General features: G+C 67.7%; 52 protein-coding genes, 1 tRNA gene and 1 pseudogene (2 of these 54 only partly in view). 32 read left to right on the top strand and 22 right to left on the bottom strand.

The features are described 5' to 3' along the window. From MMF98_RS06340 to cysS, 7 genes are all read right to left on the bottom strand, one after another. Nucleotides 1–325, bottom strand: the beginning of a protein-coding gene (locus tag MMF98_RS06340; RefSeq protein ID WP_243305397.1) for an NADH:flavin oxidoreductase/NADH oxidase family protein. Its footprint begins 914 nt before the window's first position; 325 of the gene's 1,239 nt are visible here — the first part of the coding sequence; the start codon lies at nt 323–325; its stop codon lies beyond the left edge, outside the window. 293 nt (nt 326–618) lie between these two features. Then, nucleotides 619–711 (bottom strand) — tRNA-Ser (locus MMF98_RS06335). 33 nt (nt 712–744) lie between these two features. Beyond that, complete coding sequence (locus tag MMF98_RS06330; RefSeq protein ID WP_243305396.1) at nt 745–2,013, bottom strand: aspartate kinase; 1,269 nt, start codon at nt 2,011–2,013, stop codon at nt 745–747. Nucleotides 2,014–2,169: 156 nt separating this feature from the next. After that, on the bottom strand, nt 2,170–3,129 hold the full coding sequence (tilS, locus tag MMF98_RS06325) for a tRNA lysidine(34) synthetase TilS (protein ID WP_243305395.1): 960 nt from the start codon (nt 3,127–3,129) through the stop codon (nt 2,170–2,172). Nucleotides 3,130–3,176: 47 nt separating this feature from the next. After that, nucleotides 3,177–4,154 (bottom strand): acetyl-CoA carboxylase carboxyltransferase subunit alpha, encoded by a 978-nt coding sequence (locus MMF98_RS06320; protein WP_243305394.1) that lies wholly within the window; start codon nt 4,152–4,154, stop codon nt 3,177–3,179. A 78-nt stretch (nt 4,155–4,232) separates the two neighbouring features. Beyond that, nucleotides 4,233–4,883 carry a DNA-3-methyladenine glycosylase family protein gene (locus MMF98_RS06315; RefSeq protein ID WP_243305393.1) on the bottom strand — a complete coding sequence of 217 codons (651 nt, stop codon included), beginning with the start codon at nt 4,881–4,883 and terminating at the stop codon, nt 4,233–4,235. A gap of 45 nt (nt 4,884–4,928) precedes the next feature. After that, the gene (gene cysS, locus MMF98_RS06310) at nt 4,929–6,305 is read right to left on the bottom strand and encodes a cysteine--tRNA ligase (RefSeq protein WP_243305392.1); all 1,377 of its coding nucleotides are present in this window, start codon (nt 6,303–6,305) and stop codon (nt 4,929–4,931) included. 171 nt (nt 6,306–6,476) lie between these two features. On the opposite strand from cysS, the gene MMF98_RS06305 reads away from it, so the two are divergent. The 8 genes and pseudogenes from MMF98_RS06305 (at nt 6,477) to MMF98_RS06270 (ending at nt 13,000) form a co-directional block, all read left to right on the top strand. Continuing rightward, on the top strand, nt 6,477–7,520 hold the full coding sequence (locus MMF98_RS06305) for a YybH family protein (RefSeq protein ID WP_243305391.1): 1,044 nt from the start codon (nt 6,477–6,479) through the stop codon (nt 7,518–7,520). Nucleotides 7,521–7,586: 66 nt separating this feature from the next. Next, on the top strand, nt 7,587–8,837 hold the full coding sequence (locus MMF98_RS06300; protein ID WP_243305390.1) for a L,D-transpeptidase family protein: 1,251 nt from the start codon (nt 7,587–7,589) through the stop codon (nt 8,835–8,837). After that, nucleotides 8,834–9,502 carry a peptidylprolyl isomerase gene (locus MMF98_RS06295; RefSeq protein ID WP_279343542.1) on the top strand — a complete coding sequence of 223 codons (669 nt, stop codon included), beginning with the start codon at nt 8,834–8,836 and terminating at the stop codon, nt 9,500–9,502. Before MMF98_RS06300 ends, MMF98_RS06295 begins: the two co-directional genes overlap by 4 nt. Before the next feature lie 19 nt (nt 9,503–9,521). Beyond that, nucleotides 9,522–10,286: pseudogene (locus MMF98_RS06290) on the top strand (caspase family protein); the annotation flags it as partial. 78 nt (nt 10,287–10,364) lie between these two features. Further along, nucleotides 10,365–10,913, top strand: coding sequence for a peptidylprolyl isomerase (locus MMF98_RS06285; RefSeq protein ID WP_423837612.1), 549 nt, complete (start codon nt 10,365–10,367; stop codon nt 10,911–10,913). A 2-nt stretch (nt 10,914–10,915) separates the two neighbouring features. Then, nucleotides 10,916–11,422 carry a peptidylprolyl isomerase gene (locus MMF98_RS06280; RefSeq protein WP_243305389.1) on the top strand — a complete coding sequence of 169 codons (507 nt, stop codon included), beginning with the start codon at nt 10,916–10,918 and terminating at the stop codon, nt 11,420–11,422. Nucleotides 11,423–11,435: 13 nt separating this feature from the next. After that, nucleotides 11,436–12,206 carry a UDP-2,3-diacylglucosamine diphosphatase gene (locus tag MMF98_RS06275; RefSeq protein WP_243305388.1) on the top strand — a complete coding sequence of 257 codons (771 nt, stop codon included), beginning with the start codon at nt 11,436–11,438 and terminating at the stop codon, nt 12,204–12,206. Next, nucleotides 12,206–13,000 (top strand): M90 family metallopeptidase, encoded by a 795-nt coding sequence (locus MMF98_RS06270; RefSeq protein WP_243305387.1) that lies wholly within the window; start codon nt 12,206–12,208, stop codon nt 12,998–13,000. The genes MMF98_RS06275 and MMF98_RS06270 overlap by 1 nt, the downstream gene beginning before the upstream one ends. 52 nt (nt 13,001–13,052) lie before the next feature. Here MMF98_RS06270 and MMF98_RS06265 read toward each other — a convergent pair whose 3' ends face one another. From MMF98_RS06265 to MMF98_RS06255, 3 genes are all read right to left on the bottom strand, one after another. After that, complete coding sequence (locus MMF98_RS06265; protein ID WP_243305386.1) at nt 13,053–13,511, bottom strand: GNAT family acetyltransferase; 459 nt, start codon at nt 13,509–13,511, stop codon at nt 13,053–13,055. A gap of 15 nt (nt 13,512–13,526) precedes the next feature. Further along, nucleotides 13,527–16,340 carry a DUF349 domain-containing protein gene (locus MMF98_RS06260; RefSeq protein WP_243305385.1) on the bottom strand — a complete coding sequence of 938 codons (2,814 nt, stop codon included), beginning with the start codon at nt 16,338–16,340 and terminating at the stop codon, nt 13,527–13,529. A 94-nt stretch (nt 16,341–16,434) separates the two neighbouring features. Then, nucleotides 16,435–20,214 (bottom strand): DUF748 domain-containing protein, encoded by a 3,780-nt coding sequence (locus tag MMF98_RS06255; protein ID WP_243305384.1) that lies wholly within the window; start codon nt 20,212–20,214, stop codon nt 16,435–16,437. Nucleotides 20,215–21,130: 916 nt separating this feature from the next. On the opposite strand from MMF98_RS06255, the gene MMF98_RS06250 reads away from it, so the two are divergent. The 19 genes from MMF98_RS06250 to tolA all read left to right on the top strand — a co-directional run bounded on the left by MMF98_RS06250 (nt 21,131) and on the right by tolA (nt 40,192). Then, nucleotides 21,131–21,943: a lytic transglycosylase domain-containing protein gene (locus MMF98_RS06250; protein WP_243305383.1), complete on the top strand. Its 813-nt coding sequence runs from the start codon at nt 21,131–21,133 to the stop codon at nt 21,941–21,943. Between the two features lie 247 nt (nt 21,944–22,190). Further along, on the top strand, nt 22,191–23,435 hold the full coding sequence (gene glyA / locus MMF98_RS06245) for a serine hydroxymethyltransferase (RefSeq protein ID WP_243305382.1): 1,245 nt from the start codon (nt 22,191–22,193) through the stop codon (nt 23,433–23,435). 6 nt (nt 23,436–23,441) lie between these two features. Beyond that, the gene (nrdR, locus tag MMF98_RS06240) at nt 23,442–23,891 is read left to right on the top strand and encodes a transcriptional regulator NrdR (RefSeq protein ID WP_243305381.1); all 450 of its coding nucleotides are present in this window, start codon (nt 23,442–23,444) and stop codon (nt 23,889–23,891) included. 131 nt (nt 23,892–24,022) lie between these two features. Continuing rightward, nucleotides 24,023–24,631, top strand: a complete 609-nt coding sequence (gene pilV / locus MMF98_RS06235) for a type IV pilus modification protein PilV (RefSeq protein WP_243305380.1) — start codon at nt 24,023–24,025, stop codon at nt 24,629–24,631. Beyond that, nucleotides 24,628–25,608, top strand: coding sequence for a PilW family protein (locus MMF98_RS06230; RefSeq protein WP_243305379.1), 981 nt, complete (start codon nt 24,628–24,630; stop codon nt 25,606–25,608). Before pilV ends, MMF98_RS06230 begins: the two co-directional genes overlap by 4 nt. A 43-nt stretch (nt 25,609–25,651) precedes the next feature. Beyond that, on the top strand, nt 25,652–26,284 hold the full coding sequence (locus MMF98_RS06225) for a pilus assembly PilX family protein (RefSeq protein ID WP_243305377.1): 633 nt from the start codon (nt 25,652–25,654) through the stop codon (nt 26,282–26,284). A gap of 2 nt (nt 26,285–26,286) precedes the next feature. Beyond that, a complete protein-coding gene (locus MMF98_RS06220; protein ID WP_243305376.1) occupies nt 26,287–31,302 on the top strand; it encodes a PilC/PilY family type IV pilus protein in 5,016 nt (1,671 codons plus the stop codon). A gap of 12 nt (nt 31,303–31,314) precedes the next feature. After that, nucleotides 31,315–31,770: a type IV pilin protein gene (locus MMF98_RS06210; RefSeq protein WP_279343541.1), complete on the top strand. Its 456-nt coding sequence runs from the start codon at nt 31,315–31,317 to the stop codon at nt 31,768–31,770. After that, nucleotides 31,758–32,321 carry a GspH/FimT family pseudopilin gene (locus MMF98_RS06205; protein WP_243305375.1) on the top strand — a complete coding sequence of 188 codons (564 nt, stop codon included), beginning with the start codon at nt 31,758–31,760 and terminating at the stop codon, nt 32,319–32,321. The genes MMF98_RS06210 and MMF98_RS06205 overlap by 13 nt, the downstream gene beginning before the upstream one ends. A 224-nt stretch (nt 32,322–32,545) precedes the next feature. Then, complete coding sequence (ribD, locus tag MMF98_RS06200) at nt 32,546–33,637, top strand: bifunctional diaminohydroxyphosphoribosylaminopyrimidine deaminase/5-amino-6-(5-phosphoribosylamino)uracil reductase RibD (protein WP_243305372.1); 1,092 nt, start codon at nt 32,546–32,548, stop codon at nt 33,635–33,637. A gap of 98 nt (nt 33,638–33,735) precedes the next feature. Beyond that, complete coding sequence (locus MMF98_RS06195) at nt 33,736–34,410, top strand: riboflavin synthase (RefSeq protein WP_243305369.1); 675 nt, start codon at nt 33,736–33,738, stop codon at nt 34,408–34,410. Beyond that, the gene (ribBA, locus tag MMF98_RS06190; RefSeq protein ID WP_243305367.1) at nt 34,407–35,522 is read left to right on the top strand and encodes a bifunctional 3,4-dihydroxy-2-butanone-4-phosphate synthase/GTP cyclohydrolase II; all 1,116 of its coding nucleotides are present in this window, start codon (nt 34,407–34,409) and stop codon (nt 35,520–35,522) included. The genes MMF98_RS06195 and ribBA overlap by 4 nt, the downstream gene beginning before the upstream one ends. Nucleotides 35,523–35,546: 24 nt before the next feature. Beyond that, the gene (ribH, locus tag MMF98_RS06185) at nt 35,547–36,011 is read left to right on the top strand and encodes a 6,7-dimethyl-8-ribityllumazine synthase (protein WP_243305365.1); all 465 of its coding nucleotides are present in this window, start codon (nt 35,547–35,549) and stop codon (nt 36,009–36,011) included. After that, nucleotides 36,008–36,541: a transcription antitermination factor NusB gene (gene nusB / locus MMF98_RS06180; RefSeq protein WP_243305363.1), complete on the top strand. Its 534-nt coding sequence runs from the start codon at nt 36,008–36,010 to the stop codon at nt 36,539–36,541. Before ribH ends, nusB begins: the two co-directional genes overlap by 4 nt. After that, complete coding sequence (locus tag MMF98_RS06175; RefSeq protein ID WP_243305361.1) at nt 36,541–37,725, top strand: pyridoxal phosphate-dependent aminotransferase; 1,185 nt, start codon at nt 36,541–36,543, stop codon at nt 37,723–37,725. Before nusB ends, MMF98_RS06175 begins: the two co-directional genes overlap by 1 nt. Nucleotides 37,726–37,786: 61 nt before the next feature. Continuing rightward, on the top strand, nt 37,787–38,209 hold the full coding sequence (ybgC, locus tag MMF98_RS06170) for a tol-pal system-associated acyl-CoA thioesterase (protein WP_243305359.1): 423 nt from the start codon (nt 37,787–37,789) through the stop codon (nt 38,207–38,209). Continuing rightward, nucleotides 38,206–38,898, top strand: a complete 693-nt coding sequence (tolQ, locus tag MMF98_RS06165) for a protein TolQ (protein ID WP_243305357.1) — start codon at nt 38,206–38,208, stop codon at nt 38,896–38,898. Before ybgC ends, tolQ begins: the two co-directional genes overlap by 4 nt. 15 nt (nt 38,899–38,913) lie before the next feature. Next, nucleotides 38,914–39,354 (top strand): ExbD/TolR family protein, encoded by a 441-nt coding sequence (locus MMF98_RS06160; RefSeq protein WP_243305355.1) that lies wholly within the window; start codon nt 38,914–38,916, stop codon nt 39,352–39,354. Between the two features lie 16 nt (nt 39,355–39,370). Continuing rightward, complete coding sequence (gene tolA / locus MMF98_RS06155; RefSeq protein WP_243305353.1) at nt 39,371–40,192, top strand: cell envelope integrity protein TolA; 822 nt, start codon at nt 39,371–39,373, stop codon at nt 40,190–40,192. A gap of 79 nt (nt 40,193–40,271) precedes the next feature. Here the strand turns inward: tolA and dnaE are convergent, their stop codons facing one another. Together dnaE and MMF98_RS06145 are read right to left on the bottom strand one after the other, a co-directional pair. After that, a complete protein-coding gene (dnaE, locus tag MMF98_RS06150) occupies nt 40,272–43,772 on the bottom strand; it encodes a DNA polymerase III subunit alpha (protein ID WP_243305351.1) in 3,501 nt (1,166 codons plus the stop codon). Nucleotides 43,773–43,823: 51 nt separating this feature from the next. Then, nucleotides 43,824–45,527, bottom strand: a complete 1,704-nt coding sequence (locus MMF98_RS06145) for a diguanylate cyclase domain-containing protein (RefSeq protein WP_243305349.1) — start codon at nt 45,525–45,527, stop codon at nt 43,824–43,826. A gap of 119 nt (nt 45,528–45,646) precedes the next feature. Between MMF98_RS06145 and MMF98_RS06140 the strand changes: the two genes are divergently transcribed. The 4 genes from MMF98_RS06140 (at nt 45,647) to MMF98_RS06125 (ending at nt 48,687) form a co-directional block, all read left to right on the top strand. Continuing rightward, entirely contained in the window at nt 45,647–46,384 is a 738-nt protein-coding gene (locus MMF98_RS06140) for a sulfurtransferase (RefSeq protein ID WP_243305347.1), read from the top strand. Between the two features lie 110 nt (nt 46,385–46,494). Continuing rightward, nucleotides 46,495–47,193 (top strand): Crp/Fnr family transcriptional regulator, encoded by a 699-nt coding sequence (locus tag MMF98_RS06135; RefSeq protein WP_243305345.1) that lies wholly within the window; start codon nt 46,495–46,497, stop codon nt 47,191–47,193. Between the two features lie 83 nt (nt 47,194–47,276). Further along, nucleotides 47,277–48,236, top strand: coding sequence for a tripartite tricarboxylate transporter substrate binding protein (locus tag MMF98_RS06130; RefSeq protein WP_243305343.1), 960 nt, complete (start codon nt 47,277–47,279; stop codon nt 48,234–48,236). Between the two features lie 55 nt (nt 48,237–48,291). Further along, nucleotides 48,292–48,687: a RidA family protein gene (locus tag MMF98_RS06125; RefSeq protein ID WP_243305341.1), complete on the top strand. Its 396-nt coding sequence runs from the start codon at nt 48,292–48,294 to the stop codon at nt 48,685–48,687. Between the two features lie 19 nt (nt 48,688–48,706). Here the strand turns inward: MMF98_RS06125 and MMF98_RS06120 are convergent, their stop codons facing one another. From MMF98_RS06120 to MMF98_RS06095, 6 genes are all read right to left on the bottom strand, one after another. Then, nucleotides 48,707–49,591, bottom strand: coding sequence for a pirin family protein (locus MMF98_RS06120; protein WP_243305339.1), 885 nt, complete (start codon nt 49,589–49,591; stop codon nt 48,707–48,709). A gap of 37 nt (nt 49,592–49,628) precedes the next feature. Then, nucleotides 49,629–50,036, bottom strand: a complete 408-nt coding sequence (locus MMF98_RS06115; protein ID WP_243305337.1) for an OsmC family protein — start codon at nt 50,034–50,036, stop codon at nt 49,629–49,631. A 26-nt stretch (nt 50,037–50,062) separates the two neighbouring features. Beyond that, a complete protein-coding gene (locus MMF98_RS06110; protein ID WP_243305334.1) occupies nt 50,063–50,617 on the bottom strand; it encodes a flavodoxin family protein in 555 nt (184 codons plus the stop codon). A 68-nt stretch (nt 50,618–50,685) separates the two neighbouring features. Beyond that, nucleotides 50,686–51,096 (bottom strand): DoxX family protein, encoded by a 411-nt coding sequence (locus MMF98_RS06105; RefSeq protein WP_243305332.1) that lies wholly within the window; start codon nt 51,094–51,096, stop codon nt 50,686–50,688. Between the two features lie 44 nt (nt 51,097–51,140). After that, nucleotides 51,141–51,773: an NAD(P)-dependent oxidoreductase gene (locus tag MMF98_RS06100; protein ID WP_243305330.1), complete on the bottom strand. Its 633-nt coding sequence runs from the start codon at nt 51,771–51,773 to the stop codon at nt 51,141–51,143. An 84-nt stretch (nt 51,774–51,857) separates the two neighbouring features. Further along, a complete protein-coding gene (locus MMF98_RS06095) occupies nt 51,858–52,559 on the bottom strand; it encodes a pirin family protein (RefSeq protein WP_243305328.1) in 702 nt (233 codons plus the stop codon). A gap of 124 nt (nt 52,560–52,683) precedes the next feature. On the opposite strand from MMF98_RS06095, the gene MMF98_RS06090 reads away from it, so the two are divergent. Continuing rightward, on the top strand, nt 52,684–53,619 hold the full coding sequence (locus tag MMF98_RS06090; RefSeq protein ID WP_243305325.1) for a LysR family transcriptional regulator: 936 nt from the start codon (nt 52,684–52,686) through the stop codon (nt 53,617–53,619). A 134-nt stretch (nt 53,620–53,753) separates the two neighbouring features. Here the strand turns inward: MMF98_RS06090 and MMF98_RS06085 are convergent, their stop codons facing one another. The 4 genes from MMF98_RS06085 to MMF98_RS06070 form a co-directional block, all read right to left on the bottom strand. Then, nucleotides 53,754–54,659, bottom strand: a complete 906-nt coding sequence (locus MMF98_RS06085) for an NAD(P)-dependent oxidoreductase (RefSeq protein ID WP_243305323.1) — start codon at nt 54,657–54,659, stop codon at nt 53,754–53,756. Between the two features lie 55 nt (nt 54,660–54,714). Next, entirely contained in the window at nt 54,715–55,701 is a 987-nt protein-coding gene (locus tag MMF98_RS06080; RefSeq protein ID WP_423837573.1) for a Bug family tripartite tricarboxylate transporter substrate binding protein, read from the bottom strand. Between the two features lie 84 nt (nt 55,702–55,785). After that, nucleotides 55,786–56,517: an ABC transporter ATP-binding protein gene (locus MMF98_RS06075; RefSeq protein ID WP_243305321.1), complete on the bottom strand. Its 732-nt coding sequence runs from the start codon at nt 56,515–56,517 to the stop codon at nt 55,786–55,788. Next, a protein-coding gene (locus tag MMF98_RS06070; protein WP_243305318.1) for an ABC transporter ATP-binding protein crosses the window boundary here: on the bottom strand, nt 56,510–56,519 show its 3' end. The gene runs 758 nt beyond the window's last position; 10 of the gene's 768 nt are visible here — the last part of the coding sequence; its start codon lies off the right edge, out of view; the stop codon is at nt 56,510–56,512. The genes MMF98_RS06075 and MMF98_RS06070 overlap by 8 nt, the downstream gene beginning before the upstream one ends.

The raw sequence follows: 56,519 nt of genomic DNA, 5'->3' as shown, positions 1-56,519 counted from the left end.
GCATCTGGCGTCCGGGGTGGTTGATCTGCAACCAGAATTGCGCGCCTCTGGCGCGCCCCGCTTGAGCCCATCGGCGAAACCTGTCGAGCTGGCGCTCATCCTCCAGCACGACACCGCCCGGGCCGGTCATGGCCCGGCTGTCGATCATGACATTGCCGGTCAACAGCAAGCCCGCCTCGCCCTGGGCCCAGGCGGAATACAAGCGGATCAAGTCCTCGGAAGGGCCTTGCCCGGCATCCGCCATGTTTTCCTCCATGGCGGCTTTGGCAATGCGATTGGGTATGAGCGAGCCGTTGGGCAACGCGAGTGATGTGAACGGAAACATGGGGCGCACCTCGTTGATGACGCCCAGACGATAAGATTCAAGTTGACTTGAATGTCAAGCCCTCATGGCAGACATGCAAATCAGGACGGGAAGACCATGCCCTGCCCCATCCGGCTGATGGCGTATGGCACAAGCGAACTGGCCAGCAAGCGGCGTGGAACCAAAGGAAATGAACAAAAGGCCATCCCGAAAACACAAACGGCACAGCGTTTCAATTCGCTGTGCCGTTGTGAGTTGCCTGTGAATCGGGTGATGTCAGATCAAGATCTTCTAACCCGGCTTGCAGGCGGTATTGGCGGAAACGGAGGGATTCGAACCCTCGATGGGGCTCTACACCCCATACTCCCTTAGCAGGGGAGCACCTTCGGCCACTCGGTCACGTTTCCAATCCTCAAATTATCTCACGAGTTGCGCCCTTCTCACGCGATGGGCTGGTCCAGATCGAAAGCTTTGTGCAATGCGCGCACGGCCAGTTCCATGTATTTCTCGTCGATCACGACCGAGGTCTTGATCTCGCTGGTGGAAATCATCTGGATGTTGATGCCCTCTTCGCTCAGGGCGCGGAACATCTTGCTGGCGATGCCCACGTGGCTGCGCATGCCGATGCCCACGATGCTGACCTTGCAGATCTTGGTGTCGCCGGAGATCTCGCTGGCGCCCAGCGTGGGCAGCACCTTGGCCTTCAGCAGGTCCACCGCCTTGGCGTAATCGTTGCGGTGCACGGTGAAGCTGAAGTCGGTGCGGCCATCCTTGCTGATGTTCTGGATGATCACGTCGACTTCGATGTTGGCATCGGCGATGGCGCCGAGGATGTGGTACGCGATGCCCGGCTTGTCGGGCACGCCCAGCACGGAGATCTTGGCTTCGTCGCGGTTGAATGCGATGCCGGATACGACGGCTTGTTCCATTTGTTCGTCTTCCTCAAAGGTGATCAACGTGCCGGACTTGGCTTCCTCGTTGATGTCGATGTCCCACGGGGTGAAGCTGGAGAGCACGCGCAGCGGCACCTTGTACTTGCCGGCGAACTCCACCGATCGGATCTGCAGCACCTTGGAGCCGAGCGACGCCATTTCCAGCATCTCCTCAAAGCTCACGGTCTGCAGCCGGCGTGCCTCGGGCACCACGCGCGGGTCGGTGGTGTAGACCCCATCCACGTCGGTGTAGATCAGGCACTCGTCGGCCTTCATCGCGGCCGCCACGGCCACCGCGGAGGTATCGCTGCCACCGCGGCCCAGCGTGGTGATGTTGCCGTCGCCGTCAATGCCCTGGAAGCCGGTGATGATGACCACGCGGCCGGCATTCAGGTCGGCGCGCACGCGCTCGCCTTCGATCGACTCGATGCGGGCCTTGGTGTAGGCGCTGTTGGTCTTCACGGGCACCTGCCATCCCGCGTAGCTGACGGACGGCATGCCCTCGGCCTGCAGCGCAATCGCCAGCAGGGCCGACGAAGCCTGCTCGCCGGTGGCGGCCAGCATGTCGAGCTCGCGTCCGTAGGACTCGCCCGGCCGGGCGGGCGCGAGTTCCTTGGCCAGGCCGAGCAGGCGGTTGGTTTCGCCGCTCATGGCGCTGGGCACCACCACCATCTGGTGGCCGGCACGCGCCCACTTGGCCACGCGCTTGGCGACGTTGCGGATGCGCTCGGTCGAGCCCATCGACGTGCCGCCGTATTTGTGAACGATCAATGCCATCTGGAAAAATCGAAGAGAGTGAGTGCGGGCCACCGGCCCCGCGCCGCGGGAGCGCGCCGCACAAAGCCCATGATTATACCGGTGCCCGGGACCCCACTTGGGGAGAAGCTCCCGGGCGGCGGCGGGCCCTCGCCGCCGGTTTCTCCGCCCGGCCGGTCACGGCTCCCCGCTCGGGACAAAGTCCAGCACCTCGCCCCGGCGTTCGACGCGCCCCGTGCCCACCTTGATGCGCAGCCGGTGCCCGCGCGTGGTGCAGGCCGCCACCTGGTCAAGCAGTTCCTGCAACTGGGCCGCACTGGGCTGCTGGCCATGCGCCCTTCTCAGCCAGTGGCGCAGCAGATTGGCCTGGCGCGCGCGCGTGAAGCCCTGCACGCGCGCGATCGCGGGCGGCAGGCCGGCCTGCGCCAGGTCCTGCGCGGCCACTTCGTCCAGCAGTTCCTGCGCCTGCGCCGCATGCGCCGCGCTGCGCGCGAAGGTGCTCCGGAACTGCGGGAACGCCGCGTCCAGCGCCGGCAGCAGGCGCGCCCGGATGCGGTTGCGCGTGAACTGCTCGTCGGCATTCGTAGGGTCTTCCACCCAGGGCACGCCGCGCGCGGCCAGCCAGGCCCGCACTTCGGCGCCGGGCACACCCAGCAGCGGCCGGTGGTAGGTGACGTCGTCGCGCACCCAGCGCGCCGGCATCGCGGCCAGCCCCGGCAAGCCGGCGCCGCGCGACAGCGCCAGCAGCAGGGTCTCGGCCTGGTCGTCGGCATGCTGCGCAATGGCGATGTCGTGGACGGCATCGTGCGCCCAGTCCTGCTGGACGGCGGCGCGAAACGCCTCGTAGCGCGCCTGGCGGGCTGCTGCCTCGGGACTGTCGCCCGGCGCATGGCGCGCCTGGACGCGCCTCACGGCCAGCGGCACGTTCAACTGCGCGCACAGGCTCACGCATTGCCGCTCGAAATCGTCAGCCGCCGCCTGCAGGCCGTGGTGAACGTGGACCGCCCTCACCTGCTGCGGCCAGCGTTCTGCGCAGGCCACGAGCAAGGCGGTGGAATCGGCCCCGCCGCTGAAGGCCACGGCCAGCGGCAGCGAGGGCGCGAAGGCGCGCATCGCGTCGGAAAAGGCCGTGTTCATGGCGGGCTCCGGCTCAGCCGTGCGCGGCCGCAGCCGGCCGGCGGTGCCTACTTGCTGTCCGCCTTCGTGTCGGTGAAGCGCCCATAGCTTTGCAGCCGTTCGTAGCGGCGCTCCAGCAGCTCCTTGACCTTGAGGTCGCCGAGCTGGCGCCAGGCGTCGTTGAGCGCGCGCTTGAGGAAGGCGGCCATCTGCTTGTGGTCGCGGTGGGCGCCGCCGACCGGCTCGTTGACGATCTTGTCCACCAGGCCCAGCGCCTTGAGGCGGTGCGCCGTGATGCCCAGCGCGTCGGCGGCGTCTTCCGCGCGGCTGCTGGTTTTCCAGAGGATGGAGGCGCAGCCTTCGGGGCTGATCACCGAGTAGATGGAGTACTGCAGCATCAGCACCTGGTCGCCCACCGAGATCGCCAGCGCGCCGCCGGAGCCGCCTTCGCCGATGATGGTGGTGATGATGGGCACTTCGAGCTGGGCCATCTCGAAGATGTTGCGGCCGATGGCCTCCGATTGCCCGCGCTCCTCGGCGTCGATGCCGGGGTAGGCGCCCGGCGTGTCGACGAAGGTGAACACCGGCAGCTTGAACTTCTCGGCGGTCTTCATGAGGCGCAGCGCCTTGCGGTAGCCCTCGGGCTTGCTCATGCCGAAGTTGCGCAGGCCGCGCTCCTTGGTGTCGCGCCCCTTCTGGTGGCCGATCACCATGCAGGCCGTGCCGTTGAAGCGCGCCAGCCCGCCGACGATGCTGAGGTCGTCGGAAAAGTGGCGGTCGCCGTGCAGCTCCACGAAGTCGGTGAAGATTTCGTTCACGTAGTCCAGCGTGTAGGGCCGCTCGGCGTGGCGCGCGATCTTGGTGATCTGCCACGGCGTGAGGTCGCTGTAGATGTCCTTGGTGAGCTGCTGGCTCTTCTTGCTGAGCTGGTCGATTTCTTCCGAAATGTCGACCGCCGACTCGGTCTGCACGTAGCGCAGTTCTTCGATCTTGGTCTCGAGCTCCGCGATCGGCTGCTCGAAATCGAGGAAGGTTCGTTTCGCCAACGTCATTCTCCTGTTGTTACCGCTCGCACCAGGGCCGTGTGCCGCGCCGCCGGCGGCCGTGCCCGGCCGAGCGGCAGATTAATACGCGACCGGCAGTGGGTCAAGCGAACGCCAAATATACCAAGTCGCCACGCTGCAATACGGCGCCCAGGCGGCGGCCACCTCGCGCGCATCGCTGCGGCTGACCGGGTCGCCCGAAAAATAGTTCTTGCTGATGCCGCTGATCAGGCCCACGTCGTCCAGCGGCAGCACGTTCGGTCGCATCAGGTGGAAGATCAGGAACATCTCGGCCGTCCAGCGGCCGATGCCGCGGATGCCCACCAGCTCGGCGATGATGGCGTCGTCGTCCATCGACTGCCAGTTGCCGGCCGAGACGGCGCCGCTGTCGAAGTGCAGCGCCAGGTCCACCAGGTATTCGATCTTGCGCGCGGACAGGCCCGAGGCGCGCATGTCGTCCACCTTGAGCTTGAGCACGTTGGCGGGCGTCATGCGGCGCGGCAGCCCGGCGAAGCGGTCCCACACCGTCTGCGCGGCCTTCACCGAGATCTGCTGACCCACGATGCTGCGCGCCAGTGTGGTGAAGGCGTCGCCGCGCGACTCCAGGCAGGCGTCGCCGAACGCGGGAATCAGCCGCTTCATCACCCGGTCCTTCTTGGTCAGGTGCTTGCGGGCGTCTTCCCAGTAGTCGGGCGTGAAGACTTCGATTGCTATCTTTTTAGTAGCAGCCATCGACCACCCCTCCTGGACCCCGGGCCGAAAACGCTTCAAAAACCTTCACTGCGCCGCCTCCCAGGTGGTGCCCGTGGGCGAATCCTTGAGCACGATGCCCTGGGCCAGCAGTTCGTTGCGGATGCGGTCGGCCTCGATAAAGTCCTTCGCCTGCTTGGCGGCGGCGCGCGCCTGGATCAGCGCCAGGATGTCCGCCTCGCCGAGCGCGGCGCCGGCCTGCAAAAAGGCCTTCGGGTCGCCCTGCAGCAGGCCGAGGCAGCCGCCCAGGCCTTTCAGCAGCCCGGCCAGCGCGGCAGAGCGCGTCTTGTTGACCTCGGTGGCCAGCTCGAACAGCACGGCCACCGCCTCGGGCGTGCCGAAATCCTCGTCCATCGCGGCCTTGAAGCGCGCGGCGAACGGCTGGGCCCAGTCGATGGGCGCGGCGGCCGGGCTGACGAGATCGAGCGCGGTGTACAGCCGCTTGAGCGAGGCGCGCGCGTCGTCGAGGTGCAGGTCGCTGTAGTTGAGCGGGCTGCGGTAGTGCGTGCGAGCCACGAAGAAGCGCAGCGTCTCGCCGTCGTACTGCTTGAGCACCTCGCGGATGGTGAAGAAGTTGCCCAGGCTCTTGGACATCTTCTCGTTGTCGATGTTGATGAAGCCGTTGTGCATCCAGAAGCGCGCCAGCGGCTGGCCGTTGGCGCCCTCGCTCTGGGCGATCTCGTTCTCGTGGTGCGGAAACTGCAGGTCGGCGCCGCCGCCATGGATGTCGAAGGTCTCGCCCAGCAGCGCGCCGCACATGGCCGAGCACTCGATGTGCCAGCCCGGTCGGCCCCGGCCGTAGGCGCTGTCCCACTTGGCGTCCTCGGGCTCGCTCTCCTTGGCGGATTTCCAGAGCACGAAATCCAGCGGGTCTTCCTTGCCGTCGAGCACGGCCACGCGCTCGCCCGCATGCAGCTCGTCGAGCGACTTGCCGCTGAGCTTGCCGTAGCCGGGGAACTTGCGCACCGCGTAGTTCACGTCGCCCGATTCGGTGGCATAGGCCAGGCCCTTGTCCTGCAGCGTCTGCACCATGTCCAGCATCTGCGGCACGTAGTCGGTGGCGCGCGGGTCGTGCGTGGGGCGCTCCACGCCCAGGGCGTCGGCGTCGCGGTACATCTCGTCGATCATGCGGCCGGTCAGCGACTTGATGCTCTCGCCGTTCTCCACGGCGCGCCGGATGATCTTGTCCTCGATGTCGGTGATGTTGCGCACATAGGTCACGCGCAGGCCCGAGGCGCGCAGCCAGCGCTGCACCACGTCGAACGCCACCATCGAGCGCGCATGCCCCACGTGGCACAGGTCGTAGACGGTCATGCCGCACACATACATGCGCACATGGCCGGTTTCGAGCGGAGAAAACTCCTCCAATGCACGCGACAGCGTGTTGTAGATGCGCAAACTCATGAATATTTCGGACGCTGGCGCCGAAGGCAGACCGGCCAGGCGGCGGCTTCGGCGGATACGGTGTGGTTCAGGTAATTATCGAGGGGGATGAACTGCACCCCTCGGCTACAATCCAGCGCAGTATAAAGCCCCCCGTCCGGGCTTGTCATCGCGCAGTCCCAAGAGGCCTTCATGTCCAATGCCCGCCCCCTTTTCCCGAAAACCCTGCGTCTGCTGGCCCTGGCCGCCGCGCTGGCCGCCTCGGCCGCCGTGCAGGCTGACGACTACGGCGACGTGAACCAGCTGGTGCGCTCGGGCAAGCTGGCCGAGGCCATGACCAAGGCCGAGCAGTACCTCGCCGCCAAGCCGCGCGACCCGCAGATGCGCTTTCTCAAGGGCGTGATCCAGACCGAGTCCGGCAAGCCGGCCGATGCGATCGGCACCTTCACCAAGCTCACAGAAGACTACCCCGAGCTGCCCGAGCCCTACAACAACCTGGCCGTGCTGTACGCCAGCCAGAGCCAGTACGACAAGGCCCGCGCCGCGCTCGAGATGGCGATCCGCACCAACCCGAGCTATGCCACCGCGCACGAGAACCTGGGCGACGTCTACGCCAAGCTGGCCAGCCAGGCCTACAGCAAGGCGCTGCAGCTCGACAGCGGCAACACCGGCGTGCAGCCCAAGCTGGCGCTGATCCGCGACCTGTTCGCCCCGGCCGGCAAGGGCGCCAGCGCCAAGCCTGCCGCCGCCCCGGCCCCAACCCCTGCGCCCACCCCGGCACCGGCGGTAGCCACGCCGGCGCCCGCCAAGGCCCCGGCCGCGGCGCCTGCGGCCGCACCCGCCCCGGCGCCTGCCCCCGCACCGGCGGCCGCGCCGGCCGCAGCCCCCGCCAGCGGCGCCGAGAAGGATGTGGAAGCCGCCGTGCAGGCCTGGGCCACGGCCTGGTCGGCCAAGGACATGGCGGCCTACCTGGGCGCCTACGGCAAGGAATTCGATCCGCCCGGCAAGCAGACGCGCAAGGCCTGGGAAGACGAGCGCCGCGCGCGCATCGTGGGCAAGTCGCGCATCAGCGTGAAGCTCAACAACCTGTCGGTCGCGGTCAATGGCGGCAAGGCCACGGCCCGCTTCAAGCAGGACTACAACGCCGATGCGCTCTCGGTGTCCAGCCGCAAGACGCTGGACCTCGTGAAGGCCGGCGACCGCTGGGTCATCGTCAAGGAATCGACCGGCGGCTGATGCTCGCAACGGGCGGTCGCCCCGCGCGCCGCTCCTGTTTTTGAACATCATCGCCCCCAAGTCCGCATGAAACGGGCATCACCAGCTATATTTTTGATAGCGTTCTCGCTGCTGGCGGCCGTGCCGCCCGCGCAGGCCGCCAAGAAGCGCAAGCCGCCGTCCGCCGCGCAGGCCGCGCGCCCCGCACCGGCGAAGCGCGTGGCTCGCGACGGCGAGGCCGAGGCCCGCCTGATCGCGGTCTACAAGCTGGTCGGCCAGGCCCGCGGGCGCGAGGCGCTGGCCCAGGCCGAAAGCCTGGTGAAGGACCACCCGAACTTCCAGCTCGCGCAACTGGTCTACGGCGACCTGCTGGCCGCGCGGGCCCGCCCGGTGCGCATGCTGGGCGACGTGCCCGACACCACGGCACACGCCGCCGCGCCCCTGCTGGCCGAGCTGCGCGAGGAGTCGCAGCTGCGGCTCAAGGCGCTGCGCGAGCGGCCGCCCGCGGGCGCGATCCCCTCGCAGTTCCTGGCGCTGTCGCCGCGCAACAAGCATGCGATCGCGGTGGATGCCTCGCGCGCGCGGCTGTACCTGTTCGAGAACACCGACACCGGCCTCAAGCTGATCGCCGACTACTACGTTTCCGTCGGCAAGTCCGGCATCGAGAAGTCGGTCGAGGGCGACCTGCGCACGCCGCTGGGCGTGTACTTCGTGATGAGCAACCTCGACCCGAAATCGCTCAAGGATTTCTACGGCGCGGGTGCGCTGCCCATCAACTACCCCAACCCCTACGACATGAAGCGCGGCAAGACCGGCAGCGGCATCTGGCTGCATGGCACGCCTCCCAGCCAGTTCGCGCGCGCGCCCAAGGCCACCGACGGCTGCGTGGCGCTGACCAACCCGGACCTGCAGCGCATCATCGACACCGTGGAGGTGCGCACCACGCCGGTGATCATCGCCCCGCAGCTGCACTGGGTGCCGCCGCAGAGCACGCAGGCCGAAGGCAAGACCTTCGAGAACACGCTGCAGGCCTGGCGCACCACCAAGGCCAGCGGCGACATGTCGCGGCTGCTGAGCTTCTACACGCCCGACTTCAACAGCTACGGCAAGACGCTGGCCGAGTGGACGCCGGTGCTCAAGGGCGAGCTCGACCGCACGCGCGGGCGCGACATCGTGCTCAAGGACCTGTCCTACCTGCGCTGGACCGACAGCGCCGATACCATGGTGGTAACCTTCGGCGAGGTCGCCGAGGGCGCCAGATCGGGCCCCACCAAGCGCCAGTACTGGGTGCGCCAGGGCAGCCAGTGGAAGATATTCTTTGAAGGAGTGATTGGATGACAGGCATTGCACGCCGCGCCGTTCTGGCCGCCGCTTCGCTGGCGCTGTGCGCCACCGCCATCGCGGCGCCAGGCGCCCCGAAGGTGAAGTTCAGCACCTCGATGGGCGACTTCACGGTCGAGGTCTATCCCGACAAGGCCCCGAAGACGGTGGAGAACTTCCTGCAGTACGTGAAGGACAAGCACTACGACGGCACGGTGTTCCACCGCGTGATCGACGGCTTCATGGTGCAGGGCGGCGGCTTCGACGCCAAGATGGCCGAGAAGAAGACCCGCCCGCCCATCGCCCATGAGGGACGCGAGGCGCTGGCCAAGGGCCTGAAAAACCAGGTCGGCTACCTTGCCATGGCCCGCACCGGCGACCCGAACTCGGCCAGCGCGCAGTTCTTCATCAACGTCAAGGACAACGCCTTCCTCGACCCCACCCCGATCCCGCCCGGCGACCCGGTGCCCAAGTTCGAGTACGGCGGCCGCACCTACGAGAACGTGCCGCGCGCCAACCTCGTCAACGCGCCGCAGCTCTTCGGCTACACCGTGTTCGGCAAGGTGGTGAGCGGCATGGACGTGGTCAACAAGATCAAGGGCGTGCCCACCTCGACCCAGGGCCCGCACGAGAACGTGCCGGTCACGCCCGTCTTCATCAAGCAGGCGGTGCTCCTCAAGTAAGGCACCGGGCGCGACCATCATGCACACGGCCCTGCTGCGGCGCCTCACCTCGTTCGGCCTGCTGCTGGCGGCCCTGGCCGGCCTGCTGGCGCCCTGGGCGGCGCACGCCGGCCGGCTGGCGCTGGTGATCGGCAACGACCGCTACGCGCGGGTGCCCTCGCTGCAGAACGCCGCGGCCGACGCCGACCTGATGGCCGCTTCGCTGCGCAAGGCCGGCTACAGCGTGACGCTGCACAAGAACCTGGAGCTGCGCCAGTTCAAGGACCGCGTGCGCGACTTCCGCAGCCGCGTCGGCAGCGGCGACGAGGTGGTGTTCTATTTCGCGGGCCACGGCGTGCAGATCGGCCCCATGAACTACCTGCTGCCGGTGGACGTGCGCAGCGACAGCGAGAACCAGGTCAAGGACGACGCCCTGCCCCTGAGCCAGGTGATGGAAGACCTGCGCGAGCAGCGCCCGCGCTTCATGCTGGCCGTGATCGACGCCTGCCGCGACAACCCGTTCAAGGGCACGGGCCGCAGCATCGGCGGGCGCGGCCTGACCGGCGTCAGTGGCGCCGACGGCCAGATGGTGATCTACTCGGCTGGCGAAGGCCAGCAGGCGCTGGACCGGCTCGGCCCGAGCGACCCGGTGCGCAACGGCCTGTTCACCCGCGTCTTCGCCCGGCAGATGGAAACGCCCGGCCTGCCGGTGGACCGGGTGCTCAAGCAGGTGCGCGCCGAAGTCAACACCCTGGCCCGCTCGGTCGGCCACACCCAGGTGCCGGCCATCTACGACCAGGTGATCGGCGACTTCTATTTCTACCCGCCCGCCAGCGACAGCGCCGCGCGCCCGGCGCCGGCCACGCCGCCCCCCGCCCCGCCAGTGACCACGGCCGCGCTGACGCCCCCGCCCGCCGCCCTGCCGCCGGCCGTGAGCGGCGCGCCGCGCGTGCGCCTGGGCACCTCCATGGGCGACATCGTGTTCGAACTCTATCCCGACAAGGCGCCCCAGAGCGTGGAGAACTTCCTGCAGTACGTGCGCGAGCACCAGTACGAAGGCACGGTCTTCCACCGCGTGATCGACGGCTTCATGATCCAGGGCGGCGGTTTCACGGCCGACCTGCGGGAGAAGAGCACGCGTGCGCCCATCCCGCTGGAAGCCGCCAACGGCCTGCGCAACGAGCGCGGCACCCTGGCCATGGCACGCACCAGCAACCCCCATTCCGCCACGGCGCAGTTCTTCATCAATGTCAGGGACAATGAGGCCCTGAACGCCAAGGGCGCGGCGGACGGCTACGCGGTGTTCGGCCGCGTGATCGCGGGCATGGACGTGGTGGACAGCATCCGCACCGTCCCCACCGCCAGCCGCTCGCCCTACCACAACGTGCCGGTCACACCGGTCGTCATCAACACAGCCACTCTGGAGAAATGAACATGGCCAACCCCAAAGTAGAACTGCACATCGTCGACTTCGGCGTCATCACCCTCGAACTGGACCAGGACAAGGCGCCCAAGTCGGTCGCCAACTTCCTGAGCTACGTCAACAAGGGCCACTACGACAAGACCATCTTCCACCGCGTGATCCCGGGCTTCATGGTCCAGGGCGGCGGCTTCGAGCCCGGCATGACGCAAAAGCCCACCGACGCGCCGATCGACAACGAGGCCAACAACGGCCTGAAGAACGACAACTACACCGTGGCCATGGCGCGCACCAACGCGCCGCACTCGGCCACCGCGCAGTTCTTCATCAACGTGGCCGACAACGGCTTCCTCAACCACACCGCGCCCTCGGCGCAGGGCTGGGGCTACGCGGTGTTCGGCAAGGTGGTGGGCGGCGCCGACGTGGTCGACAAGATCAAGGCCGTCCAGACCGGCCGCAAGGGCTTCCACGACGACGTGCCGAAGGAAGACGTCGTCATCGACAAGGCCGTCGCGCTCTGACGGCCGGGCGTCCATGTCCCTGACCGTGCCGCCGATCGCGGAGCTGCAGGCGCCCGCGAGCTGGCGCACGGTCGACTTCATCTCGGACCTGCACCTGCAGCCGTCCGAGCCCGCCACCGTCGAGGCCTGGCAGCGCTACCTTGACACCACCCCGGCCGATGCCGTGTTCATGCTCGGCGACCTGTTCGAGGTCTGGGTCGGCGACGACGCCGCGCTGTCGCCGGGCTTCGAGACGGCATGCGCCGACGCGATGCGCCAGGCTGCACAGCGGCTCGAGCTGTTCTTCATGCACGGCAACCGCGACTTCCTGCTGGGCACTGATTTCCTCGCGCGCTGCGGCGCGCGCCTGCTCGCCGACCCCACCGCCCTCGCCTTCGCCGGCCAGCGCTGGCTGCTGTCGCATGGCGACGCGCTGTGCCTGGACGACACCGACTACATGGCCTTTCGCGCCCAGGTGCGCAGCCCCGCCTGGCAGCAGGCCTTCCTGGCCCGGCCGCTGGCCGAGCGCCAGGCCGTCGCGCGCTCGATCCGCGCGCAAAGCGAGGCCCGCAAGCGCTCGGGCGCGGTCTATGCCGACTTAGACGGCCCGGCCGCGCGCGCCTGGCTGCAGGCCGCCCAGGCCGCCACGCTGATCCACGGCCACACCCACCGGCCGGCCGACCACGACCTCGGCGCCGCGCTGCGGCGCGTGGTGCTGAGCGATTGGGACGCCGCCGCCGAGCCGCCGCGCGCGCAGGCGCTGCGCCTCACGGCCGCCGGGCTGCAGCGCCTCGAGGTGCGCTGATGTTCGGCTGGCTGCGCCGGCGCCGCCGGCAGCACGCGGCGCGCCCCCTGCCCGAGGCGCTGTGGCAGTCCACGCTGGCGCGCTACCCGTTCCTGGGCCGGCTCTCCACGCCCGAGCTGGCGCGCCTGCGCACGCTCGCCGGCGAATTCCTGGGCAGCAAGGAATTCCACGGCGCGCAGGGCTTCGCCATCACGGATGAAGTGGCCGCGGCCGTGGCCGTGCAGGCCTGCCTGCCGGTGCTCTACCTCGGGCTCGACTGGTACGACGATTTCGTCGGCATCGTGATCCAGCCGGGCGAGGTGGTGGCGCGCCGCACCGTGATGGATGAGCAAGGCGTGGTGCACCACTACGACGAGGTGCTCAGCGGCGAAGCGATGGACCGCGGCCCGGTGATGCTGAGCTGGCCCGACGTGGCCGACGCGGGCGCCTCGGCCGACGCGGGCTACAACGTGGTGATCCACGAGTTCGCCCACAAGATCGACATGCGCGACGGCCTGCCCGACGGCTGCCCGCCGCTGCCTGCCGGCTTTCTGGGCGCGCCCTCCGCGCGGGCGGCGCGCAGCGCGTGGCTGGCCGTGATGCAGCGCGAGTACGAGGCCTTCCGCGAAAAGACCATCATCGCCGAGCGCTTCGGCGGCGAGCCAACCTGGCTCGACCCCTACGGCGCGCAGTCGATCGACGAGTTCTTCGCCGTGGCCTGCGAGGCCTACTTCGTGAACCGCGAGCGCTTCGCCGGCGAGTTTGCGGCGCTGCTGCCGCTGCTGGACGGGTTTTTCAAGCCCAATCAGCCGTAGGTCCGCGTCCAGTGGTCATCGGCCGCTATCAAATCAGTAGCAACGCCAATATTCAGAGATCGGGGATCAGCCGCTTGCCCAGCGGCACCGCGTCATCGGCCGCGTAGCCGAGCTTGCGGTAGAACTCGATCACGCCGGAGTTGGTGCTGCGCACCATCAGGTTGATCTTGGGGCAGCCGCGCGCGGTCAGCAGCTGCTCGGCCTGCTGCATCAGGCGGCGGCCCAGGCTCAGCCGCTGGCGGCCCGGCGCCACCGCCAGGTAGTAGACCCAGCCGCGGTGGCCGTCGAAGCCGACCATGGCCGTGGCCGCCACCTCGCCCGCCAGCGTGCCGACCAGGAACAGCTCGGGCTGCTCGGTGAGCTTGCGCGCGATATCTTTATGCGGATCGTTCCAGGGCCGCACCAGCCCGCAGGCCTGCCACAGCGCCACCACCGCCGGCTCGTCCCCGGCCTCGAAGGGCCGGATGGCGAGCGCGGGGGATGGCGCAGATGAAGGCGCCGGGGCCGTCACGTCCCGCAACCGCCCTTACTTGCGCAGCAACGCCTTGAGCGCGTTCTGCAGGCGGCGCGCGGTGGCCGCGTCGTGGGCCGAGGCCAGCACGCGGCCGGCATCCTGGCCCCAGGTCTGCGCGGGCGACGGATCGTTACGCTTGGTCAGAAGCTGCAGCTGCAGCATGCGGCGGGCGTTCAGGTGCTCGGCCGGGGTCGGCACCTCGGCGGCGATCTCCAGGCGCAGCAGGCTGTCGCCGGCATCGCCCGCGGGGGCGGCACCCACGGCCTGGGCCCAGGCCGTGCGCACGGCCGGCGTGACGGCGCGGCCCAGCTCCTGCTGGCTCGGCAACTGGTCGGCCGCGCGCTGCTCCCAGGCGCCCAGCAACTGCGTGAGGGCTTCGCCATGGGCCTGCGCCGCGAGCTTCTTCAGGGCCAGCTGGGCATGTTCGAGCGCCTCGCGCTGGGCGCGGAACGCCGCATCGCCCAGGCGCGGGCCGCGGTCTTCATACGAGGGGCGGTCGCCGAAACGGCCCGCGCCACGCTCGTCGCGGCGCGGCTCGAAGCGGTTGTCGCCGGCGCCGCGCGGGCCGCCGCGGGCATCGCCCCGGCCACCCGGCGCGCCCTTGCGGTCGCCGAACTTGCCGCCGCGCCCGGCCTGCGCCGGCTCGGCTTTCTTCATGCCGGGGCGGTCGTCGCCGCGCATCGCGATCACGGGCTTGGGCGGCGCCTTGGCCGGCACGGCCGGTGCCGCGGGGGCAGCCTCGGCCGCCGGCTCGGTGCCCGGTTCGCCCTCGGCCGCGGTCTCGGGCGCAGCCTCGCTTGCTACGGTTTCAGTAGCATCCGATGACCGCTGCGCCTGGACTTCCGCCTGATTCGATTCATTTTTCGCGGCTTCGGCCGCCTGCGCGGTCACCACGGCCGCGGCCTGCGCCTGGCCGCGCAGCGCGGCTTCCAGCTCGTTCATGGCGGCCCGGATCTTCTGGGCATCGCCGCCGGCATTGGCGGCCTCGAGCGCCTTGGCGGCGTCGAGCACGGCGCGGTCGCGCTCGCTCAGCGCGCTGGCGGCCTTCTCGCGTTCGGCCGTCTTGCGGTTGAAGGCTTCGTCGATCGGCCGGCGGAAGGCGTCCCACAGCTTCTGCTCGTGCTTGCGCTCCAGCGGCACAGCCTGGGCCTCGGCCTGCCAGCGCTGCTGCAGCGCCTTGACAGCGTCGATGCGCAGCAGCGGCGCGGCGCCCAGCGCGCTGGCTTCGTCGATCATCGCGTGGCGGCGCTCCAGGCTCTGCTTCTGCATGGCCTCCAGCGGCGCATGGGCGGCATTGATGGCGGCCTTCCACTGCGGCTGCAGCTCGGCGAAGGCCTTCTCGCCCACGTGGCCGGCCTCGCGCCAGCGCTCGGCAAACTGGTGCAGGATGCGGGCAAAGCCCTTCCAGTCGTCGTCCAGCGCCGTGGCGTTGGCCGCGCTCCAGGCCTTGACTTCCTCGATCAGCGCCAGGCGCTGCACCTTGTGCTCGGCCGACTCGGACTTGACCTTCTCGAGCCAGGCCTCGACCACCTTGTAGGCCTCGTTGCAGGCGTCGTCGAAGCGCTTCCACAGCGCGTGGTTGGGCGCGCCGCCCTGGTCGGTCTGCTTCCACTGCTCGCGCAGGGTGCGCAGGGTTTCCTGCATCTTGCGCCCGCCCAGGCGCGGCTTGGGCGGCTGCGGCTCCTGGCCTTCGGCCGGCGCGGCGCGCTCGAACAGGCCCTCGGCCTTGGCCACCAGTTCCTCGCGCAACTGGTCGGCGCGCCAGCGCTGCCAGCCTTCGAGTTCGCCGGCGGCGGCCAGCGCGGCATGGGCCTGGTTCTCGAGCTTGTCGTCGATCAGCTTGCCGTGTTCCTTGAGCGCGTTGCGCAGCGCGGCGGCCGCGCCGGCGCTGGCCTTGCCGTGGCCCTGGCCGGTTTCCTGCTCGACCTTGGCGAGCGCGTCGCGCACGGCCTGGGTGGCGCGGGCGCGCAGCTCGGGATCGACCTTGGGCTTGGCCGGCTTCGGCGGCGCTTCCACCGGCACGCCGCGCGCCAGGCGCAGCTCGTCGGCCCACACCGGCACCGGCGGCAGCGGCGCGGCACCGTCTTCGGCAGCCGCGGCGGCCTGCGTCAGCGCGGCCTGGAAGGCCTCCCACACCACCAGCAGCTGGGCCTTGGAGGCCTCCAGCAACGGCGGGAAGCGGGCGTCCACGCTGGGCCAGCTCGCGTCCACCGCGATCGCGGCGGCTTGCTCCTGCCAGTGCGCCACGTCGGCGCGCAGCACCTCCCAGGCGGCCTGCGCGTCCTTCCAGCTCTTGGTGGACAGCACCTCGATGCGCTGGGCCAGCAGCACGGCGGCCTCGCGCTGCACCTGGGTGCGGTGCTGCAGGTCCTCGATCACCTTCACGCGGTCGGCCAGCTGGCCCTTGAGCGTGGCCAGCGGCTCCCTGGACAGCGGCGCGCCGGCCTTGGCGGCGTCGCGCTGCCAGGCCAGGGCGTCGGCGATGTTCAGGCGCGGCGCGCCCAGCAGGGCCTGCGCCTTGTCGGCCCATTCGATGGCCATGGCCTCCTGGCCCTTGGCGCGCTTGAGTTCGTCGAGCTTCTCGCGCAGCGGCCGGGCGGCGCCCTTGTCGCGCGCGCTCAGTTCCTTGAAGACCTCCTGCATCTGCTCGGGCGCCGGGTTGCCGGCCAGCCACTCGCGGATGCGCGCGGCGCGCTCGCCCGAGGTGGAGGCGGAGAAAGCGCCGCCGGTCAGGGCGTCGAGCGGATGGGTTTCTTGAGGTTTGGCGGGAGCGGGCGTCACTTCAGGAGCTTCGGGTGTTTTGTTGAAGGCAGGAAAACGGAGCATGGAACAGTTATTTTGGAAGAGGGCCGGGCCGCCGCGGCGGTCAAGCCGCTATTTTCGCCGCTATTTGGCGAATGCGGCGAGCGCCGGCCACGCATTACTGCGTGGCAAGGCTCAATTCGGCGCGCGGACTCCACTTGGCCTCGGGCGCCACCGCCTTGGCCGCGCCCAGGAACAGGCGCTCGGGCGGCAGGTTCTTCGTGGCCAGGTAGTCCTTGACGGCCACGCCGCGCTGCAGCGCGAGCTCGCGCATCACGTCGTCGCTGACCGGGATGTTGGCCAGCAGCAGCGCCTCCATCTCGGCCGGCGGCAGGTCCTTGGCCATGCCGATCAGGTTGCGCGGCTTGGGCATGTCGGCACGCTTGTAGACCTCCTTGAGCAGGGCCGGGTATTCGGCCTCGCTCACGGTGATGACGCCGGTGGCGGTCTGTCCGGCCAGCACGGCGGCGCGGCGCTTCTCGGCCTGCACCAGCGCCTTCAGGCGTTCGTGCTTGTAGCCGTCGCGCTCGGCCTGCAGGCTGGCGGTGCCGACCACGGTCATCTTGAGCGAAGGCCGGTCGGTCAGGGCATTGGCCACTTTGTCCAGCCCCTGCCGTGCGTCGGGCGAGAGCATGGCGCTGCCGGGCGCGAAGGCCACCATGCTGAGCTCGTCGCCGCCGCCGCCGAAGGCGCTGGCCAGCAGCGAGAACGGCGAGGTGATGGCCTTGACGATGAGGTTGACGATGACCTTGAAGATGATCGGCCCGAGGCTGAACTGCGGGTCGTTGAGCGAGCCGCTGATGGGCAGGTTGATGTCGATCACGCCGTTGCGGTCGGCCAGCAGCGCCACCGCCAGCTTGACCGGCAGGCTGGCGGGCGCGCCCTTGACCTCGTCGCCGAAGCTGAGCTGGTTGAGCACGAGGTTGTTGCTCGCGGTGAGCTGGCCGTCGGGCTTGACGAGGTAGGCCACGTCCACGCTGAGCTTGCCGCGCTCGATGCCGTGGCCCGCGTACTTGATGGAGTACGGCGACAGCGGCGGCAGTTCGAGGTCGCGCACCTTGCCCTTGATGTCCAGTGCCAGCGGCTTGGCCAATGGGTTGAGCTTGCCCAGGATCTCGAGCGAGGCCGTGCCTTCGGCGCGGCCGCGCAGCTCCAGGTCGGCCAGCTGCGGCGAGCCCTGGGGCGAGACCGAGGAGAACGCGCTGAGCTTGCCGGTGAGGTCGCTCAGGTCGGCCGAGTAGTTGGGCTTGACGAAGTGGTCGGTGAACAGCACCTTGCCGTTGATCAGGCTGACCGGGCCGACCCGGATCACCGGTGCGGGCGCCGCCGTGGCGGTGCCCGCGGCAACGCTGGCAGCCGCGGCACCGGCCGGCACCGGGGTTGAAGCGGATTTTTGGCCGGATGTCCGCGTCGCCGGGTCGTTGGTTGCTATCGAATTGGTAGCAACCGCGGCACCGGTCGTGGCCGCCGGCACGGTGGCCGTGCCGGTGGCGGCGCTCGATTTCACGAGGTCCTGCAGGTTGATGCGGCCGTTCTCGTTGATGATGACGCGGGCGAAGAAGTCGCTGAGCGTGGTTTCGCGCACATCCACCGTGGTGGCGGTGCCGGGGGTGAGCGAGACCTCCAGGCCGCGCAGGCTCAGCGCCTTCCAGCTCAGCAGCTCCTCGCTGATCGCCAGGCCGCCCTTGCCCGCGGCGGCCTCCTGCGGCGGCGCGTCCACCGGCACGCTGTTGGCGCGGAACTCCTCCAGCGCGGTGTCGCCGCTGAGCTTGAGCGCCGGGCCGGCCTTGCCGTCGGCATAGCGCACCTGGCCCTTGAAGCTGGCGTCGGCGCGCAGCAGCTCGATATTGAGGGCATCGGCAAAGTAAGGCGCGAAGGCGTGCAGCGGCAGGCGCTGGGCATCGACCCGGCCCTGCGCGGCCAGCGGCTTGAGCGCCAGCGTGCCGCGGTAGTCGAGCCGCCCGGGCTCGGTCCGGCCGGCGCCGAGGCGGGCCGACACCGTCAGCGGCGAGGGCTTGGCGCTGTCGGGCGCGACGTTCTTCATCTGCAGCTTCAGGCCGGTCAGCTCGAACGCCACGGGCCTGGCCGTCGCCTGGTCGAGGTAGGACAGGGCGCCGGCGTCGAGCGTCACCTCGCCCAGGGCCACGCCCCAGGGCTTGTCCGCCGCCCCGCCCGGCCGGTGCCCGGGCGCCGCCGCCGGCGCGGCGCTGCCGGCCTTGAGCCAGTGCTCGAACATCCAGCGCCGGTCCTCGCCGCGCCCGACCTTGGCCCGCGGCTGCGTCAGCGCGAGTTTCTCGACGCTGAGCGTCTGCTGCGCCAGATCCAGCTGCGCCTGCGCCAGCTCGATCTTCTTGACCGAGGCCAGCGGCGCCCGGCCCTGGGTCAGGGCCAGCTGGTTGAGCACCAGCTGCCGGGCCTGCACCTGCAGCCCCGGGGCCTGGCCGGGCCCGGCGGGCGCCTTCCATTGCAGGGCGAGATCGGCGTCCAGCGTGCCGCCCAGCGCGGGCGTGATGAAGGACGCCAGGTAAGGCGCCGCCGCGGCCAGCGGCACCCCGCCGACGGTGGCGGTCACGCTGGCGGCGATGTCGGTGGCCGTGCCGCTGAAGCTCAGGCTGGCCTGGCCGGGCTGGCTGTCGAGCACGGCCGCCCCGCTGAACTGCAGCGGCTGGGCCACCGGCACGGCGATGCCCGAGGCGTCCAGCGCCACGTTGCGCAAGGCCAGCCGGGCCTGCGGCGCGGTGCCGTCGTCGCTCCAGGCCACGGCGCCGCCGCGCACGGCCACCTTGGCCACATCGATCTTCCAGCCGCCGGCCGGGGAGACTTTGGCGGTGGGGGTCTTTGCGGCGGCGTCGCTGGCCGCTGTCTTTTGGGGCGCCTCCGGCGTGCCGGACAGATCAAGGTTGAGCCGCCCCGCCTTGTCGCGGCGCACGGCCAGGCTGGGGGAATCCAGTTCCACGGCGGCCAGCCGGGCCGTCTGCTCGAACGGCCGCACGTCGTCCAGCGTGAGCTTGAGCGTCTCGAAGCCCAGCAGCTCCTGCGCCCGGGCATCGGCCAGCTTCACGCGGCTGGCCTGCACGGTGCCGCTGAGCCGCACGGCGATGCGCGGCGTCTGCTCGAAGGCCACCCGGACATCGGCGTCCAGCGTGGCGGCCTGCAGCTTCACCGGCACGCTGGCCGGGATGTAGCCGAGGTAGGGCGTGAGGTCGAAGCCCGCGAGCTTGATGCTGGCGTCGGTCTTGCGGGCCTGGGTGAAGGGCGTGCCGACGGCCGAGGAGTCGAAGCTGCTGCCATTGAGCCGGAAGGCCAGCCGCGGCTCGACCTTGACCTCGCGCTGCGACGGCAGGTTGCTCAGGAACGGCACGCTGAGGTTGAGTTCGCGCAGTTCGTGCGTGCGGTGGACGGCCTGGTCGGTGAAGTCGACCGAGCCGCCCGTCAGCGCCAGGTTGTAGAGCGCGAACCTGGGCGGTTCGCCGGGCGGCTGGCCGGAGGGCTGGCTCAGGCGCGCCAGGATGTCGTCGATGTCATAGTGGCCGTCGCTCAGGTGCGTGAGCCGGAGCTGGGGCGCCTCGACCTCCACCGCGTCGACCACTGGCGCCAGCCGCAGCAGCGACTGCAGTTCGCCATCTATATAGATACGCTTGATCAGCAACTGGGGCGGCGCCCCGTTCGCGCCGGCGATGGCCAGGTCGTTCAGGGTGAGTTCGAGCGTCCAGGGCTTGAAGTCGACCGCGCCAAGGGTGACCTGGCGGCCCAGCTTCTCGGTGGCGATCTTCTCGGCCTGGCTCTTGACGAGGGGCGGCACGGCCAGCCAGCCGATCCCCCACAGCGCCAGCACCCCTCCCACGGCCCAGGCCACCCTTCTGAACCATTTGTTGTTTTTTACTGCATCGATGTCCATCCCCCGAGTTTTCAGCGCGGGCCTGAAAACGTCAATGCCTTGTTGCAGGCGGAAGGGACAAAAAGAAAGCCCGGACGGTAAGCCTGAAGCCTGGCCGCCGGGCTTGACGGCTGACGTAATGTCTTTGCCGTCTGGGTTCGCAACGGGGAGAGTCGAGTCCCACGTTGCGTCGGAAGCAAGAGATTGCTTCCATGAAGTGCCGGGGCTACCGCGCGAACGGCTCCTACCGGCGTTTGCCTGATGGCTCAGGCCCTGCCAACTTAGCAAAGCGCCAGAGGGAATTCAAATTGACTTTTCAATGATGGCTCCGGGCGCGATTGCCGATTTTGTCTTGACAAGGCCGCTTGAATCCTCATTCGCGGCCTGCGCAGGCTGGCCTGGGTCCGGAGCCCCTCGAACCGGGCCGTAGGGCGAACTCCCCAACACCTGTTACATCGGCAGCCCTTCCTGCCGGGCCCGGCCCGGCGCGGTGTGCGGGTGGCGGGAGGTGATGGGAGTGCTCGTTCCGCCCGAAAAACAACCAAAATCCCCCAATGTCCTTTCACAGTGGTCCTTTGTCGCTCTCATTTCGATAGCAAACACCAATCTTCAGGCTCCATGCGACGAGCCCGGGCCCCCTCTTTTTCGGCCTTCCAGGGGGCTCCAAAGTTCGATTTTTAATACCATTTTTGATATTAATGACTAATTTTTAATAATTGACTTGGTATTTTGAAGCACCCTAGAATCCGCCAGTCCCTCCAAAGACCGAGGGAGAACCCGAATCCGCTGCCGAACCCGGCTAAGTCGCATTGCTGCCATAAGTCTTGAAGACGGAGCAGGATGCTGATTGCGTACCAATCCAAACGAGGAGCCTGTTGCTGCGATGCTGCCCCCGAGCCGCATCGCGAAGCAGGCCCGCGCGTAGAAAGGAAGTGCTATGACAGCGTTAGGAAAAATCGCCCAGGGCCTGCGAACCTTCGCATCCGATGTCGCCCAGGGCTTTTTTGAGATCACGCACAACGGCTTCGCCCTCCTGGGGCTGGCGGTGGTGTTTTCCGTGATCACCCTGACTGCCCGCCCTGACCTGCGTCAGGCTGGCGAAACGAAACTCATCGGCTGGCTGCAGGCGCGCCAGGAAGCCACTCTGGGGCTGCCCGTGAACGCCGAAGCCATTGACCGCGCCACCGCGGCCAACCCCAAGGATCTGCCCAAACAGCAGGCCGCCGTGGCCTACTGGCTGAGCAAGAAGTACCGCGTCGCGCCCGAGCCGGTGAGCGCGCTGGTGGCCGAGGCCTACGACATCGGCGAGCGCACCAAGCTCGACCCGACGCTGATCCTGGCCGTGATGGCCATCGAATCGGGCTTCAACCCGTTCGCCCAGAGCCCGGTCGGCGCCCAGGGCCTGATGCAGGTGATGACCCGCGTGCACAGCGACAAGTACGAGAGCTTCGGCGGCAAGCTCGCCGCCTTCGACCCGGTGACCAACCTGCGCGTGGGCGTAAAAGTGCTGCAGGAATGCATCGCCCGCGCCGGTTCGCTGGAAGGCGGCCTGCGCTACTACGTGGGCGCCGCGAACATCGAGGACGACGGCGGCTATGCCGGCAAGGTGATGGCCGAGCACGTGCGCCTGCGCCAGGTCGCCACCGGCCGGGCCAGCCCGCTGCCGCCGCCGCAGAGCATTCCCGCGGTCGGCCCCCCGGCCAAGCCGGACAGCGGCGAAGACAAGGTCGCCCTGCTCTCCCAATCCTGAGCCGCCGACCGGCGGGCGCAGGTCAGTTACACTGGGCGGGTACGCGACTGGCGATAGGCGCGGCCGCCCGTTGGGCAAGCCGCCGCTGACGTGGAGTTCCGCGGGAACCATTCCCCGGACGGCTGCCGGATGAAGCCGGCAAAAACCACTGGGAAGCGTACCGCCCGAGTCCTTGGGACCGAGGCGTTCAGCCGTTCGCCTGGGCAGCCCTTGTTTTATGCAAGGCCCGTTGTCTTTAAGGACTGCCATGTACCAACGCCATATCCTCGTCGAGCAAACCGACCCCGAACTCTTTGCCGCCATCCAGGCCGAAAACGCGCGCCAGGAACACCACATCGAGCTGATCGCCAGCGAAAACTATGCCTCGCCGGCCGTCATGGCGGCCCAAGGCTCGCAGCTCACCAACAAATACGCCGAAGGCTACCCCGGCCGCCGCTACTATGGCGGCTGCGAGCATGTGGATGTGGCCGAACAGCTGGCCATCGACCGCGTCAAGCAGATCTTCGGCGCCGAAGCCGCCAACGTGCAGCCGCACTGCGGCGCCTCGGCCAATGAGGCGGTGTTTCTCGCCTTCCTGAAGCCCGGCGACACCATCATGGGCATGAGCCTGGCCGAAGGCGGCCACCTGACCCACGGCATGGCCCTCAACATGAGCGGCAAGTGGTTCAACGTGGTGAGCTACGGCCTGAACGACAAGGAAGAGATCGACTACGACGCCATGGAGCGCAAGGCCCACGAGACCCGCCCCAAGCTCATCATCGCGGGCGCCTCGGCCTATGCGCTGCGCATCGATTTCGAGCGCTTCGCCAAGGTGGCCCGGGACGTTGGCGCCATCTTCATGGTGGACATGGCCCATTACGCCGGCCTGATCGCCGCCGGCATCTACCCCAACCCGGTGCCGCATGCCGATGTGGTGACCTCCACCACCCACAAGAGCCTGCGCGGCCCGCGCGGCGGCATCATCCTGATGAAGGCGGCACACGAGAAAGCCATCAACAGCGCCATCTTCCCCGGACTGCAGGGCGGCCCGCTGATGCATGTGATCGCCGCCAAGGCCGTGGCCTTCAAGGAAGCGCTGGCGCCCGAATTCAAGGCCTACCAGCAGCAGGTTCTGAAGAACGCCCAGATCGTGGCCGAGACGCTCACGCAACGCGGCCTGCGCATCGTGAGCGGCCGCACCGAGAGCCACGTGATGCTGGTGGACCTGCGCGCCAAGGGCATCACCGGCAAGGAAGCCGAGGCCGTGCTGGGCGACGCCCACATGACCATCAACAAGAACGCCATCCCCAACGACCCGGAAAAGCCCATGGTCACCAGCGGCGTGCGCATCGGCACCCCCGCCATGACCACGCGCGGCTTCAAGGACGAGGAAGCGCGCCTGACCGCCAACCTGATCGCCGACGTGCTGGACAACCCGCGCGACGCAGCCAACATCGCGGCCGTGCGGGAAAAAGTCAACGCACTCACGAGCCGCTTCCCCGTCTACCGCTGATCTCCCATGAAATGCCCCTTCTGCGGCCACCCCGAGACGCAAGTCGTCGAGACGCGCGTGTCCGAGGAAGGGGATTTCATCCGCCGCCGCCGCCAGTGCGGCGCCTGCGAGAAGCGCTTCACGACCTATGAGCGGCCCGACGTCAACTTTCCCACGGTCGTCAAGAAGGACGGCCGGCGCATCGACTACGACCGCACCAAGCTGATTGCCTCCATGCACCTGGCGCTGCGCAAGCGGCCGGTCAGCACCGAGCAGACCGACGGCGCGATCGAGCGCATCGAGGAAAAACTGCTCAACCTCGGCGTGCGCGAGATCGCCTCCAACCGCATCGGCGAACTGGTCATGCGCGAACTCAAGAAGCTCGACAAGGTGGCCTATGTCCGGTTTGCGAGCGTCTACCGGAGCTTTGAGGACATTGACGAGTTCAAGACACTGGTGGATGAGGTGAGGCGGTAGGGGCGGCGCTGTTGACTTCGGACCACAGGCCAGAGCAAAAACTGCATTGATTCCTGACCGTTGACGCGCCTTTGGCTACCACCGGTCGGCTCCCCCTCCGCCGCCGTCGGGAGCCCTGTTAGATTGCCCGCATGAGAAAACGCTCAAGCTTTCGATACGGACAGTCAGGCTTCAGCATGATTGAGGCCCTCGTAGCCATCGTCGTGATGTCGCTCGGACTTTTGGCGGTCGTCGGGGTGCAGCTCGAAGCCCTGCGAGGCAATCTGGACGCATCGCAAAGCGCCGTGGCCTCCTCGCTGATTCGCGATTACCAGGAGGCCTTGACCGCCATACCCAGCCTGGCGGCCAGAACCACCACCGACAAAATCACCGCCATCGACAAAAGCAGCTACACCAGCTATGGCACCGCCATCGAGTGCAAGGGCGCCACGGCCAACTGCTCCAACGCCCAGTTTGCGGATTTCCAGACGCGCGAATGGATCGACAGAACGCGCAAAGCCCTGCCAGGGGGAAAAGTCACCGTTTGCTTTGACAACGCCTACCGGGAAACATCCGGTACCGCAGCAGGCCTTTTCAAATGGGACTGCAGCAATACGGGCGTTCTGGTGGTGAAGATCGGCTGGGACAGCAAGCCAGCGCGCGCCGGTGGCAACACGCTGGAAACCGGCATCACCGATGGCACCGACCGCCCTCGCCTGGTCGTTCCCGTCACCGGCAGCCCAGCGGGAGCCGCCCTGTGATTCGCCGCCTTGCAAGCGGCAGGGTGCGCCAAGCCCTGCAAACCGGCCTGACCCTGGTCGAACTGCTGGTGTCGCTGGTCATCATCAGCCTGATCACCATCGCGGCGCTGGCGCTCTACACCACATCTGCCGGCACCTACCGCACCACCGACGCCAACCAAGCCCTTCAGGACAATGCGCGCTTCATTTTTGAGTTGTTCAGCCAGGCAACCCGGCAAGCGGGCCTTCAGGACACCTACCAATACGCCCAGCTCCAAACCGGCCTCGCTCCCTCTTACAACTGGGACGTTGCCCGGTTCACCCCCGTGCCACCTTCTTTGCTAGGGCACCGCGCTCTCTTTGGCTACAACAATGCCAAGGCGGTCGCCTCGCCCAGTGCCGGCACTGACTACAGCGCCGATGACAACTCAGGCACAACCAACAACAACAGCGACGTCTTTGGCGTGCGTTACTTCGGATCTAGCCGGCAAACCGACATCACCACCGGCGACGGCTCCGTCATCAACTGCCAAGGCACGCCCGTCCCTTATCCCCTGACCGCCAGCGACATCGGCCTCAGCCTGTTCACGGTGGGCACGGGCTCCACAGGGGAGCCTGAATTGCAATGTATCGTCCAAGGGAACCCCCAAGTCCGGCCCCTCGTTGGAGGCGTTGAAACACTTCAAATCGTGTACGCCGTTGATACCGATACCGGCGCCACGGCCGACAACTCCCCCAACCGCTGGCTGAACGCGGCCCAGGTCAGCACCGCTGCCCTGTGGCCCAAGGTTCGAATGATCCGCGTGGGAATGGTGCTGCGCGGCGCGCCCGGCTCTGCCGAAACGCAGGCCACGGCCCTTTACCCATTGGGAGAGGAGTTTTCAAAGATATCCGGCAGCCCCTCCACCGAGACCGGGATGGTATTTACCCCACCGAACGATGGAAGACTTCGCCGGGCTTTCGCGTTCAACATCGCCGTTCGCAACAACCTTGAATGAGAGCTGCATGAATTCGAGGAACAGAAAACACAAACAAGGGGGGATGGCGCTCATTCTGGTGCTCGGCCTGATGAGCGTCGTCTTTGTCGTCGCGGCCACCTCCATCCGCCTGACCATGCTGGCCGAACGCTCGTCGCGCAACGACCGGGACAGGCAAATTGCCTTCCAGGGCGCCGAAGCGGCCTTGCGCGATGCAGAGCTGGACATCATGGGCCCCAACACGGCCACCAACTCCCGCTGCAGCATTCGGTCCAAGCAAACCGAAGGCCTGTTCGTCTCCGGTTGCGGCAACAACACCGCCAACAAGACTCGCGGGCTTTGCGAAATGAACCCAGGCACGGCGCTCCCGCTGTACACCAGCATCAATTTCGAGGAAAGCAACGACAACAACCGGCGCTATACCCTCTTTGGTGAATTCACGGGCCGCACAACCAGCCTGACCGCCCAAAGCGATGGCGGCATCAGCGCCCAGCCCCCTCGCTACATCATCGAACTGGTCAACTATGACACCGCACCAGTCACCTATTCCGGCACAGGCGTCACGGCCGGTACCATCAATGCCAGCCAGGGCGAAACCGCATTTTTGGTGACCGCCGTGGGCTACGGCGCCTCCGTCGAAACCAAGGTCATGCTTCAGGCCGTGATCTTCAAACCCCTTGCCACACCAGGGTGCTGACAATGAGAAAACTGATCCACAACCCTCGTGTCTGGATTTCCGGTGCGCTGGTCGGCCTGGGCATTCTGATCGGCTACCACGTCGTGGCCCAATCCACCGGCACGCCCACGATCGACTTCGACAATGGCCCGCTCGTATCGACCAAGCAGCCGGCCAACGTGGTGCTGGCGCTGTCCGTGGAATACCCGACGTCCGGAGGCGCCTACAAGGACGCCGCCTATGACAGCAGCAAGGAATACATCGGCTATTTCAATTCACAGCGCTGCTACGACTACCCCGGCTACGGCACCGTGCGTACCAGTGCCAACTTTAGTGCCGGCACCGATTTTTTCACACCGACCGGCGACGCCGATGGCAGCCACCGTTGCAATATGGGCAGCGCCGGTACCGGCTTCAGCGGCAACTATCTGAACTACGCCACCATGAGCGCGCCCGACATCCTGCGGCTCGCGCTGACGGGTGGTGACCGCGGCATCGACGAACAGACCCGTACCGTGCTCGACCGCGGAACCACTGCGGCGCCCTGGCGCCGAGCCTTGAACGCTGCAGACGTCGCCAGCGCCACGCCCTTTAGCAACAACGCCAGTGTCTACGCCTACAACTGCAACGATCAAGTGGTTTTCACCACCAACTCAGGCAAGGGCTGCGATGCACCCAGTCTGACGGATACCACCGATCTACGCCCCATCGTCGCCAGTTCCACCACGGCCTCCGGCACCACCACGGCCACTCCAACGTTCCCACCAATGCAATCGATCGGAACGACTTGGACAGACACCGGCGCCTACACCACCACGGTGCCCACAATGGGGCCATCCACTCTGGTCACGCTTTACACGCAGACGTTCTCTGCAGGAAAAGCTGTCTTGTCACTTACCATCCCTCCACTCGGACCACTGGAAAATGGCGGGACTACTGACCAAGGGGTGAAAAGCACGACCTATGTGCTCAATGGCACGGCAACCAGCGCCGCCCCCACTTCCTATGGCACGGACAAGGATCGAACCATCCAGGGCTACTACTGGACCGGGCAAACCACCACGACGACGCCCATTGCTGCCGCAGAGTCTCCGGCCGTCATCCGAGGTTATGTGCCCGACGGCACCACCTCCACCGTCGTACCGCCAGCCGCGGCTGAGTCCCCTGCCGTCATCCGCGGCTATGTCGTGACCGGTACGACGACCACGGCGCCCACAGCTGCCGAGATCGCCGCCAATGAACCCGGCGGTCCCATCATCCGGGGCTACCTCTGGACAGCGTCCGGCCTGTATTCCCGTGACTATCAGGGTAACGGCGCGCCCAACACAACAACGACCGCACCCTACGGTACGGGCACGGGCAACCGCTATGTGTGCACAGACACGGCCTCGCCCCGGATCATCCGATTCTCGTCGACCACAGGCTCAAACTCCACGACAAGCGCGGGATCATCCAGCAATATCACCACCAAGTTCTGTACCGATCAAGGGCTAAGCTGGGCCAACCTCAATTCGACGGCGCTGAAAACCGTCTACATCAACTACAGCCAGGGTGCCCCCTACTACAACGATTACACCCCGTTCTACAGAGACTACGTCCCCTACTACAGGACCTACGCCCCGTACTACAAGAACTACGACCAGCAGCTCTGGTACCTGACCTACTCGTCCTACCAGAAATACAAGATCTATATCGAGCAAGCCGTCTGGAATGTCTATACCCAGACGGGACGAGCTGTCGTCAAGCCTCGGGCCCTGGTATGTGACGACATCGAGGGGCCGAGCCGTTTGGTCACCTATGGCTCCGGCACGTCGGACTCCTACAACTACTGTACCAAGTACGTTTTCAATGGCACCGTGGGTTACAAACCCGAAGGACAGGTTCAACAGAAGTCGGAGTCGCTGCGCGTCTCGGTGTTCTCCTATCTGATGGATAACAGCGGGACACGCTACGGCGGCGTGCTGCGTGCGCCGATGAAGTATGTGGGCCCGAACCGCTACACCACCGCCGGCGTGCTGGAATCGAACCCCGAACGAGAATGGAACCCAGCAACCGGCGTGTTCATCACCAAGCCGATCAACGACTCGGTCTCCACCTCGTACACCTATACCGGTGTCATCAACTATCTGAACCGCTTCGGCAAGTCGGGCACCTACAAAACCATCGACCCCACGGGTGAGCTGTGGTACGAGTCCCTGCGCTACCTGCAAGGCCTCCCTCCCACTGTCAGTGCCACCGCATCGATCACGGAAGCCATGAAGGACGGTTATCCGGTCTACACCAGCTGGACGGACCCGCTGACCTCAGCCTGCCAGATCAACAACTACATCATGGGCATCGGGGACACCAACACCCACTACGCTCGCAGCATGCCGGGCGTCACGCGGGCAGAACAGACCACCATGTTCAACGAAGGAAGTACCCCTTTCGACTTTGCATACCCGACAGCCAACACCATCAATGGCTCGACCACGGGCGTCAATGCACACACTTGGACCCAGGTCATCGACTCCTTCGAGCGCAACAACGCCGGCAAGGTCTACACCGACCCGCGCGGCAACAGCCGCGCGGCCAATGGAAACCCGGCCCCCAACTCGGCGCTGGGCAACCTGGACACCACCGCCACGGGTTCGGGTAGCCATGACAGCTATCACTGGGCCGGCATGTCGTACTGGGCCAATACGCAGGTCATCCGGCAGGACGTGCTAGGCGGCATCACAACGGACAAGGTACGCGTCAAGACCTTCATGATCGACGTAGACGAAAACAACCGCGGCAGCATCGACAGCAACATCAAGGCCACCAGCTACTACCTGGCCGGCAAGTACGGTTATTTCACCGACAGTGAGCAGGACGGTAGCCCCTTCAGCGGCTCATCTGCTTCCAGCAAGTGGGCTGATTCCTCAGGCGCGCCCAAGGGCTACGTGCTGGCCAGCCAGCCTCAGCGGCTGGTGGCGGGCATCAAACAGTTTTTCGACGATTCATCCCGCACGGGTAGTTCCTTTGCCACGGTGGCCACCAGTAGCGATCAGTTGAAAGCGACCGACCCCCAAGGCAATCAATTTGCGCCCAGTTTTGTTCCTGGCGAATGGTCAGGCACCGTCAAGAAACTGGGGATCAGCCTCAACACCACGACCTTTGCAATCGCGGGCGATCCTACCGTGGTGTGGGACGCTGGCGCCATTCTGACGTCTGCCTCGCGCGACACTGGCGTGGTAGCAGCGCCCAAGGTCAAACCGGCGGACCGGAATATCATCGCCTACCTGCAAGGCACATCCGAAAGCTTGTCTAGTGCCGCCACCTTCACCTATGCGGGCATGGGCAACGGAGCGAGTCTTCCCGCCTCGTTCAATCAGGTACCTTACACAACACCCTCGGTCACCGACAGTCTTGGGCAGGTCCGCCTGGACTACCTCCGGGGCGACCGGACCAAGGAACTGGATGACACCTTCAGAAGCCGGGTCAGTGTCATGGGTGACATCATCAACTCGGGCCCGCAGTACAAGGCCGGCGCCAACCCGACCATTACCAGCGACGATTACACCGCCTATTTCAACGCCAAGAAGTCACGCACACCGGTTATCTATACAGGCGCCAACGATGGCATGCTGCATGCTTTCCGTGCCGACAACGGACAGGAGTTGTTTGCTTACATTCCCGGCCCCGTGCTACCACGCCTGCCCAGACTGACCAGCAAGGGCTACATCCACGAATTGTTCGTCGATGCGGTACCCGTTATTGATGAAGCCAAGACCAGTACCGGATGGAAAACCATTCTGGCCTCCGGTATGGGAGGCGGCGCACAGGGCGTCTTTGCACTGGATGTCAGTGATCCCCTGAACTTCACCAAAGAAAAGGTCTTGTTCGAGTTCACCGACAAGGATGACCCGGCCATGGGCAATGTCCTATCCTCTCCCAAGTTCGTCAAGATGAGGGTAGCCGGCTCTTCCCCCGCGAGCTACAAGTACTACCTGATGGTGAGCAGCGGCTACAACAACTACAAGAATGACGGGGCTGGCCGCTACACCACCTCTTCGGACCAGGCGGTTTTTTTCCTCGACCTCAACAAGGCACCCGGCGCGAACTGGTCGGAGAACAGCAACTACTTCAAAGTCGTCTTGCCCGCCGCCAGCAGCACCGTGGCCAATGGACTGGGAGGCGTCGGGGCCTACTATGGGTCCGCGCAGGAAGCCGTGGAGTTCTTCGTGGGAGACCTCCAGGGCAATGTCTGGAAAATTGCCTTCCCTGACGGCATCAGCTCGAGCAAGATCTCATCGGCCGTCTACACCAACAACGCCAGCGTCAAAAAGCCCTTGTTCACCGCCCGCGACGGCACCACGGGGACTGCCGCAGCGCAGCCCATCACGACGGCGCCGGTCGTTTCCGCCTACCCCGGTGGCGGGAAGATGGTGGTGTTCGGCACTGGCCGCCTCCTGGAAGCGCCCGACCGCTCCAGCACCAGCCAGCAAACCATCTATGGCGTATGGGACAGCGGCCTGACCACGGCGGCTGGCTACAACCTGACCCGGGCGGATCTGAGTGCCAATGCCTACATCACAGCCACCCAATCCGTCACGGTATCGACCCAGACCTATTCTGTCGCCACGGGAGCCAAGCGCGGCTGGTACATGGATTTGAAATATTCTTCGGAACGGATCGTCATCAGCCCCCCACTGAGTTCCGGCATTGCCTATTTCACATCCAGCATTCCTCCGGCATCTCAATGCACGGACAATGGCGTGTCTTACCATTACCCGCTAGCCACTTCCAACGGTGCCAAGATAGGAAACATCTTGGGAGGTGACGCGTACTATGGGCGCGCCGTCCCGCTGGATATCGACACGTCCACCACCACCCTGTCCTCCTACTCGGATCGCAACGTGTCCGGCCGACGGGTCGCCACGAAGAAAGCAGGGGTTATTGTTCCCGGGCAGGATGGAAAACTCATCAGTTCCACCGTTGACGTGCAGTACCTGACGGCCGGTCGCGTGTACTGGCGAGAGGTTCGCGACATTTACTCCGTCAGCACTAACCGCTAACCACGAAAAGTCATGAAAAAACACGACAAGAACTCAGGCTTCACATTGGTAGAACTCATGATTGTGGTGGCCATCATCGGGATCCTGGCTGCGGTGGCCTACCCAAGTTACGTCAAGCAGATCGAGAAAGGTCGGCGCAACGAATGCCGGGCGGGTTTGTTGCGCACCATGCAGCAGCAGGAGCGTTATTTCACGCAGCAAAACACCTACGTGGCTTTCACTGCTGGGGCGACGTCTGCGCCCATGGCCGCATTTTCCGGTGACGGCCTGGCAAAAAGCGCCTGCACCATTTCGGCCCAGGCATGCGGCAGCGACGCCCTGACGGCCTGCATCCAATTGACGGCAACGCCGAGGCAGGCCGACTCCAGCATCAATTACCTCTACTTCGATAGCCGCAACAACAAGCAGTGCGACTTGAAGAGCAATGCCGGAACCAAGGTCGCGGATACGACGATATGCTGGCCATGACTCGCGCCCCAGCCCCACCTCAAGCCTCTCGTGCCAGGGCGCTGGGGTTCACGCTCATCGAGTTGCTGATGGTCATTGCGATTGCAGCCATTCTCATGGGTCTTGCCGCCCCCAGCTTCCGCAACATGTTGCTCAACCAGAAACTGGCTTCATCGGCCAGCAATCTTCTGGGAGATGTCATGCAGGCACGCAACGAAGCCCTGGCCAAGAACCGCCGCGTCACGGTGCAGCCGGCATCCGGCACGAACTGGGCGGCAGGCTGGGTGGTTTACGTGGATCTCAACAACAACGGCAGCTACGACAGCGGAAGCGACACGTTGATTTCGCAGTCAGGCGCCGTTCATTCGGCACTCACCATCACGGGAAAGAACGGCGGCGCTGTTCCAGCGAATTTGTCCTTTGACTCTCGCGGCTTTCTCCAGGGCAATGCCGGCACCCGCTTGGTATTTTCCTCTGCAGATACAGCAAGGCAAAAACACGTCATCGTGTATCTGACGGGCCGAGCCCGCCTCTGCGACCCCTCCACGGCCAATTGCACCGCCGACACCTGATCTCGGGAGCGTCGCTGGAACGTCATCGATTGCTATAAAATCCATAGCATCAAACAACCATCCGACAAGCACAATCTGCATTTTTTCTTTGAAAATCGCCTGAAGCCCCCCTCGACCTCCATCCTGCCTGACTCGGCCCACGGCAGCATGCGGTTCGCGGATGATTCATCGCGTGCATCAAAGAACGCTGCAAACTGACATCGGCATCTGCCCCGTTTTCCCCCATGGAAATCACCCAAGCTCTTGCGCTCGCTCGCAACGCAATGCGGATCAGTTCTCCCAACCCCCGGGTGGGTGCCATTCTGGTTGCTCCCAGCGGTCAAGTCATCGGCCAAGGCTACACGCAGCAAGCAGGCGGGCCGCATGCTGAAATCGTGGCGCTGCGTGATGCCGCACGTCAAGGCTTGGACACGCGGGGCGCCACCGCCTACGTCACCCTCGAACCCTGCTCCCACCACGGCCGCACCGGCCCCTGCTGCGACGCGCTGATCGCCGCGGGCATCAAGAAAGTGGTGGCCTCCATCGCCGACCCCAATCCGCGGGTGTCGGGCCAGGGGTTCGAACGGCTGCGGGCCGCGGGCGTGGAGGTGGAGGTCGGGTCCGGAGCGGCCGAATCGCGAGAGCTCAACATCGGATTCTTCAGCCGCATGATCCGCAAGACACCCTGGGTTCGCATGAAGATCGCCGCGTCACTCGACGGCAAGACGGCGTTGCTCGACGGCACCAGCCAGTGGATCACCTCCGAAGCCGCACGCGCCGATGGACATGCCTGGCGGGCCCGCTCCTGTGCCGTGCTCACCGGCATCGGAACCGTACTGGAAGACAACCCCCGGCTCGACGTGCGGCTGGTCGAGAGCCCGCGCCAGCCCCATCTGGTGGTGGTGGACAGCCGGCTCGAAACACCGCTGGACGCCCAACTCTTCCTGCCTGGCCGGACCCTGTACATCTACGCCGCCCACCAGAACGATGCCAGGAAGGCCGCGCTCGAGGCGCGCGGCGCCACCGTGATCCACCTGCCCGGCCCCGGTGGCAAAGTGGATCTGGCGGCCATGCTCCAGGATCTGGCCCGGCGCGAAGTCAACGAACTTCACGTGGAGGCTGGTCACAAGCTCAATGGCTCACTGGTCCGCGAAGGCCTGGTGGACGAATTTGTGGTCTACCTGGCCCCCAAGCTCATCGGCCAGGGGCGCGACATGGCCAGCTTCGGGCCCCTGGCGCATCTGGGCGATGCCGTGCCGCTGGAATTCAGGTCCACCGACCTGCTGGGGCCCGATCTGCGCATCGTCGCCCGCATCCCGGGGCGCGACGCGTTCTAGCCCGGAGCCGACGGCAAGCCCGGTCTGGACCGGCAGGCCCGCGCCGGGTTTTAAGGGTTTCCCCAGCCATCACCACCAATCCCTGCGAAAATAGGGGTATGTTCACCGGAATCATCACCGGCGTGGGGCGCATCGCCGCCGTCCACGACCTGGAAAGCTCTTTACCTCCTGGCCAACCCCCTCAGGATTCGCGGTACGGCAAGCGCCTCGCCGTGGAGGCCCCCGCCGGCTACCTCGACGATGTCGGCCTGGGCGACAGCATCGCGCTCAACGGCGCCTGCATGACCGTCGCCAGCCTCGATCCCTCCCGCAGCCAGTTCAGCGTCGACATTTCCGCCGAATCACTGAGCAAGACCGCGGGCCTGGCACACACCGGCCCCATCAACCTCGAAAAGGCCCTGCGTGCGCACGACCGCCTGGGCGGGCACATCATGTCGGGCCACGTGGATGGCGTCGGCCAGGTCACGCATTTCGCCGAGGTGGGCGAGAGCTGGGAGCTGCGCGTGCTGGCCCCGTGCGAGCTGGGCAAGTACCTGGCCTACAAGGGCTCCATCGCCATCAATGGCGCGAGCCTCACCGTCAACCGCGTCGCCGATTCGGCCGCCGGCAGCGAGGTCAGCATCAACCTGATTCCCCACACGGTGCAGAACACAGCGCTGGGCCAGCTGCGCACCGGCTCGCAGGTGAACCTCGAGATCGACATGATCGCCCGCTACGTGGAGCGCATGCTCAGCGCCGATCCGCAACAACGCCCGCCGAAAGAAACGCCATGACCCAGCCCGCCCCCGTGGCCATCTCCCCGGTCGAAGACATCGTGGCCGACATGCGCGCCGGGCGCATCGTGATCCTGGTCGACGAAGAAGACCGCGAGAACGAGGGCGACCTCGTCCTGGCGGCCGACCATGTCACGCCCGAAGCCATCAACTTCATGGCACGCTTCGGCCGCGGACTGATCTGCCTCACGCTCACGCGCGAGCGCTGCGAGCGCCTGCGCCTGCCGCCCATGGTGGCACGCAACGGCACCAAGATGGGCACGGCCTTCACCGTCTCGATCGAGGCCGCCGAGGGCGTCACCACCGGCATCTCGGCCGCCGACCGCGCGCGCACCGTGCAGGCCGCGGTGGCCCCCAACGCCCGGGCCGAAGACCTGGTGCAGCCCGGCCACATCTTCCCGCTGCAGGCGGTCGATGGCGGCGTGCTGATGCGCGCGGGGCACACCGAGGCCGGCTGCGATTTCGCCGCCATGGCGGGCTGCACGCCCGCCGCCGTGATCTGCGAGATCATGAAGGACGACGGCACCATGGCCCGGCTGCCCGACCTGCAGCAGTTCGCCGCCGAGCACGGCCTCAAGATCGGCACCATCGCCGACCTGATCGAGCACCGCAGCCGCCACGAATCGCTGATCGAGAAAATCGGCACCCGCACGCTGCAGACCGCGTTCGGCGAATTCACCGCCCATGCCTGGCGCGACAAGCCCAGCCAGGGCCTGCACCTGGCGCTGGTGCGGGGCCAGTGGGGCCCCGACGACGCCGTGGCGGTGCGCGTGCACGAGCCGCTGTCGGTGCTCGATGCGCTCGAGGTCGGGCGCGCCATGCACTCCTGGAGCCTGGACGCGAGCCTGCGCCACATCGCGCAGGAGGGCCAGGGCGTGGCCGTGCTGCTCAATTGCGGCGAGAGCGCGGCCCAGCTGCTGACTCAGTTCGAAGGCACGGCCTGCGCGGCCCAGGCGCCCGAGCGCGGCCGCATGGACCTGCGCACCTACGGCATCGGCGCGCAGATCCTGCGCGACTGCGGCGTCCACAGGATGAGGCTCATGAGCAACCCGCGCCGCCTGCCCAGCATGGTCGGCTACGGGCTCGAGATCACCGGCCACATCACCAAGTAAAAAACACACAAGGAACACACCCACATGTTTGGCGCAGACAAGGGAACGGCCGACAGGCTCGACGGCAAGGACCTCTACATCGGCATCGTCCAGGCCCGCTTCAACGAAAGCATCACCAATGCGCTGGCCGAGGCCTGCAAGGCCGAGCTGGCGGCCCTGGGCGTGCAGGACAAGCGCATCGACCACGTACGGGTGCCCGGCGCGCTCGAAGTGCCGGTGGCACTGCAGGCGCTGGCCGAGAAGGACCAGTACGACGCGCTGATCGCGCTGGGCTGCATCATCCGCGGCGAGACCTACCACTTCGAGCTGGTGGCCAACGAATCGGGCGCCGGCGTGAGCCGCGTCGCGCTGGACTACCAGCTGCCCGTGGCCAACGCCATCCTCACCACCGAGAACCTGGAGCAGGCCATCGCCCGCCAGACCGACAAGGGCCGCGACGCGGCGCGCGTGGCCGTGGAAATGGCCAACCTGCTGGACGAGCTGTCATGAGCGAAACGCCCGCCTCCGGCGCCAAGCGCCCGCCCCGCCAGTCGCGCACCGGCCTCACCGGCACCGGCGCACGCAAGGCCGCCAGCAAATCCAACCGCAGCCGCGCGCGCGAGTTCGCGCTGCAGGCGCTGTACCAGCACCTGGTCGGCCGCAACGAGGCCACCGCCATCGACACCTTCACGCGCGACCTGGCCGGTTTCCACAAGGCCGATTCGGCGCACTACGACGCATTGCTGCACGGCTGCATCGAGGAAGCCGCCGACCTGGATGCGCTGATCCTGCCCCTGCTCGACCGCAAGCTCGAGGAAATCTCGCCCGTCGAGCATGGCGTGATGTGGATCGGCGTCTATGAATTCCGCCACTGCGCGGACGTGCCCTGGCGCGTGGTGATCAACGAGTGCATCGAGCTCGCCAAGGAGTTCGGCGGCACCGACGGCCACAAGTACGTCAATGCCGTGCTCAACGGCCTCGCGCCGACGCTGCGCGCCGTCGAGGTGGAGGCCGACAAGGCCGCAGGCAAGACCCGCTGATGAGAATCTCCACGCGCGCCGAGCGCATCGAGCCGTTCTACGTGATGGAGGTGGCCAAGGCCGCTTCCGCCCTGGCCCGCGAGGTGGCGCACAGCGACCGGCCGATGATCTTCCTGAACATCGGCGAGCCCGACTTCACCGCGCCGCCGCTGGTGCAGGAAGCCGCGGCCCGGGCCGTGCGCGACGGCGCCACGCAATACACCCAGGCCACGGGGCTCGAGGCCTTGCGCGAGCGCATCAGCGGCTGGTATGCGCAGCGCTTCGGCGTCGAGGTGCCGGCGCGGCGCATCGTCATCACCGCAGGCGCCTCGGCCGCGCTGCAGCTCGCCTGCCTGGCCCTGATCGAGGCTGGCGACGACATCCTGATGCCCGACCCGAGCTACCCCTGCAACCGGCACTTCGTCAGCGCCGCCGAAGGCCGGGCCGTGCTCGTGCCCACCTCGGCCGAGGAGCGCTTCCAGCTCAGCGCGGCCAAGGTACAGGCTGCCTGGACGCCGCGCACGCGCGGCGTGCTGCTGGCCTCGCCCTCCAACCCCACCGGCACCTCGATCCACCCGGACGAACTGCGCCGCATCCATGACGTGGTGCGCCAGCGCGAGGGCATCACGCTGATCGACGAGATCTACCTGGGCCTGAGCTACGACAGCACCTTCGGCCAGACGGCGCTGGCGCTGGACGACCAGGTCATCAGCATCAACAGCTTCTCCAAGTACTTCAACATGACGGGCTGGCGCCTGGGCTGGCTGGTGGTACCCGAGGCGCTGGTGCCGGTGATCGAACGCCTGGCGCAGAACCTGTTCATCTGCGCCAGCACCGTGTCGCAGCATGCCGCGCTGGCCTGCTTCGAGCCTGAGAGCATCGCCGAGTACGAACGCCGCCGCGCCGAGTTCAAGGCCCGGCGCGACTGGTTCATCCCGCAGCTGCAGGCCCTGGGCCTGGACGTGCCGGTGATGCCCGACGGTGCGTTCTACGCCTGGGCCGACTGCTCGGCCGCCTGCGCGAAGCTCGGCCTGCAGGGCAGCTGGGACTTCGCCTTCGAGGTCATGAAGCGCGCCCACGTGGCGGTGACGCCGGGCCGCGACTTCGGCACGGCCGAGACGCAGAAGTTCATCCGCTTCTCCACCGCAAGCTCGATGGCCCAGCTGCAGGAATCGGTGGCGCGGCTGCGGGCCCTGCTGGCATGAGCCCCCGCCCGGCCGTTCCGAACCGGGCTCGCACCGCCGTGCGAAGCATGGAGGCGACCCAATGAGCCCGGCCGCCGAACAGGTCTTCCACTGGCCTCTGCGCGTCTACTGGGAAGACACCGATGCCGGCGGCATCGTCTTCTACGCCAACTACCTGAAATTCTTCGAGCGCGCCCGCACCGAGTGGCTGCGCTCGCTCGGCATCGAGCAGCAGCGCCTGCGCGAGCAGACCGGCGGCATGTTCGTGGTCAGCGAGACGTCGGTGCGCTACCACCGGCCGGCGCGGCTGGACGATGAACTTCTTGTTACCGCCGGCCTCCAGGAAATCGGCCGGGCGTCCTTGATAATCGGCCAGCAGGCGCTATCAAAATCAGAGCAGCCCAACGGCCTGCTCTGTGATGGCACCATCCGCATCGGTTGGGTCGACGCCGCCACGCTCCGGCCTGCGAGAATCCCGAATCACCTACTGGAAGCCCTGACATGAACCAGGAACTCTCTATCCTCCACCTGGCGCTCAACGCGAGCTGGGTGGTGCAGCTCGTCATGCTGCTGCTGCTGGCGGTCTCGGTGGCCAGCTGGGCCGCGATCTTCCGCAAGCTGTTCGCGCTCAAGCGCGTGAAATCGCTCAACGACGATTTCGAGCGCGAGTTCTGGTCGGGCACCAGCCTGAACGACCTGTTCTCCGCCGCGGCGCAGAACGCCAAGCTCGCCGGCCCGATGGAACGCATCTTCGCCAGCGGCATGCGCGAGTACCAGAAGCTGCGCGAGCGCCGCATCGCCGACGCCGGCACCCTGCTCGACGGTGCGCGCCGCGCCATGCGCGCGAGCTACCAGCGCGAGCTCGATGCCGTGGAGTCCAACCTGTCGTTCCTGGCCTCGGTGGGTTCGGTCTCGCCCTACGTCGGCCTGTTCGGCACGGTCTGGGGCATCATGCACGCCTTCACCGGCCTGACCGCGCTCACGCAGGTCACGCTGGCCACCGTGGCCCCCGGCATCGCCGAGGCGCTGGTGGCCACCGCCATCGGCCTGTTCGCCGCCATTCCGGCCGTGGTGGCCTACAACCGCTTCGCGCGCGACATCGACCGCGTGGCGATCAAGCTGGAGACCTTCATCGAGGAGTTCTCCAACATCCTGCAGCGCAACCTGGGCGCGCATTCGCCCTCGGGCCACTGAGCGCAGGAGCACGCCATGCCAGCCGTCGCATCCCGGGGCCGCGGACGCCGCACCATCAGCGAAATCAACATGGTGCCCTTCATCGACGTGATGCTGGTGCTGCTGATCATCTTCATGGTCACGGCGCCGCTGATCACGCCCAGCCTGATCGACCTGCCCAGCGTGGGCAAGGCCGCCAAGCAGCCCGACCAGGTGATCCAGATCATCATCGGCAAGGACGAGGCGCTCGAGCTGAAAACCGCCGCCTCGCCCGAGAAGTCCGCGCAGGTCACGCTCAAGGAAGTGGCGGCGGTGGTGCAGCAGGCACAGGGTCAGGCGCCCGGTGGCCCGGCCGCCGCGCCCGTGGTCATCAGCGCCGACCGCAGCGTCAAATACGAAACCGTGGTCAAGGTCATGGACACGCTGCAGCGCGCGGGCATCCAGCGCGTGGGCCTGTCGGTGCAACTGGCCAAGTAAACAGCCCTGCCCGGCCATGCCCAGCCTCGCCGACCGCCTCGAATTCGCGCCGCCGCCGCCGCCCGGCATGCTGCGCGCGTTCGGCCTGGCGCTGCTGGCGCATGTGCTGCTGCTGGCGGCGCTGACCTGGGGCGTGAACTGGAAGCGCGACGCGGAAGACATCTCGGTCGAGGCCGAGCTGTGGTCGGCCGTGCCGCAGCAGGCCGCGCCCAAGCCCGTGGAAGCGCCTCCTCCGCCGCCCCCGCCGCGGGTGGTCGAAGAGAAGCCCGCCCCGCCGGTCGTCAAGGACGCCGACATCGCGCTGGAGCGCGACCGCAAGAAGCGCGAGCTCGACAAGAAACGCGAGCAGGAGCGCCTCGAGCAGGAGAAGCTGGCCCGCGACAAGGAAAAAGCGGAAAAGGCTGCCGCCGACAAGAAGAAGCTCGAACAGCAGGAGGCCAAGCGCAAGGCCGAAGAAGACGCCCGGCGGCTCGAAGCCCAACGCCAGGACAACCTCCGGCGCATCGCCGGCCTGGCCGGCGCCACCGGTTCGCCCTCTTCGAACGGCGGCGCGCTGCAGTCGTCCGGCCCGTCGGCCAGCTACGGCGGCCGCATCCGCGCGCGCATCAAGCCCAACATCGTGTTCACCGAAGACATGGCCGGCAACCCCACGGCCGAGGTCGAGGTGCGCGCCGCGCCGGACGGCACCATCGTCGGCAACCGGCTGGTCAAGTCCAGCGGCGTGAAGGCCTGGGACGATGCGGTGCTCAACGCCATCGTCAAGACCGAAACCCTGCCGCGCGACGTGGACGGCCGGGTGCCCTCCTCGCTCATCATCAGCTTCCGGCCCAAGGACTGAGCGGCCGCCCGAGTGCTATGCTTTCAATAGCACCCGATGACCACTGCACCTGGACATCGGGCGGTTTTCGCTTGAAAAATCACTCGTAGACGATGGCCGCCTGCCCCTGGTCGGCCTGCGCCATCCAGCTTGCCAGCGCGGCATCGCTCGGGAAGAACTTGGCCTCCTCGCCGAGTTGCAGCTCGGCCGACGCCGTCTCGCGCGCCAGGGCCAGCCGCACCGCGAGGCCGCGCACCAGCTCGCCCTGCTCCGACATCTCGCGCCGGGCCGGAAACTCCTTGAGCAGGCGCGGAATGTCCGGCGCCTTGCCGTTCACCGCGACGCGCAGGAACTTGCCGAAGCGGCAGCGCGCCGTCGCCAAGTCCCAGACCTGGCTCACCACGAAGCGCGGCTCGAAGCCGCCGCGCCCGGGCTGCAGGCGCCCGCTCACGATCAGCACCTCGTCGTCCTTGAGCAGGTTGCGGTAGGTGTTGAGCACGGCCTCGTCAGCCGTGGCCTCGATCGAGGCCGATTTGTCGTCGAGCTTGAACAGTGCGAGCTTGCCGCGCTGGCCGTTGATCACGCGGAAGTCGCTCACGACGCCGGCGATCATCTGCTGCTCGCGGCTGTCGATCAGTTCGTCCACCGTACGCTTGACGAACTGGCGCACCTCGCGCGAGACCTCGTCGAACAAATGGCCCGAGAGGTAGAAGCCCACGGCCGTCTTCTCCTGCGTCAGCCGCTCCTTCACGCCCCAGGGCAGGGTGTCGACCAGATCGGGCTCCTGCGTGCTGGAGCCATGCGCGTCGTCGCCCAGATCGAACAGCCCGCCCTGGTTGGCATTGGCCTCGGTGGCGTTGGCGAATTCGAAGGCGCGGTCGATCGACGCCACCAGCGCGGCGCGGTTGAGCTGCAGCGCGTCGAAGGCGCCGGCCTTGATCAGCGCTTCCACCGTGCGCTTGTTGATGCGCTGGCGGTCCACCCGCACGCAGAAATCGAACAGGCTCTTGAACGGGCCGCCCTCCTCCCGCGCTGCGACGATGGCTTCCACCGCCAGCTGGCCCGTGCCCTTGACCGCGCCCAGGCCGTAGCGGATCACCTTGTCGGTGACCGGCTCGAAGCGGTAGTTGCCGCGGTTCACGTCCGGCGGCTCGAAGCTGATGCCGAAGTTCTTCTGCGCGTCCTCGAACAGCACCTTGAGCTTGTCGGTGTCGTCCATTTCCACGGTCATGTTGGCGCAGAAGAACTCGGCCGTGTAGTGCACCTTGAGCCAGCCCGTGTGGTAGGCCAGCAGCGAGTAGGCGGCGGCGTGCGACTTGTTGAAGCCGTAGCCCGCGAACTTCTCCATCAAATCGAAGATCTCGTCGGCCTTGTCCTCGCCGATGCCGTTCTTGGCGGCGCCCACGCGGAAGATCTGCCGGTGCTCGGCCATCTCCTCGGCCTTCTTCTTGCCCATGGCGCGGCGCAGCAGGTCGGCGCCGCCCAGCGAATAGCCGCCCAGGATCTGCGCCGTCTGCATCACCTGCTCCTGGTAGACCATGATGCCGTAGGTCTCGGACAGCATCTCGGCCACCAGCGGGTGCGGGTACTCCACCTCTTCGCGCCCGTGCTTGCGCGCCACGAAGCTGGGGATCAGGTCCATCGGGCCCGGGCGGTACAGCGCGTTGAGCGCGATCAGGTCTTCCAGGCGCGTCGGCCGCGCATCCTTCAGCATGCCCTGCATGCCGCGCGATTCAAACTGGAACACGGCCTCGGTCTTGCCCTCGGAAAAGAGCTTGTAGGTGCGCGTGTCGTCGAGCGGGATGTTCTCGAACGCGAAGTTCTCCTGGCCCTTGTGGCGCCGGACGATGAACTCCTTGGCGATCTCCAGGATGGTCAGCGTGGCGAGGCCCAGAAAGTCGAACTTGACGAGGCCCGCGGCCTCCACGTCGTCCTTGTCGTACTGGCTCACCGCCGAGTCGCTGCCGGGCTGCTGGTACAGCGGGCAGAAATCCGTGAGCTTGCCCGGCGCGATCAGCACGCCGCCGGCGTGCATGCCGACGTTGCGCGTCATGCCCTCGAGCTTCTGCGCCATCTCGACCAGGGTGCGCACCTCCTCCTCGCGCTCGATGCGCTCGGCCAGCAGCGGCTCCATCTCGATGGCGTAGTTGTTCTTGTCGCCGTCCTTCTTGGGCTGCGGCGGGTACTGCAGCGTCACCGTCATGCCCGGCTTGTTGGGGATGAGCTTGGAGATGCCGTCGCAGAAGGTGTAGCTCATGTCCATCACGCGGCCCACGTCGCGGATGGCGGCGCGCGCGGCCATGGTGCCGAAGGTGGCGATCTGGCTCACGGCGTCCTTGCCGTACTTGTCCTTCACGTAGTCGATCACCAGCCCGCGGTTGCTCTGGCAGAAGTCGATGTCGAAGTCGGGCATCGACACGCGCTCGGGGTTCAGGAAGCGCTCGAACAGCAGCTTGTACTGCAGCGGGTCGAGGTCGGTGATCTTGAGTGCATAGGCCACCAGCGAGCCGGCGCCCGAGCCCCGGCCCGGGCCCACCGGGCAGCCGTTGCGCTTGGCCCAGTTGATGAAGTCGCCCACGATCAGGAAGTAGCCCGGGAAGCCCATCTTCAGGATGGTGTTGATCTCGAACTCCAGCCGCTCCAGGTAGCGCGGCCGCTCCGTGGCGCGCCGGGCCTCGTCGGGATAGAGGTGCGCCAGCCGCTCGTCCAGCCCCTCGTGCGAAGCGAAGCGGAAGTACTCCTCGATCGGCATGCCGTTGGGCGTGGGGTAGTCGGGCAGGCGTGGCTTGCCCAGCTCCAGCGTGAGGTTGCAGCGGCGCGCGATCTCCAGCGCATTGGCCAGCGCCGAGGGCACGTCGGCGAACAGCGCCTGCATCTGCGCCGCCGGCTTGAAATACTGCTCGCGCGTGAACTTGCGCACGCGGCGCTGGTTGCCGAGGATCTCGCCCTCGGAGATGCAGACGCGCGCCTCGTGTGCCTCGTAGTCATCTGCGCCGTGGAACTGCACCGGGTGCGTCGCCACCACCGGCAGCTTCATGCGCGCGGCCAGCTGCACGGCGGCGGCCACATGGGCCTCGTCGTCGGCGCGGCCGGCGCGTTGCAGCTCGAGGTAGAAGCGGTGCGGGAACAGCGTGGCCAGTTGCAGCGCGACCTCGGCCGCGCGCTCGTTGTCGCCCTGCACCAGCGCCTGGCCCACCGGCCCGGCCTGCGCGCCCGACAGCAGAATCAAGCCCTCGCCCAGCTCGCGCAGCCAGGCCAGCTTCACCACCGCCTGGGCCTTGACCACGTTCTGCGTCCAGGCGCGCGCCAGCAGCTCGGACAGGTTCAAATAGCCCTGGCGGCCCTGCACCAGCAGCAGCACGCGCGACAGCGCGCTGGCCTCCTTGCCCAGGCCTTCGAGGAAGACCTCGACCCCGATCAGCGGCTTGACGCCGGCGCCGCGCGCGGCCTTGTAGAACTTGATCGCGCCGAACAGGTTGTTGAGATCGGTGATGGCCAGGGCCGGCTGGCCGTCGGCGGCCGCGGCCTTGACGATGTCATCGACGCGGTTGGTGCCGTCGACCACCGAGAACTCGGTGTGGATGCGCAGGTGAACAAACATGGCACCGATTCTAGGCTGCTCATCCCGGACGGCGGATTCGGAACCGGCTTCTCAAAGCCAGCGGATCACCCGCGCGGAATCGCCGCCCTGCATGACACTGTTGCAGCGGTTTTCGAGATCGGCCAGGTGCACCTGGCTCAGCGGCATCTGGGCCAGCACCATGCGCAGTTTGAGCTGGCGCACGAAGTCGGGCAGATCGGACTGCGCCAGCACGCGCGTGAGCACCTGCGTGGCCGTCGCCTGCAGCGTGGAGGTGTCCACGTCCTGCACCAGCACGGCGGCAAAGCGCCCGTAGCCGATGCGGCCGATGATCGAGTCGCTGTGCAGGGTGCGCTGCAGCACCGCGGCAAAGCGCACCAGTACGCGCTCGCAGATGTCCTCGCCGTACTCCGAGCGCACCGTGCCCAGGCTGCGCAGGTCGCACACCATGAAGCCCGACGAGAAGGCCGAGGCATGCTCCGTCATCAGCGAGGACTTGGCCAGGGCATGCTCGAAGCCCGGCCGCGTGAGCAGGCCGGTCAGCGCATCGCGGCCGCTGGCGCTCAGGGCCCGCGACAGCACGTCGCGCCCGAAGCGGTGCCGCTGCACGGCCACGCCCAGCATCAGGACCACGAAGCCCATGCGGCAGCCGGTGCCGATCATGTTGAGCACCACGCTGCCATGCAGCGCGGTGTAGTCGGCGTACCCGAGCAGCGTGCTCATGGCGATCAGCCCCGTGCCCGCCAGCGCCCAGGCCGACATGGCGTCGGAGCGCAGCACGCCATGCATCGACAGGATGCCAGCGAACAGCAGCGAGAACAGCACATAGGCCGTGCCCGCCAGCAGCCGCCACTCGGGCGGCAGCAGCCAGGCCTGCACCAGCGCATACACCAGCCCGGCCAGGCCCCAGCGCCAGGCGCCCACCCACCAGGCATGCTTGTGCACGTCGGCATTGAGCACCAGCGCCACCAGGGGCACCAGCAGGCAGGACAGCAGCATCGAGACGAAGGGCTTGGCCGGATCGTCCAGCTCGGGCATCCACGGCCAGAGGTAGATGTCGCCGTAGCCGTTGTTGGCGACCACCTGCACCGCCATCAGCAGCGTGTACAGGCATAGCAGCGCAAACACCGTTTTCCTGAACAGCGCGGTCGCCACGGCACAGGCCGCGGCCAGCGCCAGCGCCAGCCCGGTCATGAGGCCGAACTTGAACGCATGCCCCATGCGCTCGACCCGGAACACCTGGTCGCTGACCCACTGCACCGGCACGTTGAGCAGGCCGCGGTGCTCGATGGCCAGCACGATCTGCGTGCGCTGGCCGGCCGACGGCAGCTCGAAGGCCGGATAAGGGCCGGAGAACGACCAGCGCGGCGGCGGCACGCGGTCGCCCGCCTCGGCGGTCTGCCACGAGGGGCTGCCGCTGCTGCGCGCCCAGTAGCGCACCCGGTCAAGCCGCGCCGAGGGCAGCTCCAGGTAGTCGGGGTCATGCATCTGCGGCACGTCGATCTCGACGCGCATCACCAGCATGGCGCCTTCGGGGAGATCGAGCATCAGGTCGGGCCGGCCGCGCTTGAAGGCCGTGCCCGGCAGCTCCCAGACGGACTGGGGATCCAGCGCGCCGGACCGCATCACGGCGTATTCCGCCTGGCCGCGCAGATCCACCGCGCGCTCCATCCGGTCGAAAGAGAGAACAGGTGCTGCGAAAACCTTCCCCGCGAACAGGGCAAGCGTCACCAGCAGCAGCCAGCTGGCTGCATGGAATCCGGCAAGAAAAGGCATGGGAAAGCGCGGGTTGGGGCCGCCCGGCCGGCCTGGCGGGAACGGATGGGCTGCCTCGTGATTGGTTATTCTGCAGAACGATTTCCGCATTGTGCACGGTGATTTCTTAAAATCCAACCATGTCCCTCGTCTGCAATGCCGCCGCTTACAAATTCACACCGATCGCCGACCCCGAGCGGCTGCAGTCCGCCGTGCGGCACGAGGCCGGGCAGCGGCAGCTCAAGGGCACCTGCCTGGTCGCGCCCGAGGGCATCAACCTGTTCCTGGCCGGCGCGGCAGCGGACGTGCGCGGCTTCCTGGACTGGCTGCGCGGCGACCAGCGCTTTGCCGATCTCGCCGCCAAGGAAAGCTGGTCGCCGCGCCAGCCCTTCGGCAAGCTTCTGGTGAAGCTCAAGCGCGAAATCATCCGCATGGACCACCCGGCCATCCAGCCCGCCGCCGGCCGCGCGCCGGCCGTGGACAGCGCCACGGTCAGGCGCTGGCTCGACCAGGGCCACGACGATGCCGGCCGCCCGGTGGTCACGCTCGACACGCGCAACGCGTTCGAGGTGGACCACGGCACCTTCGAAGGCGCGGTGGACTGGCGCATCACGAAGTTCACCGAGTTCCCGCAGGCGTTTCTCGAGCACCGCGCCGAGCTCGAAGGCAAGACCGTGGTGAGCTTCTGCACCGGCGGCATCCGCTGCGAGAAAGCCGCGCTGTTCATGCGCGAGGCCGGCCACGAGCATGTCTACCAGCTCGACGGCGGCATCCTCAAGTACTTCGAGGACACCGGCGGCGCGCACTACCGCGGCGCCTGCTTCGTGTTCGACGAGCGCGAGGCGCTGGCGCCCGATCTGTCCGCTACTAAAAAGTGAGCATGAAATGACCGCTGGACAAGGACATCCGGCCGATTTTCCTTGTTTTTTGCAAAAACAGCGGCATCGGTGCGGCATGACCGGCCCCTCCGCCGCTGCCGCGCACCATCATGGCCCCTGACCCCGCCGCCCCGGCCCGGCACCTTGAGCCGGCGCCCCCCGCGCAAGGGCCGGCGCTGCTGCAGCACGCGGCGATCCTGTCGAAGGCGCGGACCCTGCGGGTGCCCGCGCACACGCGGATCTTTGACGCTGGGCAGACAAGCGAGCACATCTACATCGTGCAGCGGGGGCGGGTGCGCACCTTCGCCACGACGGCCGAAGGCACCGAGCTGACCACCGGGCTGTGGTCCACCGGGCATGTGCTGGGCCTCATCGGCGCGGCGACGGCCGGCCCCAAGGTGCTGTCGGCCGAAAGCATCGACGACGCCACGCTGCTCACCCTGACCTCCTCCAACCTGAAGGCCCTGGTGGGCGAGGTGCCCGAGTTCGGCTGGAGCGTGGTGCGCGCGCTGGCCTGGATGGCGTCGACCGGCGTGCACCGCGCCATCCGCCTGAGCACCGCGCCGGTCAGCCACCGGCTGATCGATGCGCTGCTGATGCTCGCCGAGCTGCCGGAGGCGGGCGACGGCCGCGGCGGCGCGCTCATCGAGGGCATCAGCCAGGAAACCATCGCCGGCATGGTGGGCGCCACCCGCCCCTGGGTGGCGCAGGCGCTCAGCGAATTGTCGCGCCGGGGCCTGCTGGCGCAGGGCCGGATGCGCATCGCCGTGCCCGACCTGTCCCGCCTGCGGGCCGCTGCGCGGCTCTGATGGGCGCCCCCGCGCTTCTGTTCATTACCTGACAGACACGCGAGCGGCCAGCCGCCACACTGCGCGGGTCTCAAGGAGAACCGATGAAACACATCCTGCTGTGGGCGGCGGCCGCCCTGTTGGCCTTCGCGCCGGTCGGCGGCCATGCCGACACCTTTCCCAGCCGGCCGATCCGGCTGATCGTGCCCTGGCCCGCCGGCGGCTCCACCGATGTCTCGCTGCGCGTGCTGGCCAATGCGGCGGCCCGGCACCTGGGCCAGCCGGTGATCGTCGAGAACCGCCCGGGCGCGGCCGGCACCCTGGGCGTGACCGCGCTGCTGCAGGCCAAGCCCGACGGCTACACGCTGTCGCAACTGCCCATGGGCATCTTCCGCGTGCCCCACATGCAGAAGGTGGCCTGGGACCCGGTGCGCGACCTCAGCTATGTGATCGGCGTTTCAGGCTACACCTACGGCCTCGTGGTGCGCAGCGATGCGCCCTGGAAGACGCTCAAGGACTACCTCGACGACGCCCGCAAGCGCCCCGACGCCATCACCTACGGCACGGCGGGCGTGGGCGGCACCCCGCACCTCAACACCGAGCAGCTGGCGGCCGCGGCCGGCGTGCGGCTGCGCCACGTGCCCTACCGCGGCACGGCGGACAACCTGCAGGCGGTGCTCGGCGGCCACGTGATGTCGGCCTCGGAGGCCACCGGCTGGGGCCCCCATGTCGACAAGGGCGATCTGCGCCTGCTGGCCACCTGGGGCGCGGAGCGCACGAGCCGCTGGCCGAATGCCCCGACCCTGAAGGAGCTGGGCTACAACCTCGTCTCCAGCGCCCCCTACGGCATCGGCGGGCCCAAGGGCATGGACCCGAACGTCACGCGCGTGCTGCACGACGCCTTCCGCAAGGCCATGCAGGAGCCCGAGCACCTGCAGGTGCTGGCGCGCTACGACCAGCCCCTGCTCTACCTCGGCAGCGAGGACTACGCGCGTTTTGCGCAGGAGGCGTTCGCCTCCGAGAAAGCCCTGGTCGAACGCCTGGGGCTCCGCTCGGCCGACTGACCGCCGCGCGCCCGTGCCGCCCAGTTCTTCCCTTCCCCGCCTCTTTGCCTGCCCCATGAACAGCTTTCACAATCCGCCGGCCCTGGCCACTCCCAACGGCTTCAGCCACGTCGCGCAGTCCACCCATCGCCGGACGATCCTGGTCTCGGGCCAGGTGGCCTACGGCCCGGACGGCGCCGTGGTGGGCGCGGGCGATCTCGCGGCCCAGACCCGCCAGGTCTATGCCAACCTCGAGACGGCGCTGGCCGACGCCGGCGCCTCGATGCGCGACGTGGTCAAGACCACGCTTTTCGTGAAGGACCTGTCGCCCGACAAGGCCGTGATCGTGCGCGCGGCCCGCGCGCCCTTCCTGGCGGCGGACCGCCCGCCCGCGAGCACCATGGTCGGCGTCGCCTCGCTGGCCCGGCCCGAGCTGCTGCTCGAAGTGGAAGCGATGGCGATGCTGGACTGACGGCGCGCGGCAGCGGCCCTCAGGAGGCGGCCGTGCGCGCCGGCGGCAGCGGGATGAACTCGGTCTCGCCCGGCACCTGGCCCATGGTTTGGGCCTCCCAGTCGGCCGAGGCCTGGGCGATGCGCTCCTTGCGGCTGGACACGAAGTTCCACCACATGAAGCGGTGGCCGTCGAGCGCGTCGCCGCCGATCACCATCAGCCGCACGGGCGCGGCCGCCTCGATGCGCGCGGTGATGCCCGAGGCCAGCACCGCCATCGTGTGCGCCGGCACGGCCTCGCCGCCCAGCGTCACATCGCCATCCACCGGGTACACCGCGAGCTCCTGCGCCAGCGGCGGCAGTTCGAGCACGCCGCCGGCGGGCAGCTGCACGTCGAGGTACAGCGTCTTCGTGAACGTCGCCACCGGCGAGCGGCGGCCGAAGGCCTCGCCGATCAGCACGCGCACCCGCGCATCGCCCACCACCGCCTCGGGGATGGCCGCGGCCGGCGTGTGCGTGAACGAAGGCGCATCCTCTTCATGCGCGCGCGGCAGCGCGGCCCAGAGCTGCAGGCCGTGGTTCACGTAGGTCTTGTCGCGCAGGTCCTCGGGCCGGCGCTCCGAATGCACGATGCCGCGCCCGGCCGTCATCCAGTTGATGGCGCCGGGCTCGATGCGCTGCGCCGAGCCCAGGCTGTCGCGGTGCATCATCGCGCCCTCGAACAGGTAGGTCACCGTGGCCAGGCCGATGTGCGGGTGCGGGCGCACGTCGTGGTTGTCCTGCGGCAGCTCGGTCACCGGGCCGAAGTGGTCGAAGAACAGGAACGGGCCGACCGACCGCTGCTTCGCGGCGGGCAGCAGCCGGCGCACCCGGAAGCCGCCGCCGAGGTCCTTGTCGTGCCCCGTGAGCTGGAGTTGAATGGTCATGTGCGGGCTCCTTCGTGGGCGATCCGGCGGGCGGCGGTCACGGCAGCCGCTCCACCTGGGTGGTGATTTCGGTGGTCACCTGCGTCATCAGCTTGTGCACCGGGCATTTGTGCGCCACGGCCTGCAGCTCCTGCAGCTGGGCGTCGGTCAAGTCCCCGCCGATCTGCAGCCTCGCGGCCAGGCGGTAGGTGCCGGCGCGCTCCTGCGAATCGTCGCGCTCGATCACGGTGTGCATGTCGTCCACCGGGATGCCCTTCCTGCGCGCGTACCACAGCACGGTGAGCGCCTTGCAGGCCCCGAGCGCCGCGTCGTACAGGTCGTGCGGGCTCGGGCCGGCGTCGGTGCCGCCTTCGGGCACGCTGGCATCCGCCGTCAGCGAGTGGCTGCGGATGGAGAGGGTTTGCGCCATCGGGGCGGCGCGGTCGCGTCTGAGCTCAACAGCCATGGCGGCTCCCAAAAGAAATCAATGTATCAGCCGCGCATCCGGGCGGCAACCTGCGCCACGCGCTCGCCGAACAGGCGGGCGGTCTCAAGATCGCCGGGCAGCATGTCGCCGGCGCTGCTGTCGGACGGCGACTGCGCGATCGCGCCGCTGTACGACACCAGGTAGTTCACGTCGTTGCGCCGGGCCGCCTTGGTGTTGCTCGGCATCAAGCCCTGGCTGACCCAGATCATGGCGTGCTGCATCGCGAGCGTGAACAAGGTGGTGAGCGTGGCGTGCTTGTCGCCGTTCATGCCGGCGCTGTTGGTGAAGCCCGCGGCCAGCTTGTCCTTCCAGCCCTGGGCGAACCAGACCTTGGACGATGCGTCGGCGAATTTCTTGAACTGCCAGCTCACGTTGCCCATGTAGGTGGGCGAGCCGAAGATGATCGCGTCGGCCGCGGCGAGCGTGTCCCAGCCGCCCTGGGGCAGGTTGCCGTCGGCGTCGATCGCCACCAGCACCGCGCCCGCGCCCTGCGCCACGGCCTGCGCCATGCGCTGCGTGTGTCCGTAACCGGAGTGGTAGACCACGGCCACTGTTGTCATGGTGGGGTTCCGTTCATCAGGTGGGTTGAGCGCCCCGGGCGCACCCGGGGCACAACGCAGTGCGCCGCTCAGGACTTCAGCCGGGCGTCCAGGCTCCAGGCGCCGCCGCCCCAGGCCACGAAGGACAGCAGGCCGCCGGCGATGGCGAGGTTCTTGTAGAAGTTGATCTGCTGCATCATGACCTGCTCGGCCGGCACGGCCCAGTAGTTGTGGAAGAAGAGGCCGGCCGCCAGCGTGAAGAGCGCCAGCGCCAGCGCCGACCAGCGCGTCTTGAAGCCCACCAGGAACAGCAGGCCCACGCCGAGCTCCACGAGGATGGCGATCACCGCGCCAAGCTGCGGCAGCGGCAGGCCCTTGGACGCGATGTAGCCCACGGTGCCGGTGAAGCCGGCGATCTTGCCGAAGCCGGCCGGCACGAACAGGATGGCCACCAGCAGGCGGCCGATGAAGCTCAGCGGGTTCTGGAGTGAGTTCAGCATGACGAGGTTCCTTGGTTGAAGAGTGGATGGATGAAAAGAGTGTCTCAGTAGGCGACCGTGATACGAGTCCGGGGGTGGGCGTTGCGTTCCATTTCGTCGATCATGGCCACCGCGAAGTCTGCCACGCTGATGCGGCTGTTGCCTTCGGCGTCCACCAGCAGCTGGTCGCCGCCGGTGCGGTACTGCCCCGTGCGCTCGCCGGGCGCCAGCAAGGCGGCCGGGCTCACGCAGGTCCAGTTCAGCGGCGACGCGCTGGCGCGGAACACGTCGAGCGCCCGCCCCTGCCCCAGCGCCTCGTCCTTGTAGGCCTCGGGAAAATTGGGCGTATCCACCAGGCGTACGCCGGGCGCCACTTCCAGGCTGCCGGCGCCGCCCACCCACAGCAGGCGGTTCACGCCGGCCGCCGGCAGGGCCGACAGCAGGTTCCTGGCGATGGCCGGCACCGTGTCGTGCCCGCTCTTGCGGCCGCTGACGGCGGCGATCACGGCATCGTGGCCGGCCACGGCGGCGCGCACCTCGGGCTCGCTGGTGGCATCGGCCTGCACGGCCTTGACGCCGGCGGCCGTGAGGCCGGTGGCGTTGCGCGCGGCGGCCGTGACCTGGTGGCCGCGCCGCAGGGCTTCCTGCACGAGGGCGCTGCCCACCGTGCCGCTGGCGCCGAAGATGAAGACGTTCATGATGTTTCCTTGGGTGAGATGGAGGGAAAAGGCAGCGGGCCTGTTCGCACCGCTTTTGCAGGTGCGAACCAGGCGCCTACCTACCTAGTTACCCAGGTCGAAAACCAGCACCTCGGCATCCTTGCCGTGGTCCAGCGTGAGCCGGCTTTCGCGCTCGATCAGCGCGGCATCGCCGGCGCCGAGCTTCTGGCCGTTGACGTCGAGCTCGCCGCGCACCAAGTGCACGTAGCCCTTGCGCGCCGGGTCCAGCGCCAGGGTGGCCGATTCGGCGCCGTCGAGCAGGCCCGCATACAGCGAGGCGTCGGCGTGGATCGTCACCGAGCCCTGCGCGCCGTCGGGCGAGGCCACGAGCCTCAGGTTGCCGCGCTTCTCGCTGTCGGCAAAGGTCTTCTGCTCGTAGCTCGCGGGAATGCCGGTCACGTTGGGCTCGATCCAGATCTGCAGGAAGTGCGTGGTCTCGTCCTGGGCGTGGTTGAACTCGCTGTGCTGCACGCCGCGGCCGGCGCTCATGCGCTGCACGTCGCCCGGCGGGATGCCCTTGACGTTGCCCATGGTGTCCTTGTGCGCGAGGTTGCCGCTGAGCACGTAGCTGATGATCTCCATGTCGCGGTGGCCGTGCGTGCCGAAGCCGGTGCCCGGCGCGATGCGGTCTTCGTTGATCACGCGCAGGTTGCCCCAGCCCATGTGCTGCGGGTCGTGGTAGCCGGCGAACGAGAAGCTGTGGAACGACTTGAGCCAGCCGTGGTCGGCATAGCCGCGGTCCTGGGATTTGCGAAGCGTCAGCATGGTGGCATCTCCTTTGAAGTCAATCACTTGCCTGATGTCTCCACTGTAGGAGGCCCGGTGCGCTGGCGCCAGCCATTCCGTTTGATGGCATCATTCAAATAATTTGAATAAACCGAGCCAAATCATGCAAACCGCACGCGATGTCCTGACGCCGGATGCGCTCTCCATGCTGCAGGCCGTGGCCCGGGCCGGCAGCCTGGCCGGCGCCGCGCGCACGCTGGGCGTGGTACCCAGCGCCCTCACTTACCGGGTGCGCCAGATCGAGGACGCGCTGGACGTGCTGCTGTTCGACCGCAGCTCGCGCCAGGCGCGCCTGACCGAGGCCGGCGCCGAGCTGCTGCGCGAGGGCGAGCGGCTGCTGCAGGACATCGACGCCATCGCCAACCGCGTGAAGCGCGTGGCCACGGGCTGGGAGTCGCAGCTCACGATCGCGGTCGACGGCCTGATCTCGCGCCACATCCTGCTGGAGCTGACCGGCGCCTTCTTCGCGCTGAACCCGCCCACGCGCGTGAAGCTGCGCGACGAAACCCTCTCGGGCACGCTCGAAGCGCTGACCTCGGGGCAGGCCGACCTCGCCGTCGGCGTGGTGCTGGAGCCGACCAACTCGGCCGGCATCCAGAGCCGGCCGCTGGGCGGCGTGGCCTTTCTCTTTGCCGTGGCGCCGCACCATCCGCTGGCGGCCGCGCCCGAGCCGCTCAACGACGAGTTGCTGCGCCAGCACCGCGCCGTGGCGGTGGCCGATTCGGTGCAGCGCGGCGGCGGGCTGACCATGGGCCTGCTCGGCGGGCAGGACGTGCTCACCGTGCCCACCATGCACGCCAAGCTCGACGCGCAGTTGCGCGGCCTGGGCGGCGGCTTCCTGCCCGAGCCCATGGCCCGGCCCTACATCGAGACCGGCCGGCTGGTGGCCAAGAAGGTCGACCGGCCCGAGCGGCTGGCCCGCATGAGCTACGCCTGGCGCGGCGCGGCCAGCCAGGGGCGCGCGCTGCAGTGGTGGCTGGGGCAACTGGAGAGCCCGACGACGCGGACGGCCCTGCTGGAGAAGCACTACGGGGTGTGAGGGGCGCCCTCGTCGAGGGCAGGCTGCCGGTACAGCCGCAGGCCGCTATGAATTCAATAGCATCAAACGACCGTCCGACGAGGACATCGGCCCGATCGGGCACTCAAAAACCCGATCCCGCCCTCCGCAGGCCGCTACGGCTGCTTGGTGCGCGCCGCGATCAGCCGGTCGGCATAGTCCTGCCAGCGCGCGTCCTTGGCCAGGCCCGCGAACACGCCCTCGCGCGCCTGGTCGGCCACCCACTGCTGCTTGCCCGCAATGGCGGCGGCCATGAAGGGCTCGAAGCCCGCTTCGCGCACGGTGTTGGCCGACTCGCGCATCTCCTCGGCGCGGCGCTGGCCATGCTGCACCACGCGGCTGAAGAAGTAGGCGCCCTGCTTCTCCCAGTCGATCGAAGGAAAGGTTTCGGCCAGCGTGGGCAGCACGTGGTCTTCCACGCCATAGGCGCGGGCCGTGGCGTAGCTCTCGATCACCAGCGCCTCCAGGCCCTTGATCATCACGCTGCGGCACATCTTGATGGCGCTGGCCACGCCGAGCTGCTCGCTCACCGCCCTGGCGTCCATGCCCCAGCCCGCCAGCACGGCGGCGAGTCCAGCCGCCCTGGCGCCGCCCAGCAGCATGGGCACGCGGATGCCATAAGGCGGCACCGAGGTCATGACGCCGGCCTCCACATAGTGCGCGCCGCGCGCATCGATCAGCGCGGCGCACTGCTGCTTGGTGCCGGGCGAGGCCGAGTTGAGATCCAGGAACAGCGCACCGGGGCGGATGTGCCGCGCCGCCTCCTGCGCCACGGCCAGGGTGTTGGACGCGGTCACGGCCGAGATGATGAGGTCGCTGGCCTCGCACAGCGCCTGCATCGAGGCCTGCGCGGCGACGCCGGCCTGCGCCGCGTGGGCGCGCTCGGCGGCCTCGGCGGTCACGCTGGCGAACTTGAGGTCCCAGGCGCCCATGCCGGCCACGCCGGATTGGTCCTTGAGACCGGCGGAAAAGATCTTGCCGACTTCGCCGTAGCCGATCAGGCCGATGTGGTGCAGGGTCATGGAGCCTCCGGCAGCGTTTGGATCAGAAAAGAGGGGCGCGCAAAGCGGCGCGTCGTCACTGGCGCGGAATGTTGGCGCGGGAGATCACCTCGCCCCAGCGCACGATGTCCGAGGTCAGTAGCTGGCCCAGCTGCTCGGGCGTGCTGGCACGCGGCTCCACGCGCAGGTCCTGCAGGCGCTTCTTCACGTCGGGCGAGGCGATCGCCGCCTGCACTTCGCGGTTCAGCCGCTGCACCACGTCGCGCGGGGTGCGGGCCGGCGCGGCCAGCGCGTTCCACGACGCCGCGTTGAACCTGGCCAGCGGCCCTCCGCTTTCGGCCACCGTCGGCACCTCGGGCAGCGAGGTCGAGCGCTTCTCGCCCATCACCGCCAGCGCGCGCAGCGCCTGGCTGCTGATCTGGGTCATCACCGGGCTCAGGATCTCCACCGCCGCGTCGATCTGGCCGCCGCGCAGCGCCGTCACCACGGACGGCGTGCCGTTGAAGGGAACGACCTGGGCGTCGATGCCGGCGCTGGTCTTGAACAGCTCGGCCGCCAGGTTCTGCGTGCTGCCCACGTTGATGCTGCCGAGGTTGAGCTTGCCCGGATGGGCCTTGGCCCAGGCCACCAGCTCGCCCAGCGTCTTGAAGCGCGAGTTGTCGGGCACCACGATGACGAGGTCGAACAGGCCCAGCAGCGAAATGGGCGCGAAATCGCGGACCGCGTCGAACGGCAGGCTCTTGAACAGGCCGGCGCTCACCGCCGTGCCGTTGCTCATGAGCAGCAGCGTGTGGCCGTCGGGCTCGGCCTTGGCCACCACCTCGCCGGCCACCACGCCGCCCGCGCCGGGGCGGTTGTCGATGATCACGCTCTGGCCCAGCAGCTCGGCCAGCTTCTGGCCCACGGTGCGGGCCGTCAGGTCGGCCACGCCGCCGGCGCCGAAGGGCACGACGATGCGCAGCGTCTTGGACGGGAACGCCGCGGTCTGGCCGGCGGCTCCGCCCGACCACAGCATGGGCGCCGCCGCGGCGGCTGCGGCCATGAGCATCTGTCGACGTTGCATTTCAAAGGTCCTTTCGGGCGGATGTCCTTGTCGGACGGTCATCGGCAGCTATCAAAACAATAGCACCGGGTAACACAGGCGCAATCAGCCGCGCGCCACACCCAGCAGGCGGTCGAGCAGGGCCGGCTGCTCGCGCAGCTCCTGCGCGCTGCCCGCGTGCACCACCGAGCCATGGTCCAGCACCACCGCGCGGTGCGAGATCGCCAGGATCGCCTGCGGGTGCTGCTCCACGATGATGGCCGACAGGCCCTCGTCGCGCGTGATGCGCGCAATGGCCTTGAGCAGCTCTTCCACGATGATCGGCGCCAGGCCTTCGAGCGGCTCGTCCAGCAGCAGCAGCTTCGGGTTGAGCACCAGCGCGCGGCCCACCGCCAGCATCTGCTGCTCGCCGCCCGACAGCTGCGTGCCCAGGTTGGTCTTGCGTTCGGCCAGGCGCGGGAACATCTCGTACACCCGCTCGGGCGTCCAGGGCCGCGCCGTGCTGCCGGCGCGCGCGGGCCGCGCCACGGCGGTGAGGTTCTCGTCCACCGTGAGCGACTTGAAGATGTTGCGCTCCTGCGGCACCCAGCCGATGCCGGCCCCCGCGCGCTCGTGCGAGGCCAGCTTGTGCAGGGCCACGCCGCCCAGCGTGATGCTGCCGCCGTGGCGCGTGGTGGCGCCGGCCAGCGTGTTCATCAGCGTGGTCTTGCCGGTGCCGTTGCGCCCCAGCAGGGCCAGGGTTTCGCCCTCGCCCAGCGCGAGCGACACGTGGTTGAGCACCACGGCCTCGCCGTAGCCGGCGCTCAGATTCTCGATCTTGAGGAGTTCCTCAGCCATGT

The organism is Variovorax terrae (genome assembly GCF_022809125.1).
Lineage (GTDB): Bacteria > Pseudomonadota > Gammaproteobacteria > Burkholderiales > Burkholderiaceae_C > Variovorax_A > Variovorax_A terrae.
This window is presented reverse-complemented; position numbering and strand designations above follow the sequence as displayed.

Coding starts and splice junctions, on each gene's coding strand:
- MMF98_RS06135 (WP_243305345.1), top strand. CDS start 46,495: ATGGCCCCTGACCCCGCCGCCCCGGCCCGGCACCTTGAGCCGGCGCCC.
- ybgC (WP_243305359.1), top strand. CDS start 37,787: ATGAGCCCGGCCGCCGAACAGGTCTTCCACTGGCCTCTGCGCGTCTAC.
- MMF98_RS06295 (WP_279343542.1), top strand. CDS start 8,834: ATGACAGGCATTGCACGCCGCGCCGTTCTGGCCGCCGCTTCGCTGGCG.
- MMF98_RS06220 (WP_243305376.1), top strand. CDS start 26,287: ATGAGAAAACTGATCCACAACCCTCGTGTCTGGATTTCCGGTGCGCTG.
- MMF98_RS06175 (WP_243305361.1), top strand. CDS start 36,541: ATGAGAATCTCCACGCGCGCCGAGCGCATCGAGCCGTTCTACGTGATG.
- tilS (WP_243305395.1), bottom strand. CDS start 3,129: ATGAACACGGCCTTTTCCGACGCGATGCGCGCCTTCGCGCCCTCGCTG.
- dnaE (WP_243305351.1), bottom strand. CDS start 43,772: ATGTTTGTTCACCTGCGCATCCACACCGAGTTCTCGGTGGTCGACGGC.
- MMF98_RS06120 (WP_243305339.1), bottom strand. CDS start 49,591: ATGACCATTCAACTCCAGCTCACGGGGCACGACAAGGACCTCGGCGGC.
- MMF98_RS06210 (WP_279343541.1), top strand. CDS start 31,315: ATGAAAAAACACGACAAGAACTCAGGCTTCACATTGGTAGAACTCATG.
- MMF98_RS06080 (WP_423837573.1), bottom strand. CDS start 55,701: ATGCAACGTCGACAGATGCTCATGGCCGCAGCCGCCGCGGCGGCGCCC.
- MMF98_RS06095 (WP_243305328.1), bottom strand. CDS start 52,559: ATGCTGACGCTTCGCAAATCCCAGGACCGCGGCTATGCCGACCACGGC.
- MMF98_RS06205 (WP_243305375.1), top strand. CDS start 31,758: ATGCTGGCCATGACTCGCGCCCCAGCCCCACCTCAAGCCTCTCGTGCC.
- MMF98_RS06275 (WP_243305388.1), top strand. CDS start 11,436: ATGTCCCTGACCGTGCCGCCGATCGCGGAGCTGCAGGCGCCCGCGAGC.
- nrdR (WP_243305381.1), top strand. CDS start 23,442: ATGAAATGCCCCTTCTGCGGCCACCCCGAGACGCAAGTCGTCGAGACG.
- MMF98_RS06115 (WP_243305337.1), bottom strand. CDS start 50,036: ATGGCTGTTGAGCTCAGACGCGACCGCGCCGCCCCGATGGCGCAAACC.
- ribD (WP_243305372.1), top strand. CDS start 32,546: ATGGAAATCACCCAAGCTCTTGCGCTCGCTCGCAACGCAATGCGGATC.
- cysS (WP_243305392.1), bottom strand. CDS start 6,305: ATGAGTTTGCGCATCTACAACACGCTGTCGCGTGCATTGGAGGAGTTT.
- glyA (WP_243305382.1), top strand. CDS start 22,191: ATGTACCAACGCCATATCCTCGTCGAGCAAACCGACCCCGAACTCTTT.
- MMF98_RS06315 (WP_243305393.1), bottom strand. CDS start 4,883: ATGGCTGCTACTAAAAAGATAGCAATCGAAGTCTTCACGCCCGACTAC.
- MMF98_RS06300 (WP_243305390.1), top strand. CDS start 7,587: ATGAAACGGGCATCACCAGCTATATTTTTGATAGCGTTCTCGCTGCTG.
- MMF98_RS06090 (WP_243305325.1), top strand. CDS start 52,684: ATGCAAACCGCACGCGATGTCCTGACGCCGGATGCGCTCTCCATGCTG.
- MMF98_RS06075 (WP_243305321.1), bottom strand. CDS start 56,517: ATGGCTGAGGAACTCCTCAAGATCGAGAATCTGAGCGCCGGCTACGGC.
- tolQ (WP_243305357.1), top strand. CDS start 38,206: ATGAACCAGGAACTCTCTATCCTCCACCTGGCGCTCAACGCGAGCTGG.
- ribBA (WP_243305367.1), top strand. CDS start 34,407: ATGACCCAGCCCGCCCCCGTGGCCATCTCCCCGGTCGAAGACATCGTG.
- MMF98_RS06330 (WP_243305396.1), bottom strand. CDS start 2,013: ATGGCATTGATCGTTCACAAATACGGCGGCACGTCGATGGGCTCGACC.
- MMF98_RS06250 (WP_243305383.1), top strand. CDS start 21,131: ATGACAGCGTTAGGAAAAATCGCCCAGGGCCTGCGAACCTTCGCATCC.
- tolA (WP_243305353.1), top strand. CDS start 39,371: ATGCCCAGCCTCGCCGACCGCCTCGAATTCGCGCCGCCGCCGCCGCCC.
- ribH (WP_243305365.1), top strand. CDS start 35,547: ATGTTTGGCGCAGACAAGGGAACGGCCGACAGGCTCGACGGCAAGGAC.
- MMF98_RS06145 (WP_243305349.1), bottom strand. CDS start 45,527: ATGCCTTTTCTTGCCGGATTCCATGCAGCCAGCTGGCTGCTGCTGGTG.
- MMF98_RS06270 (WP_243305387.1), top strand. CDS start 12,206: ATGTTCGGCTGGCTGCGCCGGCGCCGCCGGCAGCACGCGGCGCGCCCC.
- pilV (WP_243305380.1), top strand. CDS start 24,023: ATGAGAAAACGCTCAAGCTTTCGATACGGACAGTCAGGCTTCAGCATG.
- MMF98_RS06280 (WP_243305389.1), top strand. CDS start 10,916: ATGGCCAACCCCAAAGTAGAACTGCACATCGTCGACTTCGGCGTCATC.
- MMF98_RS06225 (WP_243305377.1), top strand. CDS start 25,652: ATGGCGCTCATTCTGGTGCTCGGCCTGATGAGCGTCGTCTTTGTCGTC.
- MMF98_RS06125 (WP_243305341.1), top strand. CDS start 48,292: ATGAACAGCTTTCACAATCCGCCGGCCCTGGCCACTCCCAACGGCTTC.
- MMF98_RS06195 (WP_243305369.1), top strand. CDS start 33,736: ATGTTCACCGGAATCATCACCGGCGTGGGGCGCATCGCCGCCGTCCAC.
- MMF98_RS06100 (WP_243305330.1), bottom strand. CDS start 51,773: ATGAACGTCTTCATCTTCGGCGCCAGCGGCACGGTGGGCAGCGCCCTC.
- MMF98_RS06105 (WP_243305332.1), bottom strand. CDS start 51,096: ATGCTGAACTCACTCCAGAACCCGCTGAGCTTCATCGGCCGCCTGCTG.
- MMF98_RS06160 (WP_243305355.1), top strand. CDS start 38,914: ATGCCAGCCGTCGCATCCCGGGGCCGCGGACGCCGCACCATCAGCGAA.
- MMF98_RS06130 (WP_243305343.1), top strand. CDS start 47,277: ATGAAACACATCCTGCTGTGGGCGGCGGCCGCCCTGTTGGCCTTCGCG.
- MMF98_RS06110 (WP_243305334.1), bottom strand. CDS start 50,617: ATGACAACAGTGGCCGTGGTCTACCACTCCGGTTACGGACACACGCAG.
- MMF98_RS06255 (WP_243305384.1), bottom strand. CDS start 20,214: ATGGACATCGATGCAGTAAAAAACAACAAATGGTTCAGAAGGGTGGCC.
- MMF98_RS06140 (WP_243305347.1), top strand. CDS start 45,647: ATGTCCCTCGTCTGCAATGCCGCCGCTTACAAATTCACACCGATCGCC.
- MMF98_RS06305 (WP_243305391.1), top strand. CDS start 6,477: ATGTCCAATGCCCGCCCCCTTTTCCCGAAAACCCTGCGTCTGCTGGCC.
- MMF98_RS06085 (WP_243305323.1), bottom strand. CDS start 54,659: ATGACCCTGCACCACATCGGCCTGATCGGCTACGGCGAAGTCGGCAAG.
- MMF98_RS06260 (WP_243305385.1), bottom strand. CDS start 16,340: ATGCTCCGTTTTCCTGCCTTCAACAAAACACCCGAAGCTCCTGAAGTG.
- nusB (WP_243305363.1), top strand. CDS start 36,008: ATGAGCGAAACGCCCGCCTCCGGCGCCAAGCGCCCGCCCCGCCAGTCG.